At 68.1% G+C, this 56035-nt stretch carries 58 protein-coding genes (1 of these 58 cut by a window edge); 24 read left to right on the forward strand and 34 right to left on the reverse strand.

The window, feature by feature from the left end; genetic code table 11:
* The 4 genes from NMI01S_RS09460 to NMI01S_RS34765 all read left to right on the forward strand — a co-directional run.
* Positions 1–1416 (forward strand): carboxylesterase/lipase family protein (locus NMI01S_RS09460; protein WP_062995725.1); only part of this gene is annotated, 1416 nt, incomplete at its 5' end.
* Positions 1417–1472: 56 nt separating this feature from the next.
* Positions 1473–1994 carry a hypothetical protein gene (locus tag NMI01S_RS09465; RefSeq protein WP_439956249.1) on the forward strand — a complete coding sequence of 174 codons (522 nt, stop codon included), beginning with the start codon at positions 1473–1475 and terminating at the stop codon, positions 1992–1994.
* Positions 1991–2443, forward strand: coding sequence for an RDD family protein (locus NMI01S_RS09470; protein ID WP_062995727.1), 453 nt, complete (start codon positions 1991–1993; stop codon positions 2441–2443). Before NMI01S_RS09465 ends, NMI01S_RS09470 begins: the two co-directional genes overlap by 4 nt.
* 97 nt (positions 2444–2540) lie before the next feature.
* Positions 2541–3389 (forward strand): hypothetical protein, encoded by an 849-nt coding sequence (locus NMI01S_RS34765; RefSeq protein WP_062995729.1) that lies wholly within the window; start codon positions 2541–2543, stop codon positions 3387–3389.
* A gap of 426 nt (positions 3390–3815) precedes the next feature.
* Here the strand turns inward: NMI01S_RS34765 and NMI01S_RS09480 are convergent, their stop codons facing one another.
* Both NMI01S_RS09480 and NMI01S_RS35825 read right to left on the reverse strand, forming a co-directional pair.
* Positions 3816–4313 (reverse strand): MarR family winged helix-turn-helix transcriptional regulator, encoded by a 498-nt coding sequence (locus tag NMI01S_RS09480; RefSeq protein WP_062995731.1) that lies wholly within the window; start codon positions 4311–4313, stop codon positions 3816–3818.
* Between the two features lie 459 nt (positions 4314–4772).
* Positions 4773–5390: a hypothetical protein gene (locus NMI01S_RS35825; protein ID WP_063920696.1), complete on the reverse strand. Its 618-nt coding sequence runs from the start codon at positions 5388–5390 to the stop codon at positions 4773–4775.
* A gap of 398 nt (positions 5391–5788) precedes the next feature.
* Here NMI01S_RS35825 and NMI01S_RS09490 point away from each other — a divergent pair, with 398 nt between their 5' ends.
* From NMI01S_RS09490 to NMI01S_RS09520, 7 genes are all read left to right on the forward strand, one after another.
* Positions 5789–6724, forward strand: a complete 936-nt coding sequence (locus NMI01S_RS09490; RefSeq protein WP_062995733.1) for an SDR family NAD(P)-dependent oxidoreductase — start codon at positions 5789–5791, stop codon at positions 6722–6724.
* A gap of 132 nt (positions 6725–6856) precedes the next feature.
* A complete protein-coding gene (locus NMI01S_RS35535) occupies positions 6857–7060 on the forward strand; it encodes a hypothetical protein (RefSeq protein ID WP_062995735.1) in 204 nt (67 codons plus the stop codon).
* A 105-nt stretch (positions 7061–7165) separates the two neighbouring features.
* The gene (locus NMI01S_RS09500; RefSeq protein ID WP_245716800.1) at positions 7166–8125 is read left to right on the forward strand and encodes an amino acid hydroxylase; all 960 of its coding nucleotides are present in this window, start codon (positions 7166–7168) and stop codon (positions 8123–8125) included.
* A gap of 61 nt (positions 8126–8186) precedes the next feature.
* Positions 8187–12134, forward strand: a complete 3948-nt coding sequence (locus tag NMI01S_RS09505; RefSeq protein WP_062995739.1) for a non-ribosomal peptide synthetase — start codon at positions 8187–8189, stop codon at positions 12132–12134.
* Positions 12135–12304: 170 nt separating this feature from the next.
* Positions 12305–13039, forward strand: coding sequence for an O-methyltransferase (locus tag NMI01S_RS09510; RefSeq protein ID WP_062996038.1), 735 nt, complete (start codon positions 12305–12307; stop codon positions 13037–13039).
* 153 nt (positions 13040–13192) lie between these two features.
* Positions 13193–14155 carry a hypothetical protein gene (locus NMI01S_RS09515; RefSeq protein WP_062996040.1) on the forward strand — a complete coding sequence of 321 codons (963 nt, stop codon included), beginning with the start codon at positions 13193–13195 and terminating at the stop codon, positions 14153–14155.
* 238 nt (positions 14156–14393) lie between these two features.
* Positions 14394–15263 (forward strand): DUF8832 domain-containing protein, encoded by an 870-nt coding sequence (locus NMI01S_RS09520; RefSeq protein ID WP_062996042.1) that lies wholly within the window; start codon positions 14394–14396, stop codon positions 15261–15263.
* Between the two features lie 354 nt (positions 15264–15617).
* On the opposite strand, the gene NMI01S_RS34775 is transcribed toward NMI01S_RS09520, so the two are convergent.
* From NMI01S_RS34775 to NMI01S_RS09540, 3 genes are all read right to left on the reverse strand, one after another.
* A complete protein-coding gene (locus NMI01S_RS34775) occupies positions 15618–16157 on the reverse strand; it encodes a DUF5994 family protein (protein ID WP_062995741.1) in 540 nt (179 codons plus the stop codon).
* A 444-nt stretch (positions 16158–16601) separates the two neighbouring features.
* Positions 16602–16805: a cold-shock protein gene (locus NMI01S_RS09535; protein ID WP_039780742.1), complete on the reverse strand. Its 204-nt coding sequence runs from the start codon at positions 16803–16805 to the stop codon at positions 16602–16604.
* A 113-nt stretch (positions 16806–16918) separates the two neighbouring features.
* A complete protein-coding gene (locus NMI01S_RS09540; RefSeq protein ID WP_245716801.1) occupies positions 16919–17506 on the reverse strand; it encodes a hypothetical protein in 588 nt (195 codons plus the stop codon).
* A gap of 246 nt (positions 17507–17752) precedes the next feature.
* Here NMI01S_RS09540 and NMI01S_RS09545 point away from each other — a divergent pair, with 246 nt between their 5' ends.
* A complete protein-coding gene (locus NMI01S_RS09545) occupies positions 17753–18679 on the forward strand; it encodes a glycoside hydrolase family protein (RefSeq protein ID WP_063920697.1) in 927 nt (308 codons plus the stop codon).
* Between the two features lie 19 nt (positions 18680–18698).
* On the opposite strand, the gene NMI01S_RS09550 is transcribed toward NMI01S_RS09545, so the two are convergent.
* The 5 genes from NMI01S_RS09550 to NMI01S_RS09570 form a co-directional block, all read right to left on the reverse strand.
* Positions 18699–19367: a phosphate signaling complex PhoU family protein gene (locus NMI01S_RS09550; protein ID WP_062996044.1), complete on the reverse strand. Its 669-nt coding sequence runs from the start codon at positions 19365–19367 to the stop codon at positions 18699–18701.
* Positions 19368–19480: 113 nt separating this feature from the next.
* A complete protein-coding gene (locus NMI01S_RS09555; RefSeq protein ID WP_036505315.1) occupies positions 19481–20164 on the reverse strand; it encodes a hypothetical protein in 684 nt (227 codons plus the stop codon).
* Between the two features lie 81 nt (positions 20165–20245).
* On the reverse strand, positions 20246–21424 hold the full coding sequence (locus NMI01S_RS09560) for an FAD-dependent oxidoreductase (protein WP_062995750.1): 1179 nt from the start codon (positions 21422–21424) through the stop codon (positions 20246–20248).
* Positions 21425–21558: 134 nt separating this feature from the next.
* Positions 21559–22650 carry a saccharopine dehydrogenase family protein gene (locus NMI01S_RS09565; RefSeq protein WP_062995753.1) on the reverse strand — a complete coding sequence of 364 codons (1092 nt, stop codon included), beginning with the start codon at positions 22648–22650 and terminating at the stop codon, positions 21559–21561.
* 111 nt (positions 22651–22761) lie between these two features.
* A complete protein-coding gene (locus NMI01S_RS09570; RefSeq protein WP_218020963.1) occupies positions 22762–23382 on the reverse strand; it encodes a PadR family transcriptional regulator in 621 nt (206 codons plus the stop codon).
* A 124-nt stretch (positions 23383–23506) separates the two neighbouring features.
* Between NMI01S_RS09570 and NMI01S_RS09575 the strand changes: the two genes are divergently transcribed.
* Positions 23507–23971, forward strand: coding sequence for a hypothetical protein (locus tag NMI01S_RS09575; protein WP_062995756.1), 465 nt, complete (start codon positions 23507–23509; stop codon positions 23969–23971).
* A 43-nt stretch (positions 23972–24014) separates the two neighbouring features.
* Here NMI01S_RS09575 and NMI01S_RS09580 read toward each other — a convergent pair whose 3' ends face one another.
* From NMI01S_RS09580 to NMI01S_RS09595, 4 genes are all read right to left on the reverse strand, one after another.
* Positions 24015–24794, reverse strand: coding sequence for an acyl-[acyl-carrier-protein] thioesterase (locus tag NMI01S_RS09580; RefSeq protein WP_062996047.1), 780 nt, complete (start codon positions 24792–24794; stop codon positions 24015–24017).
* Positions 24795–24992: 198 nt separating this feature from the next.
* Entirely contained in the window at positions 24993–25349 is a 357-nt protein-coding gene (locus NMI01S_RS09585) for a carboxymuconolactone decarboxylase family protein (RefSeq protein ID WP_062996048.1), read from the reverse strand.
* Between the two features lie 84 nt (positions 25350–25433).
* On the reverse strand, positions 25434–26165 hold the full coding sequence (locus tag NMI01S_RS09590) for a DUF8020 domain-containing protein (RefSeq protein WP_157126113.1): 732 nt from the start codon (positions 26163–26165) through the stop codon (positions 25434–25436).
* 11 nt (positions 26166–26176) lie between these two features.
* Complete coding sequence (locus NMI01S_RS09595; RefSeq protein ID WP_062995760.1) at positions 26177–27493, reverse strand: MFS transporter; 1317 nt, start codon at positions 27491–27493, stop codon at positions 26177–26179.
* Positions 27494–27694: 201 nt separating this feature from the next.
* On the opposite strand from NMI01S_RS09595, the gene NMI01S_RS09600 reads away from it, so the two are divergent.
* A complete protein-coding gene (locus NMI01S_RS09600) occupies positions 27695–28726 on the forward strand; it encodes an AraC family transcriptional regulator (RefSeq protein ID WP_062996050.1) in 1032 nt (343 codons plus the stop codon).
* A 22-nt stretch (positions 28727–28748) separates the two neighbouring features.
* Here NMI01S_RS09600 and NMI01S_RS09605 read toward each other — a convergent pair whose 3' ends face one another.
* The 6 genes from NMI01S_RS09605 to NMI01S_RS09630 all read right to left on the reverse strand — a co-directional run bounded on the left by NMI01S_RS09605 (position 28749) and on the right by NMI01S_RS09630 (position 33825).
* Positions 28749–29414, reverse strand: coding sequence for a 3-oxoacid CoA-transferase subunit B (locus NMI01S_RS09605; RefSeq protein WP_062995762.1), 666 nt, complete (start codon positions 29412–29414; stop codon positions 28749–28751).
* Positions 29411–30181, reverse strand: a complete 771-nt coding sequence (locus tag NMI01S_RS09610) for a CoA transferase subunit A (protein WP_062996051.1) — start codon at positions 30179–30181, stop codon at positions 29411–29413. Before NMI01S_RS09610 ends, NMI01S_RS09605 begins: the two co-directional genes overlap by 4 nt.
* Positions 30181–30777 (reverse strand): RBBP9/YdeN family alpha/beta hydrolase, encoded by a 597-nt coding sequence (locus NMI01S_RS09615; protein ID WP_062995764.1) that lies wholly within the window; start codon positions 30775–30777, stop codon positions 30181–30183. The genes NMI01S_RS09610 and NMI01S_RS09615 overlap by 1 nt, the downstream gene beginning before the upstream one ends.
* Before the next feature lie 72 nt (positions 30778–30849).
* Positions 30850–31902, reverse strand: coding sequence for a beta-keto acid cleavage family enzyme (locus NMI01S_RS09620; protein WP_062995766.1), 1053 nt, complete (start codon positions 31900–31902; stop codon positions 30850–30852).
* 40 nt (positions 31903–31942) lie between these two features.
* Positions 31943–32836, reverse strand: coding sequence for a TauD/TfdA dioxygenase family protein (locus tag NMI01S_RS09625; protein WP_062995768.1), 894 nt, complete (start codon positions 32834–32836; stop codon positions 31943–31945).
* Entirely contained in the window at positions 32833–33825 is a 993-nt protein-coding gene (locus tag NMI01S_RS09630) for a quinone oxidoreductase family protein (RefSeq protein ID WP_062995770.1), read from the reverse strand. The genes NMI01S_RS09625 and NMI01S_RS09630 overlap by 4 nt, the downstream gene beginning before the upstream one ends.
* A 289-nt stretch (positions 33826–34114) precedes the next feature.
* Between NMI01S_RS09630 and NMI01S_RS09635 the strand changes: the two genes are divergently transcribed.
* The 8 genes from NMI01S_RS09635 (at position 34115) to NMI01S_RS09670 (ending at position 40052) form a co-directional block, all read left to right on the forward strand.
* The gene (locus NMI01S_RS09635) at positions 34115–34534 is read left to right on the forward strand and encodes a hypothetical protein (protein WP_062995771.1); all 420 of its coding nucleotides are present in this window, start codon (positions 34115–34117) and stop codon (positions 34532–34534) included.
* 18 nt (positions 34535–34552) lie between these two features.
* The gene (locus NMI01S_RS09640; RefSeq protein ID WP_245716802.1) at positions 34553–34936 is read left to right on the forward strand and encodes a DoxX family protein; all 384 of its coding nucleotides are present in this window, start codon (positions 34553–34555) and stop codon (positions 34934–34936) included.
* A gap of 73 nt (positions 34937–35009) precedes the next feature.
* Positions 35010–35855, forward strand: coding sequence for an alpha/beta fold hydrolase (locus tag NMI01S_RS09645; protein WP_062995775.1), 846 nt, complete (start codon positions 35010–35012; stop codon positions 35853–35855).
* A gap of 131 nt (positions 35856–35986) precedes the next feature.
* A complete protein-coding gene (locus tag NMI01S_RS09650) occupies positions 35987–36688 on the forward strand; it encodes a DUF8020 domain-containing protein (RefSeq protein ID WP_062995777.1) in 702 nt (233 codons plus the stop codon).
* 15 nt (positions 36689–36703) lie between these two features.
* Complete coding sequence (locus tag NMI01S_RS09655) at positions 36704–37438, forward strand: DUF8020 domain-containing protein (protein ID WP_062995779.1); 735 nt, start codon at positions 36704–36706, stop codon at positions 37436–37438.
* A 63-nt stretch (positions 37439–37501) separates the two neighbouring features.
* Positions 37502–38266, forward strand: coding sequence for an IclR family transcriptional regulator (locus tag NMI01S_RS09660; RefSeq protein WP_062995781.1), 765 nt, complete (start codon positions 37502–37504; stop codon positions 38264–38266).
* A gap of 102 nt (positions 38267–38368) precedes the next feature.
* Entirely contained in the window at positions 38369–38980 is a 612-nt protein-coding gene (locus tag NMI01S_RS09665; protein ID WP_062995783.1) for a hypothetical protein, read from the forward strand.
* 205 nt (positions 38981–39185) lie between these two features.
* Complete coding sequence (locus tag NMI01S_RS09670) at positions 39186–40052, forward strand: NAD-dependent protein deacetylase (RefSeq protein WP_062995785.1); 867 nt, start codon at positions 39186–39188, stop codon at positions 40050–40052.
* Between the two features lie 48 nt (positions 40053–40100).
* On the opposite strand, the gene NMI01S_RS09675 is transcribed toward NMI01S_RS09670, so the two are convergent.
* Genes NMI01S_RS09675 through NMI01S_RS09695 form a run of 5 tightly spaced genes read right to left on the reverse strand, consistent with a single transcriptional unit; the run spans position 40101 to position 42631 of the window.
* Positions 40101–40676, reverse strand: a complete 576-nt coding sequence (locus tag NMI01S_RS09675; protein WP_051025046.1) for a F0F1 ATP synthase subunit B family protein — start codon at positions 40674–40676, stop codon at positions 40101–40103.
* Entirely contained in the window at positions 40676–41176 is a 501-nt protein-coding gene (locus NMI01S_RS09680) for a F0F1 ATP synthase subunit B (RefSeq protein WP_036505341.1), read from the reverse strand. The genes NMI01S_RS09675 and NMI01S_RS09680 overlap by 1 nt, the downstream gene beginning before the upstream one ends.
* A gap of 8 nt (positions 41177–41184) precedes the next feature.
* A complete protein-coding gene (locus NMI01S_RS09685; protein WP_025352811.1) occupies positions 41185–41436 on the reverse strand; it encodes a F0F1 ATP synthase subunit C in 252 nt (83 codons plus the stop codon).
* Between the two features lie 56 nt (positions 41437–41492).
* The gene (atpB, locus tag NMI01S_RS09690) at positions 41493–42254 is read right to left on the reverse strand and encodes a F0F1 ATP synthase subunit A (RefSeq protein ID WP_174372335.1); all 762 of its coding nucleotides are present in this window, start codon (positions 42252–42254) and stop codon (positions 41493–41495) included.
* Positions 42251–42631, reverse strand: a complete 381-nt coding sequence (locus NMI01S_RS09695) for an ATP synthase subunit I (RefSeq protein ID WP_084512829.1) — start codon at positions 42629–42631, stop codon at positions 42251–42253. The genes atpB and NMI01S_RS09695 overlap by 4 nt, the downstream gene beginning before the upstream one ends.
* 879 nt (positions 42632–43510) lie before the next feature.
* Here NMI01S_RS09695 and NMI01S_RS09700 point away from each other — a divergent pair.
* Positions 43511–44614, forward strand: coding sequence for a glycosyltransferase family 4 protein (locus NMI01S_RS09700; RefSeq protein ID WP_167669892.1), 1104 nt, complete (start codon positions 43511–43513; stop codon positions 44612–44614).
* Between the two features lie 83 nt (positions 44615–44697).
* Here NMI01S_RS09700 and NMI01S_RS09705 read toward each other — a convergent pair whose 3' ends face one another.
* From NMI01S_RS09705 to NMI01S_RS09715, 3 genes are all read right to left on the reverse strand, one after another.
* A complete protein-coding gene (locus NMI01S_RS09705) occupies positions 44698–45249 on the reverse strand; it encodes a MarR family winged helix-turn-helix transcriptional regulator (RefSeq protein ID WP_218020965.1) in 552 nt (183 codons plus the stop codon).
* A complete protein-coding gene (locus NMI01S_RS09710) occupies positions 45249–47018 on the reverse strand; it encodes an FUSC family protein (protein ID WP_218020966.1) in 1770 nt (589 codons plus the stop codon). The genes NMI01S_RS09705 and NMI01S_RS09710 overlap by 1 nt, the downstream gene beginning before the upstream one ends.
* 363 nt (positions 47019–47381) lie before the next feature.
* Entirely contained in the window at positions 47382–48419 is a 1038-nt protein-coding gene (locus NMI01S_RS09715; RefSeq protein ID WP_157126114.1) for an AraC family transcriptional regulator, read from the reverse strand.
* Between the two features lie 136 nt (positions 48420–48555).
* Here NMI01S_RS09715 and NMI01S_RS09720 point away from each other — a divergent pair, with 136 nt between their 5' ends.
* Complete coding sequence (locus NMI01S_RS09720; protein ID WP_157104017.1) at positions 48556–48726, forward strand: ParB N-terminal domain-containing protein; 171 nt, start codon at positions 48556–48558, stop codon at positions 48724–48726.
* Positions 48727–48746: 20 nt separating this feature from the next.
* On the opposite strand, the gene NMI01S_RS35305 is transcribed toward NMI01S_RS09720, so the two are convergent.
* From NMI01S_RS35305 to NMI01S_RS09750, 6 genes are all read right to left on the reverse strand, one after another.
* Entirely contained in the window at positions 48747–49340 is a 594-nt protein-coding gene (locus NMI01S_RS35305) for a TetR/AcrR family transcriptional regulator (RefSeq protein WP_062995791.1), read from the reverse strand.
* Complete coding sequence (locus NMI01S_RS35310) at positions 49330–49761, reverse strand: hypothetical protein (protein ID WP_062995793.1); 432 nt, start codon at positions 49759–49761, stop codon at positions 49330–49332. Before NMI01S_RS35310 ends, NMI01S_RS35305 begins: the two co-directional genes overlap by 11 nt.
* On the reverse strand, positions 49758–50066 hold the full coding sequence (locus NMI01S_RS09735) for a hypothetical protein (RefSeq protein ID WP_157126115.1): 309 nt from the start codon (positions 50064–50066) through the stop codon (positions 49758–49760). The genes NMI01S_RS35310 and NMI01S_RS09735 overlap by 4 nt, the downstream gene beginning before the upstream one ends.
* A gap of 84 nt (positions 50067–50150) precedes the next feature.
* A complete protein-coding gene (gene fabD / locus NMI01S_RS09740) occupies positions 50151–51482 on the reverse strand; it encodes an ACP S-malonyltransferase (protein ID WP_062995797.1) in 1332 nt (443 codons plus the stop codon).
* 1 nt (position 51483) lies between these two features.
* Positions 51484–52389, reverse strand: coding sequence for a 3-oxoacyl-[acyl-carrier-protein] synthase III C-terminal domain-containing protein (locus NMI01S_RS09745; protein WP_062995798.1), 906 nt, complete (start codon positions 52387–52389; stop codon positions 51484–51486).
* On the reverse strand, positions 52386–56035 hold the 3' portion of the coding sequence (locus NMI01S_RS09750; RefSeq protein WP_062995800.1) for a type I polyketide synthase. The gene runs 2632 nt beyond the window's last position; 3650 of the gene's 6282 nt are visible here — the last part of the coding sequence; its start codon lies beyond the right edge, outside the window — the gene reads right to left on this strand; its stop codon occupies positions 52386–52388. Before NMI01S_RS09750 ends, NMI01S_RS09745 begins: the two co-directional genes overlap by 4 nt.

Genomic DNA, 56035 nt, shown 5'->3' on the forward strand with positions numbered 1-56035 from the left:
CGACGGGGGTATTCGGTCTTCTTCGCCATTCCCTATGCCGCACCCCTGGTCGGTGTCCGCCGCTTCCAGGCCCCGGCTCCGCCGCGGCGATGGAGTGGTGTGCGCGACGCGCGGAGGTTCGGATCCTCGGTTCCGCAGCCGATTCTCTGGCATCCCGGCGACGATCCGGAATGCCTCACCGTGAACGTGTGGACTCCCGATGCCGGCACCTCCGGGATGCCGGTCGTGGTGTGGCTGCACGGCGGCGCGTGCATGGGCGGCACCGCGGCCACAGCGGATTTCGACGGTGCGGCCTTCGCCGCCGCAGGGGTCGTTCTCGTCACGATGAACTACCGAGTGGGCTACGAGGGCTTCGGCTGGGTCGACGACGCGCCGTGCAATCGCGGCGTACTCGACCAGATCGCCGCGCTCGGCTGGGTGCACGACAACATCGCCGCCTTCGGTGGCGATCCGGACGCGGTCACCCTGATCGGACAGTCGGCAGGTGCGTCGTCGGTCGTGGGCCTGATGGCCGGCGATCGCGCACCCGATCTGTTCCGGCGCGGGATCGCGCAGAGCCCGGGGAAGATCTTCGTTCCCGCCGACGAGGCGCGTGCCGTGTCGGCGATGATCACGTCGCAACTCGGCGTCCACCCGACGGCCGGCGCATTGGCAGCGCTGCCGTCCGAAGCGATACACGCGGTACAGATGGCGCCGGTGGCCCTCATGGCGGCGGAGCCGGGCCGATGGACCCATCCGAACGCGCCGTACTCGATGATCATCGACGACGAATTGTTCGACGCCCCACCGTGGTTCGATCAGCGAGCGTCCGGAACGAGCCGGGAACTCGTGTGCGGATTCACCACGGACGAGGCTCGGATGTTCACCGCGGATGTCGACCTGTCCGGCTCCGACCCCGTCGAGACCGCCCGTGCCTGCGGGCTCGACGCGAACGCGGTCCGGACCTACCGCACGGGGAGTCCGGGCATCCGCGACGAGGAACTGCACGCTCTGATCCTCTCCGACGCCCTGTTCCGGATGCCCGCGCTGTGGTGCGCCGAGGCCGCCGCCGAGGCGGGAAACGACACCTACCTCTACGAGTTCGCATGGCCGAGCCCGGCACGCGACGGCGCACTTCGGGCCTGCCACGGCCTCGACGTCCCCTTCACCTTCGATACCCCCCACGGCCCGCTCGCCGCGCAGCTCATCGGGCCGGAGATCCCGCCGGACTTCGCCGACCTCTCGGAGGCGATGCGCAACGCCTTCCTCGGCTTCGTCGCGACCGGCGACCCCGGATGGCCGCGTTTCGACATCACCGAACGGATTCGCCGAATCTGGGCGACCCCGCCGGAGCTGGGCAGCGACACGCTGCCGACGTCCCGCCGGATCTGGCAGCGCCACCGCATCCCCGGCCGACCGAGCTCGGACGATGTCTGAAAATTGAATAACTCGAAAGGCATACCCATCCGGCGCCGAGCGAGTTTGATGGAGATGTGGACGGCACCACGATGTCGAGGCCGGTGAACCTGATGGTCGGAGCCGCCGCGAAGGCCGGCGGAGCTGCCGGGCGCGTGCTGGGATTCGGATTGGATGTCGCCCAGCGGGTGCCGGGTGTCGAGCCGGTGCTCGCGGAGCTCGGACAGCGGGGTGCCGAGACGCTGGAAGCCGTCGACGATCTCACCGAGCGGCTGCTGCGGGCGGTGATCGGCCGGATTGTGCGGACCGCGGTCGGCGCCGTCGATCTCACGGCGATCGTCGTCGACAATGTGGATCTCGACGCGGTGGCCGAACGGATCGATGTCGACAAGATCATCGGGCGGGTCGACCTGGTCGGGCTGGCCGACACCGTGATCGACGGCGTCGATCTCCCCCGGATCATCCGCGAATCCACCGACTCCATGTCCGCGGAGGCGGTTCTCGGCATCCGAAGCCAGGGGATGCATGCGGACGACGCGGTCGCGGGGTTCGTCGGGAGATTGCTCCGGCGAGCACCGTCCGAATCGGGCGCGGAGTGAGCGCCCCTGCCCATGGCCCCGCCGGAATCGTGACCCGGTCGATCGCATCGGGGGTCGATATCGCCGTCGTCCTGGCGATCATGGCCGGGCTCTACCTGTGTCTGACGTTCGCTCGACTGCTGTTCTCGCCGCAGGACTTCGCGTGGCCGGCCACCGGCGCGGTCATGTCGACGAGCATATTCATCGTGGTGTCGGTGCTGTACCTCACCGGATGCTGGGCCGTGAGCGGTCGCACCGTCGGCGCCGTGATGATGGGACTGCGGGTGGTGAGCCGCGACGGCGAACTCGTGGGATGGCCGCGGGCCTTCCTGCGTGCGGTGTTCTGCGTGATGTTCGCTGTCGGATTGTTCTGGGTGGCGGTCGATTCGCGCCGGCACTCACTTCAAGACATCGTCCTGCGCACCACAGTCGTCTACGACTGGCAACCGGAGTCCCATCCGGCGACGTAGGTGCGGGCCGCGGATGATCCGCCGACAACCCCGGAGGTTCGAGTGCGCCGTGGCCCTCGACCGTGTACCTGCTTATCCCCCTCCGACTTTCGGTGCCGTGGACGGTGGACGTGCGGTCGACGGAGCCTCCGGACGCGCCGACCTCGATTGCGGCGGGGGCGCGGTCGTCTTCGGTGCCGCCGTCGTCGCAGATCGCGTCGATGGGGTTGTCGGTGACCCGGATGTCGTCACGACCTCCGGCGACGGGGACGGCGTCGCACCCCCCGCGATCGTGGTCGTCGGGGTGGGTGTGGACATCGTCGTGGGCCTGGTCGGAGTGCGAGTAGGTGCCGTCGTCGCGGTGTCGGCCGGTGCCGTCGGCCTGGTGGTCCGCCGTGTGGTGGTCGGCGCTGTGATGGACGGCGCCGTCGTAGTCGGTGCTGTCGTAGTCGGTGCCGTCGGCGTGGTGGTCGGCAGTGTCGTGGTCGGCAGTGTCGTGGTCGGCAGTGTCATGGTCGGCGCTGTGGTGGTGGGCACTGCTGTGGTCGTCGTAGTCGGGTCGGCCGTCACCGTGACCGTCGATGTCTCCGCCGGGGCCGTGGACATCGGGGGTGGGACGACGAGGCCCGAGTCCGGCACGCCGGGCATGATCTGGATCGAAAGACTCGCGGTGGCTGAGAAACTCGCGCCCGCCGACTCGGCCCCCGAGGTCGGAGCCGAGGGATCAGTCGTCGTGGGCGGCGTGGATTCCGTCGCAGTGGCCGGGCCGGAACCCTGGTCGGTGGGATCGGCGGTCGCTGGGGCGGTTCCGGGATCGGCGGCCGCGTCGGTATCGCCCGAGACGTCGACCGGGACGGGGAGCTCGCTCGCGGCGTCGAAGGCCGTGCTCGCTTTCGCCGCGGCGATTTCGCTTCGCGTGGCACCGCCGTCGAAAGTCTGCACGGTGGCTTCGCCCGAATACGCCTGAGAATGGTCCACACGCACCGGCGGACCCGAATCCGCTCGCACCACGAGCGTTATGCCGATCGCCGTGGTCACCAACGCGGTGACCACACCCGCGCGCGAGAGCTGTTGCCGGAACCGATCTGCCGCAGGCTCCGCGGACGGCCGCCCGCACCACCGCGGAAATCGAGCCCGCGGCTCACCCACTCGGTTGTCGCTGTTGTCGATGGTTCGCATCCTGCTACCGCTTTCTTCCTCCGGATGCTCCGTCCGCCGGGAAACGGTGATCACACCGTCTGCACCACCGAAAAACACGCCCGAGATTCGGACAGCGAATTGCGGCAGTTCCGCGAACACCGAAACGCCGGCATTACGGTGTCGCCTCGCCGAACAGCTCGAGCGGGGCATCAATACGTCAATGTTGTGCCGAGAAGAACAGCGCGCCCGGATTTCAGGCCCTGGAGTAGGGATCCACGTCGCGCAGCCGTTGCCGGTGGATTCGTTGCAATTCACCGGCGCGGGTGAGAAAGTCGGCGATTATCTCGAGTTCGGCGGAGTCATACCAGCTCAGCAACATCTTGTAACTCTCGACGATCATGGGTACGACGAGTTGCTGTATGCGATAGGCCGCGAGGTCGGTCGCCATCACGATCACGCGACGACGATCGGTCGGATGCAGCGAACGGGCGATATAGCCCTGCTTCTCCAGCCGGTTCAGCATGATCGTGACACCGGCCGCGGTGATGCCGAGCCGTTCGGCCAGCATCCCCGGCGTCGTGGACTTCTCGTCGTCGGCCAGGACGATCTCCAGTGCCCGCCGGTCGGTCTCGTTCACGCCCAGTACCCGGATCAATTCGCGGGTCAGATCCTCGACGGTTCCGTGGTAGAACCCCAGGGCCCTTTTGAGTTCGGCCGAGATCCGGGCGGGTTCGATTGGTCTCGGGCACACGAGCTTTCCCCTCGATCACTGTGAAACATGAAACCGCTCAAGAGAAGTCGCCGATCAGGGTGTGTGCACCATCATTTCCCCTGCGTACGGTAGGAATCGCCGCCGGTCGCGTGAAGCGGGCATATGTGCTCCTGTCAATCGATATGGCCGACAACCCGAACGCGGCCGCCGAACATCGCGAAAGCTGGCACAGCCGCGGCCGCCGAAACGACCGTGGGCTGTGTCGGACATGCACTGTACGACACACCGACCCATGCGATACGGTGCATCACAGAATTCGGTCCGAGTGGCTGCCCTGCCCAAACGTGAAGCGGGGCAATCACTATGAGGAACCGTGGCCACATCGTCCGACCCGGGTGAGACCTGGGCCGGGTTGCTGATACAACCCGGTCCAGGCATGTTCACCACCGGCCGCCGGTGCGGACACCGGCCGTCACGCCGTGGCGCCTGCCCGCGAAATCAGCTGACGGCAGTGGTGGTGAGGGTCGGCGACGGGTTCGGGTAACACGAGGTCGCGACATTGCCGACCAATGCGACGTTGGTCGTCATGGTCATTCCGGGACTGGTGTAACTGGTCCCCGCGTACTTGCTGGTGATCGGCGTTCCGGGGGTTCCGGCGGTGACATTGATGGTCACCGCCGGCGGCGTGAAGCTGGTGCCGCCGGCGATCGGACCCGGCACGGTCAGAACGACATTCCCACCCGACGTGGCGACGGTGCCGGCCACGGTACCCCCGGAGGCGGTGGCGGAGACCAATGTCGAATTCGCGGGAGTCGGAAAGGTCATCTTCAGGTTGCTGATGTTGTTCACGGTGAAGCCGGACGCCGAACTGGGCACCGACGACGAACCCGGCGTGAGGGTGATGGCCACCGCGGAACCCGACGCCGCCGAGCTCGGCGCGGTGCCGGTGACCGATGTGGTCATGCTCGAGGTCTGGCCGATCCCGAAAATGGTGCCCTTACAGCTCCAGTTCACGCTGACCGGGGCGGCATTTGCCGGGGCCGCCATACAAAAGACGGTGGCGACCGCCACCGGGGCGAGAACGCCGGCACGAACCAGGGAAGAGATGGATCTCATGACTGACTCCAGAAAATGTAGAGCAACGTTACGACCGAATACCGGACCGCAACACCGAGTTTCTAAAATATAGCCTCTTCTCATCTTTCCATGGCCGAAATCGCGCAATCGAATCGAAAAGAAGATATCGTTATCCGCAATTAATTATTCAGTCTGGAAAGTTAATTCCGGCAAGATTCTTTTAATAAAGTCATCCATTTCCGTGCCACCTATCGGCCGGAGCGCCGACAGGACCGTTCCTGCAATTCCCCCGAATACAAGGCTCGACCTGAGAATATATCCCCGCGCACCGATCGTCAGCTTTCGGGTGGTTACCGTTCGCGACATTCACCCCCACCGGGCCCGCATGCCAGTGGGACGTCAGGGCGATGCAAGAGCGCCGAGGCAGGGTTGCCGGTATGACATGGCACAGCGGCTGTCGAGCCGAGGGGAAGACGATTCTGGTCACCGGCGCCAGTGCGGGCATCGGATACTTCGTCGCGGAGCAACTCGCGGCCGTGGGCGCGACCGTTGCTCTGGGGTGCCGGGACACCACCAAGGCCGACCTCGCGATGCGGGCGATCCGAGCACGAGTGCCGGCCGCTCGAACGATGTCGGTGCGTGTGGACCTCGCGGAGCCGTCCTCGCTGCCGGCGACGGTCGACGCGCTCGGCGTCGAGTGCCTGGACGCGGTCGTGCTCAACGCCGGAATACTGCTCTCGGGCCCCGAGCGTCAGGTGAACGCGCGGGGATACGAATCGATGTTCGCGACGAACCATCTCGGGCATTTCGCGTTGGTCGCACATCTGGCGCCGATGCTGACGGCCGCCCCGCACGGCCGGGTGATCACAGTGGGCAGCTTCGCCGCGCGGTCGGAACGGCTGGATCTCACCGATCTGCAGTCGGAGCGCGATTACCGGCCGAAGCGCACCTACGGACGATCGAAACTGGCGCAGACGCTGTTCGGCTTCGAACTGGATCGCCGGCTGCGGGCATGTGGCGCCGCCACCGCGAGCATCGTCGCCCATCCCGGTGGCGCGCTGGACTCGCTCACCCCGTCGCGGCCACCGCTGTTCGCCCACACCCCCGCCCAGCGCCTGCGCGGGCTGCCCGCGGGCGTTGTGCTGCACGGCAAACACGCCGGGGCCGACAGCATCGTCCGAGCCGCCCTCGACACCGCGATCACCGGCGGTGAGCTGTGGGGGCCCCGGGTTCTCGGCCTCCGCGGCCGGCCACACCGCGAAACACCTCACGCGCATATGACCGATCCGGACGTCGCGGCCGAGTTGTGGGCGGCCAGCGCCGAGCTCACGGGCGTCGATCCCCTCGTGTGTCCGGCTACGCCGATCCGGTGACCGCGGGCGGCGTTCGCCGACCTCAGCGGGCGGAAACGCGGTCGGCAATGTGACGGCAAACCCCGGATTGCTCCCCGCCCTGTAGTAGCTTGACTGATTACCGTTGCTCGCCCGAGAAGAGCGGAGGGGCCGATGCCCAACCAGCCCGCGGGAGGTTTGCGGTGGCTCGATCGCACGGACGCGGCGGCGTTCTCCGCCGGCCGGGACGTGAATCTCGTCCTGGTGCCGGCGCGGATTACTCTCCGGCCCAAGGCAACTCACGCATGGGGGTATCGGCAAGACACCCTGCACGATTCGTGGCCGATGTTCGCGGCCGCGCTCGGCGCCGAGCAGTGAAGGCGCTATGAACAATTCGGTTGAAAGGCGACAGATCAGACAGCAGACCACCGCTTTCCCGGACACCTCGTTTCACTTTCGCGAGCCCCCTCGGGCAGCACAGGATTGTCACCTGAAATTCCGCGGAATGTATTGCGGGAAAACGCCTTCTACTTTACCCTTGCCGGCTTTGCCGATTTGTTTGCTGAAAATTCGGCCGGGGTACTCGCGCACACAGAACGCACCTATTGTCAGCGCCGATCGATTCCGAGTGGTGATGACCTGCGCAACTTAGGCAACTCGAGGAGAGGATTGATTGCGATGACGGTTGGTCTCGACGTTCGGTCCGAGCGTGAGCGGGTCGCCCGCGCGTGCCGCCCGGGGCAGCCTCTGCCCGAATTCGTCTACAGCAGTGACGAAGACATCCTGTGGTCCCGCGTTTTCGTGACACTTCGCGCCATGCACGAACAGCTCGCGTGCGCGGACTATCGTGCCGCGGCTCGCCTCGTTCAACTGCCCGCCGAGCGAGTACCGCAGATGAGCGAGGTGTCGCGCATGCTTCGTTCGCTGACCGGTTTCGCGTTGGCGCCGGCCATCGGAAGCCAACCGGGCCGCCTGTTCTACGGGCCGATGGCCGACGGCATCCTGCACGCCACTCCGGACGTGCGGCCGGTGACCGAGCAATCGTTCTCGCCCGATCCGGACGTCATCCACGAACTGGTCGGACATGCGGTGATACTGGCCGATCCGGAATTCGCGGAGCTGTATCGCTGCTTCGGCCGCGCCGCCAACCGCGCCACCTCCGACGAGGAGCGCGCCGCGATCGCGCGGTTGTTCTGGTTCACCCTGGAGGTCGGCGTGGTCGCCGAAAAGGGGCACCCGCGAGCGTACGGAGCCGCGATCCTGTCCTCGGTGACGGAGATGGAGTCCTTCGTGAACGCGGAGCTGCGAGAGTTCCGGGTGCAGGACATACTCGCCGCCGATATCGACGACAGCATTTGTCAGCCTCTGCTCTTCGTCGCCGATTCGGTCAGCCGGATGATGGCGGAGGTAACGAGCTTCCTCCGGACGAGGGTCGGTTCGTGAGGCCCCCGTATCGCACGATCCCCCGGACGACATCCGCGCCGGCGACGATGAAGGAATTGCGGTGGTAGACCTTTCGAGCGCCACGCGTCGTCACGACGACGCGACTCCGGACGCGCACTTCTTCGAATTATCGGTGGCGCAGTACGAACTGTGGCTGGCTCAGCAATTACATCCCACGGTTCCGTTCTCCATCTCGCAATACACCGATGTGCAAGGCGATCTCGACCTGGAACTGCTCCAGCGGTGTGCCCGCCGCGCAGCACGCGAATTACAGTCGCCCCATCTGCGATTCGCCATCGTCGGTGGTCGGCCGCGCCAATATCTCGACCACGATGTGGATGCCGGATTCGACTGCGTAGATCTCAGTGATCACCCCGATCCCGAACGCGCCGCACAGGAGTGGATGAGCCGGGATCATCAGGCGGGCCTCGATCTGACCGGAGACGACGTCACGAAGACGGTGCTGTTCACCCTCGGTCCCGGCCGGTATCGCTGCTACGCGCGCAGCCACCACATCGCCGTCGACGGCTTCGGCGCCGCTCAGGTGTTGCGGCGAACGGCCGAATTGCATTCCGCCGCAACCGAAGGACGACCCCCGGCGGCGTGCCGGGCGGTATCGCTGACCGAGATCGTGGCGGCCGAGCAACGGTATCGGTCCTCGTCGCGGTTCGCGGCCGACCGCGAGTACTGGGGACAGCAGCTCGCCGGCCTCGACCACACCACCCGCCTCAGTGAGCGGTACGCCGCACCCTCGGCCCGGCCGCATATCGCGCACACGACCGTCGACGCGGAGGTCATGGCGCGGCTCGGCGACGCGGCCCGCCGGTACGGCACCGGGATGGCCGAGGTGCTGGTCGCGGCGGTGACCGCGTTTCTGGCGCAGATGACGGGTGATACCGATGTCACGGTGTCGCTGCCCGTCGCCGGGCGCACCACCGGAGCCCTGCGGCAGTCGGCGGGCATGGTCTCGAACGTGGTGCCCTTGCGGGTGCGCGGCGTGGCCGAGAGCACGGTCGGTGAGCTGGTTCGCGAGGTTCGCCTGAGCATGATCGGCGCGTTGCGCCATCAGTTGTACCGGCACGAAGACCTGCTCCGCGACCACGGCGTGGGGCAGGCCGGGCGGCACGGCTACGGCCCGCTGATCAACGTCCTCAGTCTGCCCGACAGCATCGACTTCGGCGCCGTTCGCGGTCGGACGCAACTGCTTTCGGCCGGGCCGGTGGAGGATTTGGCGATCAGTTGTTACCGATTCGGCACCGAGCCGTTCGTCATCGACTTTCATGCCAACCCGCAGCTGTACCGAGCAGACGAAGTGGAAAGATATCGGCAGCAGTTCGTCGACTGTCTGACTCGATTCCTGCAAGCCGACGGGGCGGACACGGTGTTCGCGGCCGTCGCCGGCACGCAGACGATCGCCGCCCCGCAGCGGCGCCACCACCAGCGATTGCTGCCGGACCTGCTCGCGGGCGGAATCGATGCCGGTGACCGGATCGCGCTGAGCGGGCCTGATCGTTCGGTGACCTATCGCGAACTCGACGAGACGACCGCGCAGTGGGCGCGTGAGCTGATCGCGCACGGCGCCGGACCGGAAGTCGTTGTCGCGGTGGCATTGTCGCGGTCGGTGGAATCGGTCATGGCGTTGTGGGCGGTCGCCCGGGCGGGCGCGGTGTTCTTCCCGGTCAATCCCACCGACCCGCCGGCCCGCGTCGCGAAGCTGCTCGCCGATTCCGGTGCGACGCTGGGCATCACCCTCACCAGGTGGCGCACACCCCGGGAGACCACGACGGTCGACTGGTTGATGCTCGACAGCGACGATTTCACCCGCGCCGCGGCGTCCCGGTCCGCCGACGCGGTGACCGACGCGGATCGGATACGACCGTTGCGGGCCGCGCACCCGGCCTATCTGATCTACACCTCCGGATCCACCGGCGAACCCAAGGGCGTGCTGAGCACCCACGAGGGACTGGCGGCCCTGACCGACGACCTGCGCACCCGCAACGGCATCGGCCCCGATGCCGTAGTGCTGCAAGCACATTCGCCGTTCTGCGATGCGTCGATGCTCGAATACCTCTCCGCGTTCGCCCCCGGCGCGAAACTGGTCGCCTCGGCACCGGACATCGTCGCGGGACAACGGCTTTCGCAAGTGATGGAGGATGAGTCCGTCACGCAGCTGATCGTCACGCCGGCCATCCTGGCCACGCTCGACCCGGATCGACTGCCCTCGCTGCGGACGGTCACCGTCGGCGGAGACAAATGTCCGCCCGCACTGGCGCAACGCTGGGCGGGCCGGTTACCGATGTTCAACTCCTACGGGCCCACCGAAGCCACCGTCGTGGTGACCCAGACCGAACCGCTCGCCCCCGGCTCGCCGATCACGATCGGGCGCGGACTGCCCGGCGTGCAGACTCTCGTCCTGGATGCCCGGCTGCGGCCGGCTCCCCGTGGCGCCCGTGGCGAACTGTATCTCGCCGGTGACGCGTTGGCGCGTGGATATCTGGGGCGGCCCGGAATCACCGCGCAGAGCTTCGTGGCAAATCCCTACGGGCAGCCGGGAACCCGCATGTATCGCACCGGTGACATGGTCCGCGAGCAACCCGGCGGCACGCTGGAATACCTCGGCCGAGGCGATGTTCAGATCTCGCTGCGCGGACAGCGCATCGAGCCGTCCGAGGTGGAGCGTGCCCTGGCCGCCGACGCGACGGTCGATCAGGCCGTGGTGCGGGTGTGGACGTCCGAGACACTCGGCGATCGGCTGATCGGCTATGTCGTGCCCGCGGCGGCCGGGGAAGAGTTCGACCGGGCCACCGTCTTGGCACGATTGCGGACCGTGCTGCCGCCCGGCATGGTTCCGGCGATGCTGGTGCCGTTGCCCGAGATCCCGATCAATCCGAGCAGCGGCAAGACCGATCGATCCGCCTTGCCGGATCCGCGGACGCTGCCGCGCCCGGCGTTCCGCGCGCCGGCCTCGGAGATCGAGCGCACGGTGGCGGAGACGATCGCCGAGGTGACCGGGCAGTCTCGAATCGGCTTGGACGACAACTTCTTCGAACTCGGCGGCAACTCGTTGCTGGGTGTCGAACTGTGCCGGCAACTGTCGGAGCGGACCGGAACCACGGTGACGATCTCGTCGCTGTTCACCCCGACGGTGCAAACCTTGGCCGCCGCCATCGAAGCCACCGCGGCCGGCGGCAACAGCGATGCGGCAGTCGGCGGTTCGGCGTTGCAGCCGGTTCTGCCGTTGCGGGGCAGCGGTTCCGGGACGCCGCTGATCTGCCTGCATTCGGCGGTTCCGCTGTCGTGGTGCTATTCGGGCCTGCTGCGGTATGTCACCGACCGGCCCGTCTACGGGCTGCAGTCGCCGGCCGTCTCCGGGCAATCGCGCAGGTACCGCAGCGTCGACGAGCTCGCCGAGGTGTATCTGCGGGAACTCACGCGCCTGCGACCGGAAGGGCCTTACCACCTGCTGGGCTGGTCCCTGGGCGGCCAACTCGCGCATGCGCTCGCCGCCCGGCTGCGCGCCCGGGGGCACGACGTGGGATTGCTCGTCATGCTCGACAGCGTGGCCTTCGGTGAGGGCGCGCCGCAGCCGGAGCCGCCCACCGTCCGTGATCTGGTCACCCATCTGCAGGGCAATGAGTCGGCCACTCCCGACACGCGGCCGCTCACGCTGGACGAAGCGGTGGACCTGCTCGCCGACAGCCCCGGCCCCGGGCGCGGGCTGACCCGCGAGCAGCTCGAACGCCTGCATCAGGGCTATGTCGACAGCGTCGCCATGTCCACCAGCTACCGGCCGGCATCCTATGACGGCGATCTACTGTATTTCTCGGCGACCGAGGGCATCACCGGCGAACTGACCGGCGAGATGTGGCGGCCCTGGGTTGGCGGACGGATCGCGGAACACCGCGTCGACGTCACCCACGCCCAGATGACCAACCCCGAGGCGCTCGCGGTCATCGGGCCGATCCTGGAGGCCGAACTGAATCGGCACGGCGAAGGGAAGAGCATGTGAGCAAGCATTCCGCTGCGATCGCGGCATCCGCGGTGTCGGTTGCGTCGTCGATCATGCTGGCCGCACGACGGCCGGCGGTGTTCGGTCTCCGTCTCCCCCGCGCGGTACTGGCCGCTGTCGCCGCGATCGCCCTGGCGATTGCCGCCAACGAGAGCGCGGGAAAACCGGTGATGTTCCTGCGATGGTCGTATGTGCGGTTTCTGTTCGGCCTCCGGCATATGGGCGCCACCTGGCAGGTCGGTGACGGCCGCGAACAGGCGCTGGCCGACTATGTGTGCGCGCATGCCCGACAGAACGACATCGACGACGTCATCCGGGCGATCGACGAGTTCTGCTACACCAAGAGCTACCTGATCAACATCGGTGACGAGAAGGGCCGGATCCTCGACCGGGCCGTCGCCGCCGCGCAGCCGCGCCGCCTGCTCGAACTCGGAACCTATTGCGGCTACAGCGCTTTGCGCATAGCGCGGGTCATGCCGGCCGATGCCGTGCTGTACTCGATCGAGTTCAACGCGGCCAATGCCGCTGTGGCCCGGCGGATCTGGGACCACGCGGGCGTCGGCGACCGCATCGTCGTCATCGTGGGCACATTGGGCGACGGCGGAAGGACGCTCCGAACATTGCGCGAAGACCACGAATTCTCACCCGGCGCACTGGATTTCGCCTTCCTCGATCACGAGAAGGACGAATATCTTCCCGATCTGCACCGAATCCTGGACCGGGCCTGGCTGCGCCCCGGCGCGGTGGTCGTGGCGGACAACGTGAAATATCCGGGCGCCCCGGAATATCGAGCGTTCATGCGTCGCCACGAGGGCACCCGGTGGACGACCCGCGAGCATCGGACGCACGCCGAATACCAGAAGGTTCTCAAGGACCTCGTGCTCGAATCGACCTATCTCGGCTGAGCGGATCGAGCCCACCCGGCGATCCACCCGGGCCCCGTGTCCGATTGCGGCGTCTCGAAGATGTTAATCGGCGGTAATGGCGGGTAGTCGCAGATATGGTGCAGCGTTGCGCCCCGACCTGATGCTGTCTATATGCCGAAGGACGAGATTCGCATGAGCACTCTTGATACGTCCACCTTGCTGGCCCAGCTGCGAGCGCTGCTGACGTTGACCAATACCGAGATACAAGTGGCCGAGACCCGGATCGCGCAGGCGAGGACCGAGGCTGTCCGTAAGGAGCTGTCGGAGAACGCCGACAAGGGCCGCGCCCGCGCCGAGGCGATCGAGGCCGCCATCCGCGATCTGGGCAGTGTGCCCGAGGTGGTCGGCCCGTTCCTCGGCCGCGCGGTCGCCGCCATCAAGGCGATGGCCGAACAGGCCCAGCCGTTCGACGAGGCCCTGCTCGGCGATCTGGCGCTGGAGCACCAGTTGCTCGACCGCTCCCGCTACATCAAGGCTCTCGCGACCGCCGCGGGGCTGCGGGAGATCGTGACGTTGGCCGACCGCCTGATCACCGCGCATTCGGCCACGGTGGAATGGCTGACCACCGTCCTGGCCGAGGACGCCCTCGGCGGACCGGCCGCCTTGCGTCGCACTGTGCTGCAGGCGGCGACCGGCACCGCGGTGAAACTGTTCAACCTGCCCGTCACCTGGTCGGCTCGCGGCCTGGACCGTGCGCTGGACACCGTCCGCACCACCCCGCCCGCGCTCGGTGAGCTGCTCGCCCGAGGCGCCCACGCGGGTGATGTCGCGGTCAAGACGCTGTCGGCCTCTCGGGACGCCGCGCTCGAGACCGCCGAACAAGTGACGCGCCACGAAGGCGCCGGCGCAGCCGCCGACGCGCTGCATTCGATCCGCGCGACGACCGGCGTCCTCGAAGCCGGTGAGTTGCCGGTTCGCGACTACGACGAACTGAACGTGTCCCAGGCCGTCGCCGCGGTGAAGGACCTCACCGAGCCGGCCGACATCCGCGCGATCGTCGCCTACGAGGAAGCCCACAAGAAGCGCCACGGCGTCGTGTCGGCCGCTCAGACCCGGCTCGCCGCGATCGCCCAGGAAGTGACCGGCCTCAGCTGACCGGTGGTTCTTCGACCGGCCGGTCCCGATCCGGGGCCGGCCGGTCGCGGTCGTCCGGATCAGCCTGACGATCTCGACGGTCTGACGATCGGCGATACCTTCGTTCTCGCTTCTACGAGGCGGTTCACCAGCCCCCGTGAGCGGCTTCGCGCTTCTCGGCACAACTCGGTTGCCATATACCCCCAGGGGGTATATGTTCTTCGGTGTCGGACGCGAACAGATCGGAAAGGCCGGAGCGATGACCACGCACACTGACATCGATCACCATGGGGCACAAGGCAATCACGGAACTCATGCCCCGCATACGCAGCACGGCGGACACGAGGGTCACGGCGGACACGGGGGCCACGGCGGACACGAGGGCCACGGCGGGCACGCCGCGCACGAGGGCGGGCTGCCGGGAGGGCTCCAGATCACCCAGGACGGGTACACCTTGGCGCTCGCCGAGCCGATCCTCACACCGGGTGAGGTCGACTTCCGGTTCCGGATCCTGGGTCCCGACGGCGCACCGGTCACCGAGTACACCGCGATCCACGATCGCGAGCTGCACCTGATCGTGGTGCGGCGGGAGCTGACCGGGTTCTGGCACGTGCATCCGGAACTCACCGCCGACGGCGTCTGGACGGTGCGGCTGAATGTGCCGGAAGCGGGCGCGTATCGCGTGTTCACCGACATCGCCCCGCGGGCCCTCGGCAAGACCATCACTCTCGGCGCGGACGTGGCCGTCGCCGGCACGTACGCACCGCGCCCGGCACCCGCGGCCACCCGGACCGCCGACGTCGACGGCTACGAGGTGACTCTCGACGGCGATCTGGTGCCCGGCGACGGCCGCCTGCTCACCCTGACCGTGCGGAAGAACGGCGAGCCGGTCACCGACCTCCAGCCGTACCTGGCGGCCTACGGACATCTGGTGATCCTGCGGGCGGGCGACCTGGCCTATGTGCACGTCCACCCCAACGGCGAACCCGGTGACGGCGTCACCGCCCCGGGCCCGGACGTCACCTTCCACACCGCCGTCCCCGGCCCCGGAACCTACCGGCTGTTCCTGGATTTCAAGCACGGCGACGTCGTCCGCACCGCCGCGTTCACCCTGCCGACAACCCGGTGAGCGGTCTCGCGTGCCGCGGCCATCCGGGGGCCGCGGCATCGGGGGCCGCGGCATCGCGGATCTCCTCGACGTGGCGGAGCAGTGTCACGAGCGCGGCGAATCTCGGTCACCCCACGGCAACGCCCACGGCCGGAACACACTGTCCCCTGGGGCAGCCCGGATCAATCACCGAGGGAGTATCGCGGTGTCAGTTCGTGTCTGTCCGGCGGGCGGTTCCGTTTCGCGACTCGGCCGAGGTGTCCGGCGCGGCGGAGAAGTTCGGTCGCAGGTCCCCTCGCGCCACGACACCGGTCGGGCTGTCGGTGGCCGCGTCTCGGTGACTGAACAGTTGGGGTCCCAAGGGTTGTGTTTCGCTCACAGGCAGCTTCTTTCGATAGATGAATGGATGCGGCCGGCGACTGCCGGCTCACGGCCGGTCGCGCCGTTGCGCCACCGGCGGAGGGCGGCGGCCCGCCCGGTGCGGCCGGGTAATTGGGCCAGGAGTTCGTCGACCGTCGATTCGTCGTTCGCACGGCACGCGAGAGCCATGACAGCGCAGGCGCGATGGGGATCGGTGCGCGGCGGGATGATCAGCAGGACTCGACGCCGGTCGCGCGCCCCGAGCACCTCGACGGTGTGGGGTGTGCCGTGCCGGGTCCCGTCGAGACGCACCGCCCCGCGGCCGGCGACCGGGTTCCATTCGGCGGCGTTGTACACGACCCGGTGGATCGAGCCGAGCGCGGGCGATACGACCGCGAGCAGGCCGGGAAGTTCGGTGGCGAGATCCGGGCTACGGGGCCACCAGGCGCCGTCGACATATCCGGTTTTCGTCTCGTAGTCCTTGAACTGGACGCGTGCGGCGGGCTCGACATCGGGCCGCGCGGGGTTGTGCACATGGTGGTTCGGTCGGATCATGCCGACGCTCCTGACTCGGCCGAAGATCGGCCGTGTAATGACAATTTCCGGACCTGCGGAAACAGGTGCCGGGCCGGCATCGCCGGTGGACGACACGTCCAGATCTGTGTCTGCGTCGACTGCGATACGTTCGTATCGACATGATCGAGAACACCGGCGACTCAGCCTGTGCAGCTCGCGAAATCTTCGTCGCAGCGCACTCGTATCCGGTTGCCTTCGCGGCGTTCGAGGGATCGTTTCCCGAAACGAAAGAACGGCTGTTCGCGCTGCCATTCCGATGGCAGCCGTACGCCAGTGGGACCGGATATCTGTCTCGACTCTACGCGACCAGGCCATCCGTGTCCATGTGACCTCGCGCGGCGGTGGGAGAGCCGCGGCGGGAAAGCCGCTGAGAAAAGCACGAAACCCGCGCCGCGGGCGCGGGTTTCGCTGATTTGTCGGCTCCTAGATGGCGCGGACGTTCTGAGCTTGGGGACCCTTTTGGCCCTGGCCTACCTCGAACTCGACACGCTGTCCCTCATCGAGGGACTTGAAGCCGGAACCGGAAATCTCGGAATAGTGGACGAAAACGTCCGGGCCGCCCTCATCCTGGGCGATGAATCCGAAGCCCTTTTCGCCGTTGAACCACTTCACACTGCCTTGCGACATTCTTATTTTTTACTTCCTGTTGCGAGCCGGGCGATCACTGCAACAACCCGTGCTCACCGTCCAGTCTGGCACACTGTCGCGGTTCCGGCACGAACAGCCTGCCGGAAACGCCACTATCCGCCGGTGAACGCCGCGAGGTCGGCGTTCTCGTCGTTCGCGTCACCGTGGGTGAAGGCGGCGATCGCGAAGCCGGGACCGAAGGACGCCGAGGCGACGTAGGACCCGTCGTCCGACCACCCCCATTTGGTGCCGACGGTCGCCGGGACGTGCGCGGTCCCCCAGTTCTGGGCCGTACCGTCGGCGGCGATCGGACTCGCGGTGGCCATCCACCACAGCAGCAGCGAGCCGGGATCGGTGCGCTGCTTGGCCACGAGGAAATCGGCGACGTCCCGGGCGCTGGTGTAGGAGTCGCCCCAGAACGAACCACGCCGGGTGTCGGCCGAACCGAATTCCGCGGCGGTGGCATCGATGGCGTGCGGATACTTGGTGTCCAGCTCACTCGCGGCGGCACTGTCGGAGAGCTGGATCGCGCGCTGAGCCGCCTGCCGATCCGAGCGGGATCCGTCGCCGTGGCGCAGCACGTAATCGACCAGATACAGCTTGATGATCGACAGGGCCGGCCGCGGTTCGCCCGAATTCCCTGTGCCGGTATCCGTTCCGGGAATCAGCGAGACCATCGCGAACGATGTCCGCGGGTTCATCGGAATCGGCTCGGATTCCGCGCGGGCCGGACTTGCCGTCGCGGCACCGCCCGCTATCAATAGAGCAAGCACGGGCGCCACAAGAGATGTTCGCACGAATGAGTCCTCCCTCTTCGGTCCGAGCCACAGTGCTGCGCATCGATTCCACTACGGCCGGCGTACGCGGGCGCCACGCCACGCCGGAGACGAATCGGCTCCGGCGCGCCTACCGCGAATCGTCGCGCGCGAACCGCACAATCGCTGGTCATGGCGTTGGGTCGCAGATCTGCACTCGCATTGCTGACGGGTCTGCCCCTGCTGGCCCCGGGAACGGCCCGCGCGCAGTCGGCGCTACCGGGAATCGGCGCCGATCCCCAGCGCGCGCCCACCCGCTACACGATGGCGGCCTTTCGTGCCGACAGCGACTCCACCGTCGCCGTGTACGAATCGGTGGACGGGACGCGGTTCACGCCGGTCGCCGAACACGCCTTCACGCGGACCGGGCTGGTTCGCGATCCCAGCGTGATGCTGCACACCGACGGCTGGTACCACCTCACCTACACCAGGGCCCCCGACGCGACCTCGATCGGCCTGGCACGCAGCCGGGACCGGATCGCCTGGACGGAGATGGCCCCGGCGCCGATGCTGGTACCGGGCCGTCCGGAAGGGACGTGGGCCCCGGAGTGGTATGTCGATGCGGCGGGCCGAGTCGGCATCATCGTGTCGCTGACCTGGGGGCATGGCTTCACCCCGCATCTGCTGTTACCGATCGGCGCGGGTCTGTCCACCTGGGCGCCGCCGATTCCGCTGCTCGGTGTGGGCCCGAGCGGTCCGGGTTCGCTGGGATTCATCGACACGCAGCTGGTGCGGTGGAACGGGCGGGTGTACGCGTTCGTGAAGAACGAGGACACCAAACTGGTCGAGCTGGCGGTCGCGGACAACCCCGTGGGCCCGTATACCTTTGTCGCCAGGGGTGATTGGGCCGGGTGGGGCGGTCCGCGGGAGGGTCCGTCGGTGGTGCCGCTCCCCGGCGGCGGACATCGCATCTATCTCGACGCCTACACCGAGGGCCGTTATCTCTACAGCGACAGCTACGACGGCTTCCGCACCTGGTCGGCGCCCACCGAGCTGCCCGGACTCTCCGGAGTCGTCCGGCACGGCACGGTGCTGGCCGAATACGGTTCTGCCCCATGAGTTCCGGAGGCCGGACGAATCACTCGCCGTCGTTCGGCGCCCAGTTGTCGGCGGTTTCGCCGGTGGTGAGGAAGATGGTGCGACGTCCCACTTCCACCGCGTTGTCGGCGAAGCGCTCGTAATACCGTCCGAGCAGCGTGAGGTCGACCGCGGCCGTGATTCCGTGCGCCCATTGGTGGTCCAGCACCGCGGCCAGCAACTGCTCGTGCAGATGGTCCAGTGCGTCGTCCTGCGCGTCCAGCCCGGCCGCGTCGTAGGGGTCGCCGGTCTCGAGCACCGCCGCGGCGCTGGTGGCGATCGCGCAGGCGGTGGAGCCGAGACGCTCGACCAACGGTCGCACCGGTTCGGGAACGACGTGTTCGGGATGGCGTCGACGGGCGCTGGTGGCGATATGCCCGGCGAGGGCGCCCATGCGCTGCAGGTGTCCGGTGAGCTGGATAGCGGTCACCACGCGCCGCAACTCGCTGGCGACCGGGGCTTGCAGTGCCAGCAGCCGCAGCGCTTCCTGTTCGGTCTGCTGCGCCATCTCCTCGACCTGGCCGACGATGTCCAGCGCGGCCTCGGCCTGTTCGATATCGGCGTTCACCACCGCGTAGGTGGCCGCCGAAATGGCGGTCCGGTCCTGCTCACACATGGCGTGCAGCAACTCGGCGAGCTGCCGCAGATTCGCGTGATAGTCCGACCGCATATCCCGATTCAACCCCAGCGGGACCCACATTGCGAATCCCTGCCCGGAACGGATCGATCGCCGCGAAATAGCCGGTAGCGGCGTCCGCACGTTCGATCGGCGCGATCTGCCGCTCACCCGAGCCGATAGTTGTAACTCGCGTAGCGGTGCGAATCGGCGCCCGCTTCCTCCCAGCTGTAGCTGTAGGTCCCCACATGACCCAGCCGGAACGAGCTGTCGGCCATGATTCGGTAGCCGCTGCGCCGCGCCCGCTCACAGAACGCGTAGTCCTCGCCCAGGTACCAGGTGTGTTCACCGTCGGGCACCAGCATGGGCAGGAAGTACGGGACGGTCGGGCGGTCGAAGCGCAGGTTGCACACCGGAAGTTGTTCGTGTTCGGCGACGGTCTCGTAGACGTCGCGGTGGGTGAAGAGGAATCCGGTGGCGGCGTATTTGATCTCCAGCAGTCCCCCGCCCTCGCCGAACAGGATGTTCCCGGTGCCGGGCAGCACATGGCAGGCCAGGCCGCGCACCCCTTTCTTGGCGTAGATCCCGCAGACGACCGGTAGATCGTGTTCGCGTAACCGATCCACCGAATCGACGTCGAACGCGATATCGGAATCGATCCACATCAGCCCCTCGAACCCGTCGCGCAACGCGTCGGTGGCCATCTGACTGCGTCCTTGATCGATCGCGGCGAATCCCGTGACGGTCCGGACCTCGTAACCCCGATGCTCCAGCCGGGCCAGATTGCGGGCGAAATCCGGCGCGATCGATCCGTGGGTCGGGACCAGCACAACACAGCGCGAGGGCTCCATGCCCGCAGCCTGCCATGCCCGCGCGGGGACCGCCCGGCGTGGGACGGACCTGATCGCCGGTCCCACGCCGTCACCGATCCCCTACGCGGGCAGTGGGTTCTGCCCCAGGAAGCGGTGGCCGTTCGCGGCCCCGGTGCGGACCGCGGCGAATCCGTACTCGACCAGGCGTTGTTCGTAATCGTGCAGCGCGGTGCGCAGATCACGGCCTGCCACCACGGAATCGATGGTTTCGGCCAGATCGGCCGCGTCCCGGAGCGCGGTGCAGGCGCCGGATCCCGCCGCGGGACTCATGGCGTGCACCGCATCTCCCAACAGGGTTGCCGGTGTGGTCGGCCAGGCCGGGATCGGCACACTCGTGCGCAGCGGGAGTGCGAACATGGTGCCGGGATCGCAGGCGGCGACGATCTCGCGAATCCGTGGATGCCAGGTCCGGACCGCCGCCGAGACGATGTCTTTCAGGCGGCCGCCGTCCAGGTCGCCCAGTGCCTGTTCCGTGGCGCCGAACCACTCCGCGCGAGCACCGAACGAGCAGGTCATGTAGTCCGGAACGGACGGCAGTTCCACAGCCGGAACGAGGCGGGCCGCCGCGGTCGCCGGGTCCTGCGGAAATTCGACCGGCGCGACACCGACGAAACTCCCGTCCGGGCCTGCGATCACGGTGAAGATGCCGAACATGCTGTCGTCGAACAAGTTCCGTGTCCGCGCGTTCAGCGGTATCGCGCCGTAGAGCTGACGCACCCCGGTGTCGACGATGCGCGCGTGCGGCAGATACTGCTGACGCACAACGGAATTGATTCCGTCGGCACCGACCAGAACGTCGGCGCCGGCACTGTCGCCCTCGGCGAAGTGAACGACGATGCGATCACCCTCGGTGCGGAAACCCCTGACCGCCCTGCCGAATACGACGCGGTCCTCGATACCTGTGAGCAGGATGCGGCGCAGCGTCATGCGGTCGACCGCGAAGGCCGGTTCCGCCGAATCCAGGGTGAACCGTTCGTTCAGCGCACTGTCCAGCACGGTGAATCGAGGTTTCGGGGTGCCCGCGGTGGCGTCGAACAGTGCGCGCAACGGCGCGGGCAGCACCCGCTGGAGCGCCTGCCGTGCCGTGGCGTCCAGGTGCAGGCGATAGCCCTGGCGACGGGTATCCACCGCGGAACCGCGCTCGTACACAACGACATCGATGCCCCGGCGGCGCAACCCCTGCGCCAACGCCAGCCCGCCCAGCCCGGCGCCGGCGACGATGACAGTGAATCTCGACATGACCAAGTCCCTTCGCATGCAACATCATCGGAAGGGACGTACAGGTCACACCCGCGGAAGGTGCGGTGTTCAACGGTTCTCGTCACCGGGACTAACCCATACCCGGCCGGGTCTTCGCACGTCCGGAAATCAGTTTACGCGGATTCGGCCGGGCGCAGTCCGGCTTCCGCGGCGGCGGCGGTGAGCGCGTCCAGGCCGAAGGCTTCGACCGGGCCGAGCGCGCCGGTACCGAGGAGCCCGCCGGCGAGCGTGGTCTGCGCACCCCAGGCGAGGATCTCGGCGGTGAAGTCGTAAGGGTCGACGCCGGTCAGCGTGGCCGAAGACACGATGCGGCCGGTGGCGTCGCGGGTTTCGGCGACCGCCCAGGTGCGGGTGCGCGCCCGGGTCGCCGCATCGGGTCCCCCGGTCGAACCCTTGACCAGGGCGTTCAACGCGCTCTCGGCCAGCCGCTTCACGGGCGCCACCCGTGCGACGGTGTCCGCGACGAGCGAGGTCGCCTGCAGCGCGCGGGCGGCGTTACCGGGCATGCCGAGGTAAACGTCGACCTCGCGCAGGTTCGGGTGGGCGCGGTGCAGGACGAGATGTTCCGACCCCGGGATCGAGGCGCCGGTGAGCGCGCGGCCCGCCACATCGAAGGTGTGGGTCCGCGCGCCGGTCCGCTCCGGCACGATGTCGCCATCGCGGAGGGCGAAGCCCCGTTCGAACACCATTCCGACCATGGACGCGCGGGTACCGCCGCTGGTGCCCGGGGAGGCGATGAAGTAGCCGATGTCGACGCGGGCGGCGTCCGGCGCGTCGCGCAACGCGAGGGCCGCGGCCACATTGCCTGGGACGTAATCGAATCCGAAGGCCGTCAGCAGACCGGTGCCCGCCTGGCGTGCCTCGGCGTCGCGATCGAACACCCGTCGGATGAACGGGCCCTCGCCGGTCGAGTCGAAGTAGTGCGCGCCCGCCTCGAGCGCCGCGCCCAGCGCCGGGCCGCCGTACCGCAGGAAGGGCCCCACCGTCGTCACCAGCACATCGCCGCGCCCCAGCAGGGCGCGCAGCGATGCGGGATCGGCCACGTCGGCCACGGCGGTCTCGACACCGCCGAGGTCGGCCGCGAGCTGCCGCAGCGCGGTGGCGTTACGGGCGGCCAGTACCGGCTCGGCGCCACGAGCCAGCAGAGCCCGAGCCGTCAGGCGGCCCGTGTAGCCGGTAGCTCCGAACAGCACGATCTTTGCCATTGCCATCACCTGTGTTTCGTTGGTCGCCGACGGTCCGCGCCGGTTCGTGTCGAGGTCGCACCGTATCCGACGATAGGGCCGTCGAGCCGCATCTCGCCACGGTGCGCAGACCTAGCCGCCGGCGGGGCCCTGGTCCCGGAACTGTGCCAGCGACTCCCACGACCAGGTGAGCGTGCCGTCGGCGAGGTCTGCGACAACCCCTTCCAGCCACCGTATTTCGGCCGCCGTGACAGCGCGCTGATATTCGTCCTCGAGCATGGTGACCCGCGGCAGGCCGAACCGGACGGCCTGCGCGATGCCGGTCTCCAGCTCGGAATGCGCGGCGCGCAACGCTGTCAGCCGGCGTTCCAGTTCTTCCCGGGCGCCGTCCGGACCGAGAAGCATCAGAAACGACAGGGCCGCAGGGAATTCGGGAAATTCGTTGCGAGGCACGGCGAGCATGTCGGTGATCCAGGCCGTGCAGGCCTCGCGGCCGGTGTCGGTGATCTCGTAGACCGTACGTTCCGGATACTGCTGGTCGCGCCCCGTCGCGCGGACCGTCACCAAACCGGCGTCCTGCAATCGCGCGATCGTCTTGTACAGCTGGGCGCGCTGCCCCACGTTGACGACCTTGTCCTTTCCCCACTCCTTGATGCGCCGCTGAATGGCGTACGGGTGCATCGGCTCCAGGTGCAGGATGCCGAGCACCGCCATCGCGAGCGGGGATCGCTTGAACCGGTCGGGGGTGGGCACGCGACTCATCCTACTAGGTGCCACACAACTAGTTTTCAGATAACTAGTTGCTTGGATACTAGTTCATGTGCCACTATCGAGGAGCAGGCGAACCCGTCCACTGCGATCCGGAAGGACCAGAACAATGACCGTCACGACCGATACCGTCCGCATTCACGCCGACCACGAGACGACCAAGCGTCTCGGCGATTGGACCCACGCCACCGACTTCGCGGTGAAGGCCCGCTATGCGAGCGTCGTCATCGATCTGCGCTCGCCGTGGATCGAGGGTGACGACCCGATCGTGGTCCACGCCGACCTCGACCACGCCATGGTCAAACTCCTCGTCCCCGACGACGCGGTCGTCGAGCACAGCGACCTGGAGTGGACCGGGCGTGGCCGGGTGAAGGATTTCGCGCGGCCCCAGGACGCCGCCGGCCGGCTCGTCCGGCTGACCGGGTTCAGCGCCAAGAGCGAGTTCCGCGTTCACCGCGGCGGCATCGCGATCCTCTCGGCACTGCTCAGCCGTGAGTTCTTCGACGACGCCAGGCAGGCGCACCGGCAGGGACGCACCCCGACCCTCGCCGATCCGGCCAACGCGCCGCGCTGATCACCGGTGGCGCCGGGCGGCGGCAAACGCCCGGCGCAGCTTCTCAGCGAGCGGGCAGCGGTTCGATCCGCGCCACTGTGCGGGCGCTGCCGTCGACTTCGAGCTGCACATGCAGCGCGTCGTCGTCCCGCCGGACGCGGATCAGCACCTCGTCGGCGCCCAGCACCGGCCCGGCGTGTTCGAGAATCACCCGATAGGGCGGCGCCGGTGCGTCGGGGAATCGCGCGAGCGCTTCCTCCACGGCCACCCAGTGCACCGCGTTGTTCACATGTCCGTAGCGGTCCACATCGGTGACCCGCAGCGGGAACGGCCGCACATCGCCGCCGTCTCCGGACTGTTCGCGCAGGGCGGCGCGCCACCGCAAGCGGTGCTCCTCGGTGGTGGCGCGCATCGGCGCCATGAACCGTTCGGTCATCCGCGCCGGCCGCCCGGCTTCGATATCGACGTGGATGAGGAACATCTCGGTCTCGATCAGACCGCCGTTCTCGCTGCGCACCTGAATGCGCATGTTGCACCACCGATTCGACAATGCCGACGGCCAGCGCCGCAGATGGACCTGATCCCCGAACTCGATGGGCCGCAGCACGTCGATCACGGTCCGGCGCACGATCCACCCCGGATGCAGATCTCCGTCCTCGACCACCTTCAGATGGTCGTAGCCGATGTCCTGCAGATACCGCGCGACCGCATCGAGCCGCAGCCGGCCGTCCCCATCGGTGTCCCCGAGCCGCACCGGCCACTGTTCGTGAAACGCCCGGCTCTCGTCCGGACACGCCGGCAGCGGAAACGCGATCTCGGCCAGCCGATCGACAGCGGCACTCATGAACGCTCCTTCTCCCGGGGTCCGCGCCAGCGTAGCGACCCAGCACCGGACCACCGGCGTCGACACGGCGAGCGCGTACTCGGCGCCATCGCGGGCGGCCATTCGGCACGCGGCGGGATCGCCACCGCGATCGGCCCGGGCCGTGCGCGAGAGTTTGCGGGGTCGCCCGCACGGGCGACCCCACCTGGTTGATCGACGTTATCGATCGGCTTGCCCCGGCGTCGGCGTGCGCGCGTTGCCGAGTTCCTCGGCGAGGATGGGTATGCCGAGATTGCAGGCGTGGATGCCGAGGACGCTGACCATCTGGAGGACGGTCAGGATCTGTTCGGGCGGCACACCCAGATCCAGTGCCGCACGGATGTGGCGGCGTACGCCGGGAGCGTACATGTGGGTGCAGGCCGCGTCGATGGCGATGCTCAGCAGTTCGACGAATTCCGGCGGAAAGATGTGCCGCTCGATCGGGGTGGCGTTCACGGCCATGAACCGTTCGGTCCATTCGGGGTCCCATTCGTAGAGCTGGTCCCACAGCGGGTTCCAGCTTCCGCCGGCCCGCATGCCGTCGACGACCGGCGTGGAAACCGGTGCGGGTGAATCGAACACGATGCCTCCTGAGATGTGGGCGAAGAACCGGTCGGCCGATTACTTGGCGGGTGCGGGCTGGGCGGGGTCCTTGCAGTACGGCAGCTCGGGCGGGCACGGCGCCAGAACGGTCGAGAAGTACTGGATGGCGGAGAACAGCGTGATCGGACCACCGGCCAGAATGAGGCCGGCCATCGACCCCACGGCGCCGAGCGTGGCGGCGCCCAGGACGCAACCGGCGACGGTCGCTCCGACGAACGGCGCCAGCAGCACGATCACCGGACTGGAGATCGCCGCGCCGACGGCGCCGCCGACCAGGCAGCCGATTCCGCCGCCGATGACCGCGCCGAGGACCGCGCTGACTCCGGCCGCGATGGCGACCCGCTGACCGAACGCGCCCAGCGCTTGCGAATCGCGTGGCGTGAACGATTCCGCGGCCTGCCGGACGGAGACCACGTCGCGCCGCGCCTCGGTGGGCCGCCCGTGGGCACGGTCCGGAGTGAGTGTCGCGGTATCGCCGTCGACGCGGGCGGTGATCGGATACGCGGTGTCGTCGACGGCGAAGGTCAGCGGCACGGCGGCGACCGGCCGATCGTCACGGGTGGTGATGATCAGTTGTTCCGCGACGACTTTCAGCTTGCCGTCGGGTGTCGTCACCAGGGCCGAATCCGCGCGGCGCCCGATCTCGTAGTGCACCGCGGTGCCATCCGGCTCCGCGTGAGCGGTACCGGTGGTGACGGCGGCGGCCGTGACTCCGAGAGCTGTGATCAGTGCGGGTGTCATGAATTTCATCGGATTCCTCATCATCGGTGGTGAACAGCGGCGAGTGCGCGAAGCCCGGCCGGGTACAGGCAGCGACCGGCCACCAGGGCGGCGATCGCGACCAGATAGGCGAGCGGGGCCAGTCGGAGTGCGGCGGTCAGGCCGTAGTGGTCGGCGAGCACGCCGACGACGAAGGGGCCCAGCGCCATTCCGAGCAGACTGTTGGACAGCGTCAGGGTCCCCATCGCGGAGGCGCGGACCGACGAATGGGTGAGGTTGGCCACCATGGCGGCGGTGGGTCCCGAGGAACCACCCGAGAACCAGGCGCCGACGCCGATCAGAATCAGTTGCGCCGCACCGTGTTCGACGCTGAATCCGAGCGTCAGGCAGATCAGCGAGATCGAGCAGAACGCGATGGCGGCGAGCCATTTGCGCGACAGGTCGCGGCGGCCGATCCGGTCGGTGAGGATGCCGCAGCACACCATTCCGGCGCCGACCAGCAGGACGACACCCGCGGCGGCGACGGCCGCGGTATCGGCCGCCAGACCGTAGACCCGATTGAAGAAGCTCGGCGTCCACGCCAGCAGCACCGCGGCGGCGAACAGCTGTACGCCACCACCGACATAGGCGCACAGCACCGCCGGATTGGTGAACAGCGACGACACCGGTGCGCGAAATCCGTTGTGCGTCACGGGTTCGGCGGACTCGGGGTCCGCGTGCCGAGCCAATCTCCGCTCGTCGACCAGCGCCGCGAAGAGCGCGGCGAGCAGCAGGCCCGCCACCGCCATCGTGACGAACGACCACCGCCACCCGAGGTGTACCGCGATCGCGCCGCCGGCCGCGACGCCGAGAACCGAACCGAACGACCCGCCGGCCATGAACGCACCGCTCAGCGCCGCATGGATTCGCGGCGCGAAGACACCCAGGACCACCGCGATCCCGACGCTGCCGTAGGCCGCCTCACCGACTCCCACCAGGAACCGCGCGCCGAGCATCTGGTGATAGTTCGACGCCAGCGCGCACAGCAGCGTGGCGATACTCCACAGCGTCGCCATCAGCACCAGGCTCCTCACCCGCCCCCACCGATCGGCCAGTAGCGAGAGCGGGAAGGTCAGCAGCCCCACCATGAGCGCCACCACGCTGTTCAGCGATCCGAGTTGCGAATCCGTCAGACCCCATTCGGTTTTCAGGAGGGGAAAGACCGCGCTGAGGACCTGCCGGGACATGTAGTCGGCGAGCAACAGTCCGAAGGCGAGGGCGAAGACCAGCCAGGGGTATCGCCGTGTCCGGCCGGGCAGACCGGCCGATGCGACCGAATCCGGCGCCGCAGGGCGCTCAGGGGTGGTGTTCAACTGCATGGGTGCTCCTACGAACGCGGCGGGCGATGGACCGCCCGCCGGAGCTGGGAAGGTAGGGCGCCGGAACGCTCGGGCCCGGTGGCCGCTCGGGGAAATCGGGCGCCTACCTCGATGTGATGCAGACAACAGTAGGGTCGGCGCCCCTCTGATGCTTTACTCTCGGGGACACGGATGCGAACAATCTGGGACAGCGAGGCGCTGATGAAACCCTTGGCGCGGTATGCGGCACTGAACGATTACGTCGACCTCGGCCAATCTCTCGGACTCGATCCGGCCCGCCTGATTCGCGAGGCCGGGCTCGATCCCGCGGGCCTGAGCCTGCAGGACCGCTGGGTGCCCGCCGCGGCCGTCACCGAACTTCTCGAGCGCTCGGCCGCCGAGTCCGGACGGCAGGATTTCGGCCTGCTGCTCGCGGAACGGCGGCGGCTGTCCAATCTGGGGCCGCTGAGTCTGGTGATCCGCGAGGAACCCGATGTGCGCAGCGCCCTCGAACTGATGGTGCGCCATCAGCACACCTACAACGAATCCCTGCATATCCGGCTCACCGAGCGCAACGGCATCGCCCACGTCCGTCTGAGTCTGGATATCGGCGAGCACCGCAGTACCCGGCAGGCCACCGAGCTGGCCATGGGAGCGATGCAGGGAATTCTGCGTGGATTCCTCGGCGCGGCATGGCAACCGGCGGAGACCGCCTTCACCCATTCCGCGCCGCGGGACCGCAGCACGCACCTGAGATTGTTCGGGCCCCAGTTGAGATTCGAGCACGAATTCAGCGGAATAACGCTCTACACGAGCGATCTCGACACCCCGAATCCGATGTCGGACCCGTTGATGCGGCCGTACACGCAACAATTGCTCGGCGCCGTGGACACCGCCCACGAAACGGCCATGCGCGACCGGGTGCAGGAACTAGTCGACATGCTGCTGCCCACCGGTCGCTGCTCCGCCGACCAGATCGCGCGCAGTCTCGGCGTGGACCGCCGCACCGTCCACCGCCGCCTGGCGGACGAGGGGCACACCTACTCCGAGATCGTGAACACCACCCGGCTGGATCTGGCCCGCCGGGTGGTGGGAAATCAGGGGCGTTCACTCACCGAGATCGCGGATATGCTCGGTTTCTCCAGCCCCGCCAGTTTCACTCGCTGGTTCCGCAGCCATCACGGATGCAGCCCGAGCCAATGGCGTCGGGCCGCATCGAAGAACAGTGGCGAACAGAGCGATACCGCTCGATGATGCGGGCCCGCGGACACCGCCGTCAGTGTCCTCCGATGTCGATCCGGACGGGTGCGCCGGTCGCGGCGACGACGTCGTCCACGGACACCCCCGGTGCGCATTCGCGCAGCACCGGACCGGATGCGGTGATGTCGAGAACGGCCAGGTCGGTGATGACGCGATGAACCACACCCACGCCGGTCAGCGGTAACGTGCAGCGGCTCACCAGTTTCGGAGCGCCGGATTTGTCGGTGTGCTCCATCAACACGATCACGCGGCGGGCGCCGTGTACCAGGTCCATCGCCCCGCCCATGCCCTTGACCAGCTGGCCCGGCACCATCCAATTGGCGAGGTCACCGGTCGCCGACACCTGCATACCGCCGAGGATCGCGGTATCGATGTGGCCACCCCGGATCATCGCGAAACTGGCGGCGGAATCGAAGAAGGACGCACCGGGAAGCACCGTGACGGTCTCCTTGCCGGCATTGATCAGATTCGCGTCGACCTCGGCCTCGGCCGGATAGGGCCCGGTACCGAGGATGCCGTTCTCCGAGTGCAGGGTGACCCGGATACCCGCGGGCAGGTGGTCGGGAATCAACGTGGGCAGGCCGATGCCGAGATTGACGTATTCACCCGAGCGCAGTTCTCGCGCCGCCCGCGCCGCCATCGCGGAGCGATCCCACCCGGAACGGACGATGCCGCCGCTCATTTCCTCTCCTCGCCGCGCACGGTCCGCTTCTCGATGAGACCCCGCGCCGGGCCGGTCGCCACGATGCGGTCGACGAAAATTCCGGGCAGGTGGACGCGGTCGGGATCGAGATCGCCTGCGGGTACTAGTGTTTCGACCTCGGCGATACAGATCCGGCCCGCGGCCGCGACGAGTGGATTGAAGTTGCGCGCCGATTTGTCGAAGACCAGATTGCCGGCGGTGTCACCGATGAGCGCGTGCACCAAGGCGAAGTCGGTGGTGATCGCCTCCTCCAGCACATAGCGCTTCGGCCCGGCGGGACCGGCGAAGGTGGCCACCGGCTTCGGCGGCGACGCGACCGCCACGCTGCCGTTCGGCCCGAAGCGCCACGGCATACCCCCGTCGGCGATCAGCGTGCCGACGCCGGCCGGTGTGTAGAAAGCGGCGATACCGGCTCCGCCGGCGCGCAGTCGTTCGGCGAGGGTGCCCTGCGGAGTGAGCTCGACTTCGAGTTCGCCCGACAGATACTGACGGGCGAACTCCGTGTTCTCACCGACATAGGAGGCGGTGACGCGGCGTACCCGCTTGTCCGCCAGCAGGATTCCCGTACCGTGCGTCGCGGTGCCGCAATTGTTGGAGACGAGGGCGAGTTCGTCCGCTCCCGCGGCGGCGAGCGCCTCGATCAGCGTGTCCGGGATGCCGCACACTCCGAATCCGCCCACCGCCACCGACGATCCCGACGAGATATCGGCGACCGCGGCGGCCGCCGACGTCATCACCTCGGTCATCACCCCTCCTGCTCGGCAGTGGACGGGCGGCCCAAATCGACGGCCTCCCGCAAGAGATCCCGGGCGCGGGCCCAGGGGCCGAAACCCGAGGCCGGATTGAGATGTCCGACGTCACCCAGGTCGATCAGCCGGCTGCCCCACGCCTCCGCCATTCCGGCCACCCGCCGGAAGGATGCCAGCGGATCGGTGGTGCTCGCCGCGACGATGCTCGGAAATGGCAGTCTGCGGCGCGGTATCGGCAACCAGCCCTCGGCGTCCAGTTGCTCGGTCGTCGGATAGCCAGGAGGAAAGGGCTTTTCGATATCAGCCGGAGTGGCCAGCAGCGCACTGTGAACATCGCGGGTCGGTTGTTGTGCCCAGTGCACGGTGATCATCACGCCCGCACTGTGGGCCACCAGCACCACCGGCCCGGCCACGTTCGACAGCACCCGATCCAGGGCTTGCACCCGCGCCGCGAGACCGAGTTCGTCCTGCTCGGGCGGTGGCACGATACGTACCCGCTCCAGCGTCGCGGCGAGTTTCGTCTGCCAGTGATCGGGAACGTGATCACGCAGCCCGGGCACGATCACCACGGTCGGGTCGAGAGCAGTGTGCACTGTGCTGCAACTCCTTTCTGCAAGTCGGCGTGGCCGAGCACGGCGGCCCGACAGGCGGAGACGGTGGACCACTCAGGCGTGGTGGGTGAAGCCGACCTGGCCGGGCCTGCGATTGGGGGCGTACCCGAGCCGGGCGAGGGTTTCGTCGGCATCGGCGAACGTGGTGCCGATCTTGTAGATTTCACGCGCGTCCTTGGCGGTGGCGACCTCGCGGCCCAATTCACCCGCGATGCGGACAAGCTGCTGGATCTGTTGCACCGAGGTGAACTTCTCACCCTTGCGCCCCCAGATGGTGTCCTCGTTACCGCAGCGGGTGTGCAGGCCCATGGCAATCGCCATCGCGTTGACCGGCAACACCGAGCGCATCAACGTCTCGAGGGTCAGGCACGCCCCGTCGGGGACGCGCTGGATGAAATTCATGATGTTGTACGGGTTCGGTCCGTCGAAGCCGCCACCGATGCCGACCCACGTCAGATTCAGCGGACCGGTGTACACGCCACGACGGATCAGCCGCTCGACCGTCTCGAGCTGTGGAATGCTCGACAGCTGGAAATGCGGCTGGATCCCCGCGGCCTGCAGGCGACGCAGATGTTCGGCGACCCACGCCGGTCCGGCCGGGACGGTCATCTCCCGGTAGGCCTCGGCCAGCTCCGGCCGCTGCATCGAGGTACCGGCGATATCGTCGGCGGTCATCAACTCCATGATGTTCATCTGGCTGGTGTTGATCGCGATCGTCACCTGATCCGGTGCGGGATCGAGTTCGGCCAGCATGTGACGGGTGTCGTCGGACAACCACTTCGCCTCGGCGCCTTCGCCTTCGGGCGCGAACGAAATCGATCCGCCCACCTGCAGGATCATCTCCGGGACGGCCTCGCGCAGCCCGGCGAGCAATTCGTTGAACTTCGACAGGCGTTTGGAGCCCTTACCGTCGAGTTCACGCACGTGGATGTGCAGTACGGTGGCGCCGGCCTCGTAGCAGTCGACCGCCCGCTGGATATGTTCCTCCATGGTGAGTGGCAGATCTTCGCGGAAATCGTCGGGCTCCCATTCCGGCCCGTACGGCGCGCTGGTGATGACCAGCTTGTCCTGGCTCTCCGGGAACAAGGCGTCGTCGTGAAAGAACATGGCTGTACTCCTATCGAAATAAATTGTGGTGAAACAACTTTCAGAACGGCTTGTCGCCGATGATTCCCGCGCGCTCCATCTTGCGAACATCGGGAAAGTAGTCCTGCACGGCGTAGTGCTGGGTGCAGCGGTTGTCCCAGATGGCGAAGCTGTTCTCGGTCCACCGCCAGCGGACCTGATATTCGGGGACACTCGCCTGCCGGACCAGATAGTTCAGCAGTTCCGAGGCGCCGGGCGCGTAGTCGATGCCGAAGCGCACATTCTCCGGCGTGTGGTAATTGACGAAATGTGTCGTGAAGGCGTTGACGAACAACACTTTTTCGCCGGTTTCCGGATGTGTGCGCACCACCGGGTGCTCCGCATCCGGGAACTGCTCGTGCAGCCGCAGGCGTTCCTCGTCCGGACGCATCGCGCCGAAGCTGGCCTCGATGGAATGGCGAGCCCGCAAATTCGCGATCCGCGAGCGCACCGACTCGGGCAGCCGTCGATACGCCTCGGCCATATTCACCCAGATGGTGTCGCCGCCGACCGCGGGCGTCTCGACACAGCGGAGTACACACCCCATCGGCGGGGCCTCGCGCCAGGTCGCGTCGCAATGGAAGGCGTTCTCGTAGTGTTCCGGCGCGCTGTCGAGATCCTTGTAGATGCGAACCAGACCGGGATGTTCGGGGTCACTGCCCAGAACGGGGTGGTCCTCCAGCGGCCCGAAACGCTGTGCGAGAGCGACATGTTCGGCGCGACTGATGTCCTGATTCCGGAAGAACAGCACCTTGTGTTCGAGGAGGAGTTCCTTCAGTGCGGCGAACAGCGTGTCGTCGCGTGCCACCTCGGCCAGGTCCAGATCGAACAACTCCGCGCCGATGGTGCAGGTGAGCGGTCGCACGCCGAACGGCGCCGAGCGCGCCGAAAGACGCACGGGGGCAATGCTTGTCATGACTGTCCTTCCCGGCCCACCGTGAAGACCGACGAGCCGATGCTCGTGCCCTGTTCCAGATCGCGGTGTGCGGTCACCGCGTCCGCGAGCTCGTAGCGTTGATTGATGTCGATGCGGATGCGGCCCGCGGCGACGTGGGCGAACAACTCCCCGGCCAGTTCGGCGCGCTCGGCCGGATCGGCGATGTAATCGGCCAGCGCCGGCCGGGTGACGAACAGCGAACCCTTGACGGCCAGTGTCATGGCGTCGATCGGCGGCACCGGGCCCGACGCCGTGCCGAAACACACCAGCAGCCCGCGTCGCGCCAGCGAATCCAGCGAGGACTCGAAGGTGGTCTTGCCGATGCTGTCGTAGACCACGCGGACACCGGCGCCGTCGGTGAGTTCGCGCACGCGCTCCGCGACGTTCTCCCGGGTGTACACGATGACGTGATCGCAACCGTGGGCCCGCGCGATCTCGGCCTTCCGGTCGGAGGAGACGGTGCCGATCACGGTGACGCCCAGCAGCTTCGCCCATTGGGTGAAGATCAGCCCGACCCCGCCCGCGGCGGCGTGCAGCAGCACCGTATCGCCGGAACGCAGCGGGTAGATCCGGCGCAGCAGATACGCCGCCGTCAGGCCGCGCATGGTCATCGCCGCCGCGGTGTCGAAGCCGATCCTGTCCGGAAGGGCGATCAGATGTTCGGCCGGCATCACGCGCTCCGTGCTGTAGGCACCCAGCGGACTGCCCGTATAGGTCACCCGGTCGCCCGCGGTGAAGCCGGTGACACCGGGCCCCACGGCCTCGATCACGCCCGCACCCTCGACGCCGATACCCGCGGGCAGGGCCGCCGGGTACAGCCCCGTACGGAAATAGGTGTCGGCGAAGTTCAGGCCCACCGCGCGGTGGCTGATCCGCACCTCGTTCGGACCCGGGTCGCCGACTTCCACGTGCTCCCAGCGCAGCACCTCGGGCGCACCGGTCTCGTAATAACGAAAGGCTTGTGGCACAGGACATCTCCTCTTTCTGCGGGGCCGGAGTATCGCTCCCGCACCGGGTGATGCACTCAACGGTAGGCACAGAAGGACGCGATTGCTTATCTTCAAGGGACTTGAAACTTGATATTTCGGGACATCGTCCTTATCGGTGCGCTCGCCGGCAGCCCCGCCGGACCCGGTGGCACGGGGTCGCTGGTTTCGTTCGCGGGAGCGGGGAATTCTCCCCTCAGAGCGACCCGGATGCCGAGGCGACTCTCGACATCCGGCCGATTTCGATGGATCGACCGATGGGAGCCGGACCATGAATGTTCGACGTGCCGCGGCCGGAGCCGCACTCGCCGCCGCCACCCTTTCCGTGGTGCCGGCCGCCGCCTCTGCCGATGACCCGGAATTTCCTCGCGATGGGATCATTCCGGCCGGGACCTACCACATCACCCAGCACCCCGACAATGTGATCGGCTCACCCGTGCACAACTGCGACCTGCGGGTATTCGTGGACAGCGCGACCGTGACCCTGCTGTGCGGAAATTCCTCGAAGACGGGGCGGCAGAACGCCGCAGGCCCCGATGAGACCTACGTGACGTTCGACGGCGTGCCGGTCGGATTGGATCTGCGGGATATCGACGCGCGACAGGGGTATTGGGAAGGCACCCTGAACGCCGCCGCAACCTCGATCGACGTCCCGTATCCGATCGCGGGAATCACCCTTCAGCGGCGCTGACCAGGCATTCGCGCCGGCATGTCACACTTCGGGCGGCGGCGTCGTCGCACCCGTATGAATATCGCGTACTACATCGTCGGCACCGCAGCGGCCCTGTGGATCGGGTTCTCCGGCTATTCGCTGTTCAACAAGAGCGAATTCGTCGTGGAACCGTTGAACCGATACGGGGTGCCGCGAAGCTGGTGGAACTGGCTCGCTCTCGCCAAATCCGCCGGGGCGCTGGGGCTCCTGGCGGGCTTCTTCGTCCCGGCGGTCGGAGTGGCGGCGGCCGCGGGATTGATTCTGTACTTCCTCGGCGCGATGGCGACTACCGTGCGCGCCCGTTCCTACGGGACCACGATCTTCCCGGCCTTGTATCTGATTCCGGTCGCGGCGACGCTGGCATTGCAATTGGCCCGCTGAGCAGCGGAGTCTGCGTGGGTGCGGTACCGTACCCACTTACGAACACTGATGTTCGTAAATGTGAGGAGTCGTCGTGGCGGAATTCGTATATCGAGGGCGGCGCGTGGTGTACGACCGCGCGGGCCACGGCGATCCGATCGTCTTCCTCCACAATGCGGGCGCCCAGCGGCGGATCTGGGACGACCAGGTGGCGTCGCTGCGAGGCCAGTCCGAGGTATTCGCACTGGATCTGCCCGGATACGGGGAATCGGAACAGCCGCAGGGATATCGGCTCGCCGACTACAGGGCGATGCTTCGGGCCTTTCTCGACGAGCTCCGGCTGAACCGGGTGGTGCTGGCCGGAAATTGCCTCGGCAGCGCGATGTCGCTGAGTTTCGCGATCGGCGATCCGGCAGGGGTGCGCGGATTGGTGCTGATCAATCCGCTCACCTGGAATACCGTGCGGCACGGGGATCAAGCGCCGCTGATGTGGTTCGACCGGATCGCGCCGCTCGCGCCGTTGGCCCGGCGGCTCGCACTGCCGAAGGCCCTCGTCGAAATGATCGTCGCCCATCAGCTGGGCCCGCGCGGGCGCGACCGGGAATTACACAAAGACGCACGCCTGCAGGCGCATTGGACCGATCGCGGCCGGCTGCTCGCCCTCGACCGGCTGGTGCAGGACTTCCCCGCCTTCGCCACGCTCGACGAGTTCGCTCCGGGTCCCGAGTTTCCGCCGATATGTACGGTCTGGGGTCGGCGCAATCGGATCCTGTCGGCGGCGGCCGGTGCTCGGCTCGACGAAACATTGTGTCCCCGTGAGCGTCTCGTGCTCAGTGATTGCGGACATCTGCCGATGGTCGAGGATCCGGAGACGGTGACGTCGGCGATCACCACCTTCCTGGCCGGACTCCCGGCCACGAAGGAACATGTGTCTCGCTGAGCGAGACGCCTTCGGACGCTTCCGAATCCGCCGCGCTACGGTCCGGCTCCCCGCACGTCGCGTGCGACACCGCACCCGAACCGGGGCCGGGCGGCACGAGCGCCCGGTGGATCGAGACCAGGGGGCGCCCCATGAAGATTCGGATCTCGACGATCGCGGCAGTCTGCGCCGCGACACTGGCCGCGGCGGGGACGGCAGCGGCCGATCCGGCCCCGGCGGTCGTCACCTATCACGCCGAAACAACCGACATCGGTTCGGTGACAGTCGAATTGACGCACGCCACCTTCTCCGTCGACACCGCCGGCACCGCGGTCACCATCCGGGACGAGGCGGGACGCGTGCTCGACGCCCTGCCGCTGGCGTACGCGATCGGCGACCAGCGCATGCCGATCCGCGTGCAGATCGGCGCGGATGCGACGACTCTCACGCTGACACCGGACACCGCGGGCGTGCGCCGCGATGCCCTGACCCCGGTCGCCTCCCCACTGGAAAACCAGCTCGCGATGAACGACCTGGTCAACGCGGTCAGTATCGGCACCTCCGTCGGCGCGCTGATCGGCACGGCGGTGGGCGCGATCCTCGGCGTCGGGCTCGGAATCGCGCTCGCGGGCGCCTCGTGTGCGGTGCTGAGCGTCGCGTGTGTGGTCGCGGTGCTGCCGATCGTCAGCCTCGCGGGGGCCGCGGGCGGCGTCGCGGGGCTGGTGCTGGGCGGCGGGCCCACCACCGCCGTGGGGCTCTACCGCTACGTCACCACGCTGCTGGCACCACCGGGAACCAGCGAATACGCCCCCGATCTGCGTGGCCGGCCCGGCGTGCCGGACACCGGTCGCTGAGCGCGGGAGGCGAGGATGTCCCCCCGTACGATCGCCGCGCTCACCGCGGCCACCGCGGCCCTGACCGCATCCGTCACCGTCGCCACCGCGACCGCCGAGCCGCCCGCGCCGAGTATCGAAACCGTCTCGGGCGTAGTCGTTCTCAGCGGCTTCGCCGTCGGCGCGTTCAGTGCGGATGCCGACGGTTCCGTCCGCGTGACCGTGGACGGCACTCCCGTCGCTACGCTGCCCGCGAGCTTCACCGTGGACGGCATCGCCCACCGCGTCGACACCCGCATCGAGGACGGCGGGCGAACCCTCACGATGACACCGGACATCGCCAGGCGCCCCGCGGCGTCCGCGATGGAGAACCAGTTGGCGCTCAACGATTTCGCGACCATCATGTCGCGCGGGCCGGTGATCGGGACGGTCGTCGGCACCGTGCTGGGCGCGCTCGTCGGCGCCGCGGTCGGCGCGAGTACCTGCCTGGTGGTCGGGCCCGGCTGTCTGGCGACGATTCCGGCGGCCGTCCTGGCATTCGCCGGCGCGGGCGGTGTCGCGGGGACGGTGCTGGTCGGCGGCGGTGCGCTCGCGGCGGGATTGTGGAACTACCTCACGGTCCTGCAGGCCCCACCCGGACAGAGCTCCTACGCCGGACAGGGCGGGATGCTCGACCCGAACGGCACCGGCGCACCGGACGCACAGCTGCAACTGCCCAGCGGATCCGCGAACGGCCTCGGTGCGGGATCGGCGTCCGGATCCGGCGGGTGAGCCCGGCGTACCGAATGGGTAACTTGGCCGTCGCGCACCACGGGCGACTCCTACCATCGGTACATGTCCGAGGTCGCCGCAGTTCAGCTGCCTCTGACCATGCTCGAGCGCGCCACCCTGGTGATGGACCTGTTCCAGGCGCCGGACCGGCATCTGACGCTCGGCCAGATCGCCGTCCGCACCCGGCTGCCGCGCGCCACCGTGCATCGGATCGTGCGGCAGCTCATCGAACTGGAGTGGCTCACCCACGGCACGGACGGTTACGCGCTGGGCCGGCGCGTCCGCACGTGGAACGCCGATACCGCGCGACTGTCCCGGTTGCGTGCCTGCGCGGCGCCGATACTGCACGAATTGCTGCTGGCCACGGCCGCCGTCGTCCACCTCGGGGCGCTGGACGGCGGGGAGGTGCTCTACCTGGACAAACTCGGCGGCCGGGCGGCGACGGCGGTGCCCACCCGGGTCGGGACCCGGGTGGCGGCCCATCGCAGCACCCTCGGCCGGGTCGCGCTGGCGCAACTGCCGCCGGAGGATGTCGAAGCGCGGGTGACCGATGTCGAGCCCGGGTTCGATCTCGCGGACCTGCATCGGCGACTGCATCGAATAGGCTGTCGCGCAACCGATTACGACGACGACGAATTCGGATCCGGACTGGCCGCGATGGCCGTGGCCGTCGACGCGTCGGCGGCGGTGGGTGTCGTCTGTGATCGTCCGGCGGCGCTGCGGCGGATCGCACCGCGGGTGCGGGCAGCGGCCGCCGAGATCCGTGGCGGGCTGACGCCGCGGCCGCGGCAGGTGAGCGATCACCATCGCCCGCGACCGTCACGATGACGGAGTGGTCTCGATCGCGCCGACTCGCCGCACCGCCGCTAACACACACCGGCCGGGCGCGGATCACACGATGACGGCACCGATCGCATCAGGAGACCGCCCATGCGCTCCCACACTCGACTTCCTCATTCTTCCGGCCACCAGCGGATCCGGTTCCCGGATGTACTCCGCGTCGTCGCCGTCGCGACCGGCGTCGCAGTCGCCGCCACCCTCGTCGCCTGCTCGACCGACTCACCGGCCTCCGAAGGACCGAATACCGTCGGCTATCGGTCGATGACGCAAGCGCCCGCCGTGCACACCTCCGGCGACACCGACGACGGCTCCGGAGGTATCGAGCCGACACCGTCCGGACCCGCCGAAGTACCCTCCGCACCGACCGACTTTCCCGTCGTCTCTCCGTCCAGCCCGGCCGCCGGCGACCGTCCCACGGCCGGCACCGCCTTCCCCGGCGAAGGCATCAGCGGCGAGGCGGCCGAACAATTGCAGCAGTCGGCCGATGCCGGTCACCAGCCGTGGCGGCTGGACGAGGACGCCGTCGCGCGCGCCTTCGTCTCCGGGCGCTTCGGCTGGTCGCGGCCGACGATCACCCACGACGGCGCCTACCTCGCCGTCGTGACCGGGCCGAACGGACAACGCGTCTCCCTGCAGTTGTCCCAGCCCGCCCGCAAGAACAACGGCGGCGTGTGGGCCGTCGAATCGGGCATCTGGTTGTAGTGCCCGCGTCGGGGATGCTGGGGAGATGCGTGTGCTGGTGGCCGAGGACGAGCCCGGCTCGCCGTGACCCTGCGGCCATTCCCGGCGTCGCCTACAGCCATGCGAAGGCCGCCCGGACCGCACCGGCGCAGGCCGGCGACGATCTGGTCCGCGTCATCGGATAAGCCCTGGGAGAACATCGCGCCCGGGCTCGTAACCTGGATTCATGCCCGAGCTCGCGACCCTGCCGACGACAACCGGCCTCGATCGTGCGGTGGAGGTGCTGGCGGGCCGGCGGATCGTGGTTCTGACCGGGGCCGGTATGTCCACCGACAGCGGTATCCCCGACTATCGGGGGCCGGATTCGCCGCCCCGCAATCCGATGACCTATCAGCAGTTCGTCGGTGATCCGGTATTCCGGCAGCGCTACTGGGCGCGCAATCACGTCGGCTGGCGGCGTATGGACGCCGCGCGGCCCAATCTCGGGCATCGCGCGCTGGCCCGGCTCGAACGTGCGGGCGTGGTCGGCGGGCTGATCACGCAGAACGTGGACCTGCTGCACACCAAGGCCGGCCACCGCGCCGTCATCGATCTGCACGGCAGCTATGCGCGGGTGCGCTGCCTGTCGTGCCACGGCCTGATCTCGCGCATGACACTCGCCGACCGGTTGGAGGCGGCCAATCCCGGCTTCGCCGAACTGGCGACGGCGACGGGTATCGAGGTGGCGCCGGACGCCGATGCCGTGGTCCGCGAGACCGACAGTTTCCGCATGGTCGACTGCGCCGGCTGCGGCGGCATGTTGAAGCCGGATATCGTCTACTTCGGCGAGAGTGTCCCGAAAGATCGTGTGGCCGAGGCGTTCTCGATGGTCGACGCGGCCGATGCGATGGTCGTCGCGGGTTCCTCGCTGACGGTCATGTCGGGGCTGCGATTCGTCCGCCGCGCCGCGAAATCCGGTAAGCCGGTCGTGATCGTGAACCGCGGCGCCACGCGAGGTGACGAATCGGCCGCCGTCCGTATCGATTCCGGCTGCTCACCCACCCTCGCGGCGCTCGCCGACGCGCTGATCCCGGCCGCCACCGTCTCCGTATGAAACGAGTAGCCGGTGGACCGTGGTCCACCGGCTACTCGCACACGATGTTCAGTTCCAGCCCGGTTGGGCCTGCCGTTTGACCGACGACGAGTTCGCCAGGATCTCCAGGTCCTCGAGGAACCGTTCGATACTGTCCGACTTGGCCTCGGGGGTGGCCACCTGGTCGCGCACCTTCTCCTCGGTGATCGCCAGCATCGCGGCCGCCAGATCCGTTTCCAGATCGCGCACCATCTGGCGACGCAGCTGGGCGACCTGATCGCGCCCCTGCCGGCGCACCCGTTCGACCTCCGCCGCGGCCGCTTCTCGCATCTGCGCCACGATGTACTCGGCGTCGGCGCGCGCGTCGGCGCGAATCTGCTCGAGTTCGGTGTGCGCTTCGGTGAGGGCGTTCGCGTAGGAGCGCTTGGCCTCCTCCAACTGCTGTGCGGCGTGATCGCTTTCGGTGAGCTGCTTGGCGATCGCGTCCTGGCTCTTGGCCATCAACCTCTTCACCGGCGGGACGACCCATTTCCAGATGATGTAGATGATGACGGCGAAGCCGAACAGCTGACTGAAGAAAACCGGCCAGTCGAAGGTGATCTGGTATCCGCCTGCGGCAAGCACACCGCCGCTGGTGTCAATCATTACGAATCCCTGCCCCTCCTACGCCCGGCGGTGCCGGCGTGGCGACTGTCACCGATCACCTGATCGGCGAGCGATTGGGCCAGCGGCTCGACCTCGAGTCGCAGCTCGGACTTGACGCGGTCGGCCTCGGCGCGCAGATGGGCAGCGGATTCGGCGACGATGCCGTCGACCTCCTGCTGTGCCTGCGTCCGCAGGTCGTCCATGATCGCCCGGCCCTGGGCCCGTGCCTCGTTGCGGATGTCGGCCGCCTCGGTACGGGCCTGTTCCAGCGCCGTCTCATATTTCGCCTGGGCGTCGGCGAAGACCTGTTTCGCCTCTTTGGCGTTGGCGGCGGTCGCCTCCACCCGCTCCTCGCGTTCGGTCAGCACCTTGCGGATCGGCGGAACGACGAAGAACCAGATGACTCCGAGCACGATCAGGAAAATGATCAGCTCGACGAAGAAGGTGCCGTTGGGGATGAGGAAGTTCCCCTCGGCCACCACATCGGTTCGCGCGGACATCTCGCCGATTACTTACCGGGAGTTGCGAATACGAACAGCGCCATGAACGCGAGGTTGATGAAGTACGCGGCCTCGACCAGACCGACGGTCAGGAAGAAGTTACCGCGCAACCGGCCCTCGGCCTCGGGCTGCCGGGTGACGCCGTTGATCAGTGCCGAACCGGCCAGACCGTCACCGATACCCGCGCCGATGGCGCCACCGGCCATGATGAGGCCGCCGCCGATGAGGGCACCCTGGACGATTGCTGGATCTGCTGCCATTTTCTCTTCCTGTTCTCCAACGTTGACCGATCGGTGGGGCCGATCGGGACTGCCGTTCAGTGGTTTTCGTGCTCCAGCGTCATGGATTGGCTGAAGTAGAGGACGGTCAAAAGCGCGAAGATGAACGCCTGAATGGCGCCGACGAACAAGTCGAACAACTTCCAAATGGCGTTGGGGCCCCACGCGATCCAGTACGGGAACAGTGCGATCACCGCGACCATGACGCCGCCGGCGAACATATTTCCGAACAATCGCAGCGACAGCGACAACGGCTTGGCGATCTCTTCGATGATGTTGATCAACACCATCGGCCCCCACCCCGTGTGGCCCTTCAGCAACTGTTTCACGTGCGTCACCGGACCGCGGCGTCTGACACCCGCGGCGTGGTAGAAGACGAAGACGAACAATGCCAGGGCGTAGACGAAATTGACATCGGAGGCCGGCGGGAAGATGAATTCGCCGCGGCCGTACTGCATCGGCAGCACCGATATCCAGTTCGACAGCAGGATGAAGGTGAAAAGCGTTACCGCCAATGGCAATACGAAGGGCGCGATACGCATGCCGATCGCGGACTCCACCTGCCCGCGCATCTGCACGGTGACGGTTTCGAAGAACAACTGGACGCCGTTCGGTACGCCCGAGGTGATCTTCATGCGAAGGAAGAGAGCCAAGGCGATGACGATCACCGCGGCGACCGCCGTCGAGAGGATGGTGTCGACGTTGAACGTCAATCCCCAGAGTTCGGTGGTGGCGTGGTGACCTACTTCGATCTTCGGCTCTTCATCGGCCAGGATCATCGTCGCGATAGTGCTGCTCATGACTGCTGACGGAGCCCTCTCCACTCGGGCACGACGGTATGCAAGACGAGGATCACCTGGAACAACGCGAGTCCGAAGAAGATGCCCACACCGTTCGGGCGCGTCAGGAACGCCACGATGATCGCCAGCACGGTGACGATGATCAGCCGCGCGGCCGTGGACAAGGCCAGCGTCTGCTTATTAGGCGATTCCGAGCGGGTGATGCCGGTGACCGATCGCAATGTCAATTGCGCGTTCAGCCATCCCAGCCCCAGTCCGATACAGATGAAAACACCCAACATCAACCGATCCAGCGGACCGGTCACCACCAAAGCCAGCACACCGAATGCGGCTACCATGTAGCTCGCACGGCGCAGCCGGAGTTTGTCGATACTCACTGCGACACCACCATCGCCGCCATCCCACCTCGTAGTAGGTCGTGATCGAGGTCAGCTTACACAGACCAACCTTCTTGCGTAGCAACATTTTTGATCTTCATATACTTGATCTTGAATTTTGCGCCGGACACTCCGGGCGAATAGGCTCAGTCATCGACCGGCTATCGCCTTCTACGCCGTACGACCTGCAAATGAGAGCGCTTTCCGGAACATTCGGACGCCGCTCGCAGCGGCGCGGCAATGGTAAATCAACGGTCAATACTCTGCCGTGAAACGGTAAAATCATCGGCGCGTCGCAATTGCAATTTGTCTATATTGCCCGAATTGCCGAGATTTCGATTCGTCGATCCATCTATGCCTTATATATGTGCGCCCCGGGCGGCCGAGGGCGGTGCGGCCGAGGCCCGCCGCCGACCCCGGACACCCCGGCAGGGGCGGCGACACGGTCCGCCGCGATGTCCTACCGCTCGGCAATCCGACCCGTCGGCCCAGGTCGGGTCGCACAAATTTCGCGTTCTACCAGGCATTCCCGGACAATTTACTGCCGAGGGGTTACCGTGACGTCTGCTGGGTACATCACCCACCGGGTCGCTCCGGCCCGCCCGATGAGGGAAACCGAAGTCCCGAGAGACGCCTGGTGGTTTCTGGTCTCTCGCCATGCTTGGTCGCAGCTTCACACGTTGAGGAGGCAGTACCATGAGCAGTAACCCGTCAGGCTCGGATTCCTCGGGTCCGTCCGGCTCCAGTCCCGTCGAGTACGACGACTCCCTGCACTACCCGGAATCGGCGTACTCGGCCTCGTTGGAGGACGCTTCACTGGCGGACTCGGAATCCTTGATCTACCGGCTCCACGAATCCGGCGCGCCCTTGCACATCGTGATGGTCGCACCGCCGTACTTCGAAGTGCCGCCTGCCGGTTACGGCGGCGTCGAAGCCGTGGTGGCTCAACTGGCGGACGCACTGGTAGCGCGTGGGCACAAGGTGACCCTGCTGGGCGCCGGCCGCTCCGGGACTACCGCCCGGTTCATCCGGGTATGGGACGACATCCTCGCCGATCGCCTCGGCGATCCGTTCCCGGAGGTGCTCAACGCGCTCAAGGTTCGGCGCATCATCACCGAACTGGCGCAGACCGAACGGATCGATGTCGTCCACGACCACACCTTCGCGGGGCCGCTGAACGCTCCGATGTACACCGCCCTCGGCATTCCGACCGTGGTCACGGTGCACGGTCCGGTCGACGGGGAAGCACAGGAGTACTACACCTCGCTGACCGATACCGCGCAGTTCGTCGCGATCAGCGATCGGCAGCGCTCACTCGCGGAGAATCTCAACTGGGTCGGCCGCGTCTACAACACGGTCCGCCCGGCCGAATGGCCGTTCCAGACCCGCAAACAGGACTTCGGCCTGTTCCTGGGGCGCTACGCCCCGTACAAGGGTCCCGATCTGGCCCTGCACGCCGCGCACGAGGCGGGGATCCCGCTGGTGCTGGCGGCGAAGATGAACGAGCCTCCGGAGAAGGCCTACTTCGAAAACGCGGTGCGGCCGCTGCTGCGCGACACCGATTTCGTCTTCGGTGAGGCCGATCAGATCGCGAAACGGCTGCTGCTCGCCTCGGCGCGCTGCCTGCTGTTCCCGATCCGCTGGGAGGAGCCGTTCGGCATCGTGATGATCGAGGCGATGGCCTGCGGCACCCCGGTGGTGGCTCTGCGCGGCGGCGCGGTCGAAGAGGTCGTCGACCACGGGGTCACGGGCATCATCTGCGACGATCCCGCCGAACTGCCCGCGGCCATCGCCGCGGCCGAGGAGATCGACCCGGCCGCCTGCCGGCGCCGGGTGGTGGAGAAGTTCTCCGTCGACCAATTGGGCGCCGGATACGAATCCGCCTACTACGCGGCGATCGACAAACTCGCCGGTGTCCCGGTACCCGTCGCATCCGACGGTGTTCCCCTGATCCGCCCGCTCTCGGCCGTCGGAAACGGCTGATTCGCAGGCGAATCCACCCGCATCCGGTCCGCGTCTCGCACGACCGGATGCGGGCGTCCTCGCCGACCGAGCAGCTGCGGGCATCAGCGGGGCAAGCCGCCGAAGCGCCCTTCCCACCGCACCAGCACATCGGCCAGGATGCGGGCGAGTTCGCGCTGGTCGTCGTCCGGTAGTCCGGACAGCAATCCCGCCTCGTAGGCCAGCTGTCGCGGCATCAGCCGATCGATCAGCGCACGGCCGTCCGCGCTCAGCGCGATATGGGAGACCCGCCGGTCCCTGGTATCGGCCCGCCGGCCGACGAGCCCGCGCTCTTCCAATCCCCGCAGCCGTTTGGTGACAGCCGCGGGCGAGGCGAACGTTTCGCGTGCCAGCCGGCCCGGCGTGAGTTCACCGCCGACGCGCCGCAGCGCCAGCAGAATGTCGAATTCCGGTCGGGCCAGGTCCTCGTCGCCGAGTGGTGCGTCGGCGACCTGTTGCAGCAGCGCCGCACAGCGAGTGATACGGCCGATCACCGCGATCGGACTCAGATCGAGCTCGGGCGCGGCCCGCGCCCACTGCCGCATCACCTCGGCGACGGCATCGTCTGCGATGTCGGCGACGGCGCCGCGCGTTCCGGCCGGAGTCCGCGCGGTCATCACGACACCGCCGCGAGGGTCCGGACCGGCAACCGATCCAGCAGCTGATGTCCGGTGCGTTCCGCGGCGACGATGCGTTCGTCGGGAAGCGGCGCCCTCCACCACTCCCCCGCGGCGGTGTCGGCGCAGGTGCGCACCTCGATCAGGGCGGCCGCGAGCCGAGCCCGGTCGGCGGGGCCGCCGGTACCGGAGTCCACCGCCCGGCGGGCGCGGCCGATCGCGGCATCGAGTTCGCCGAGCGCCGCCGCCACCCGGTCGGTGACCCGGCGATTGGGTACGGCGAAGCAGATCAGCACGGCGATCACGGCACCCACGCAGGTGTCGAGCCAGCGATCGAGTCCGAGTTCGGAGGCCGGTCGCGGCGTGGCGAACTCCACCATCGCCAGGGCCATCGGTGTGATGAACACCGAAGCGATCCAATAGTTCCGGGAGATGGTGGCCTCGACGACGACCTGACAGACCAGAGCCATCACCACCAGCGCGACGGCGCTGTGCGCCCACGGCGCCACCGCTGTGAACAGCGCGACGCCCACCAGATTGCCCAGCACGCGTTGCACAGTACGCTGCCACGACTGCGCGGTGTTGGCGACGATCAGAACGGCGGCGGTCATCACCGCCCAGTACGGGCGATTCACGCCCAGCGCCAACGAGATCCAGCCCGCGGCCGCGGAACCGAGGGTGACGCGGGCGGCGAGCGGCAGTCCGGCGGCGCCGGGCAGGAAGGCACGGCCCACGCGCCGAACCGCCGCACCGCGGGCGCCACCGGTTCGGCCGAGGCCGATACCACGAATCTCGGACTCTTCGGCAGCGGCGCAATGGATCCGGGGTATCTCGCGGCCACGGCGCAGGGTGCGGGCGTATTGCTCGAGGGTGCCGGCGCCGGACTCGGCCTCGATTCGGGTTCGCTCCCGTGTCGTGAAATCCGTTTCCGCCCCGGAACTTCCGGCATCGGAGGGATACCGGGCCAACCCGGAATCGGCGGGCCTGGTTGTCGCGGCGAGGGTTTCGGCGCGGGCCAGCAGACCGGCCAGCGCGGTGCGTTGTGCCGCGGTGCGGGCGGTCGCGGGCACCCGGGTCAGCGCGGTCCATCCGGCCTGCACGGCGACCGCCGCGTCGTGCCGGGCACGCGGTACTCCGGCATCGCCGAGCGGCACCCGCAGCAGCCGAGCGGTCGATTCGAGGGCGCGCGCCACGGCGAGACGCTGTGGCCCGTGCGGGCGGATCAGCGCCGGGGCCATACAGACACACCACGCCAGGACGCCGCCCAGCAGGATCAGGGCGAGGTGGCCGGGAAGTTGCCCGGCACGCTGCGGGATGAAGGCCGCGCTGGAGACCACGAAGGTGAAGATGATGTTGCCGGGCGGCCCCATCCGGGAGGCATCGCACACCAGCTTGTACAGCCCGGCGAGCACCGCGATCACCAGGACCCGCGCCGCCGCGGATTCGATCAGCGCCGACGCGGTCAACGCGACGGCGGTGCCGGCGAACATCCCGAGCACCACCCAGGCCAGCGTGCGGCCGCGGGCGGCATACGGCAGGCCGTGCCCGTACAGGGCGCACAGACCGCCGGCGCTGGTGTAGAAGGCCAGCTGCACCTGCCCGGTGGCCAGCAGCACGACCTCCGGCCCGCCGATGGCGATCACCGCGCACAGCGCCGCCTGATACCAGGTGTCGGCGACCGGGCGCATCCGGAACACGCCTCGCAGCGACAGCATCCGCAGGGTGGTACGGAGACCGGCAGCCGAGGAGGAGGGAGCACGATGCGACACCCGATAAGGTTAACAGGTATTTTACTAGGAAACTATATGACAGGCAGCACTCACTCCGGGAGTGCGGGCGACCAAGGGAACATGGACGGACCCGATCGCCCGCCGGGATGGACGCGGACGGCGGCGGCCCGGATTCCCGGCGGAGCCGCTGTGGAAGCCGGAGGGGCACCGGGTGGTTTCCCGGCGAGCGGCCCCCACGCCACCCAGCGCAATTCTTCGGCATTCGGTCGCCATATTGCGAATGCAGAATGTGGACGGCGAAAAAGGCCGCAGCGAGTTATCCGGAACACGGTGCCACACATTGTTCCGGGCACCGGAAATCACGGATTCCCGAAATCCGAATACGGGTCAGGACACGATTCGCTATCGATTTCGAGTCAGCGACTGGCGGTATGCCCGCGGCGACATCCCCATCCACCGGGTGAAGGCATGAGTGAAATTGGCCGTTTCCGCATATCCGAGCCGGCGGGCCACATCCTCGACCGTCGAGCCGGCGCGCAGCAGTTCCGCCGCGGTGCTCTCCCGCACGGTGTTGAGCAGTCCGCGGAAGCTCGCGCCCTCGGCGGCGAGCTGGCGGCGCAGCGTTCGGACGTTGATGTGCAGCTCAGCGGCTACCTCGGCCATCGACGGCACCGAACCCGGTTCGCGCAGCAGGCGCTCGCGCACCAGCGTCGACAACTTCCAGCCGCCGTCCAGTAGCACCTGCAGCGCCTCACGGCACTGCCGTTCGATCAGGTTCGCGGTATGCGAATCGGCATGTGGCATGCGCAGATCCAGGAACGAACGCGGCAAGACCAAAGCGGTCCGCGGACAGTCGCTGAGGACGTTGTCGACCGAGGCGAACTCGGCCAGCGCGGCGGCCCGATCGGCACCCAGTTCCAGTTCCAGGCGTACGGCGGGGATGGTCACATCGAGCGCCCGCTCCGCCACGAAGATCAACGCCACCTCGCGTTCGACGAAGTATCCGCGCAGGTCCGCGGGTATCGCCGAGCCGTCGGCAACCAGCGCGACCTCGTCGCCGCCGGACTCCTCCAGGTGATAGCGCGCCGCCACCGAGACCAGATCCTGGTAACGGACCGCGATGTTCAGCACATCGCGCATGGTCGCGCTGGCCAGGGCCGCGAGGCCGACCAGACCGGCCTTGCCGAGGGATGCCTGGGCGGCGGTCTGCACGCCGAGACCGGGCCGGTCGCCGACCGCGCGAATCAGATTGCGCGCGACCGCGAATTCTTGATCCGGCCAAATTCGCACCTGTTCATCGGCCAGATCCGCGGGTTCGATTCCGGTGCCCGCCAATAACAGCGGTTCGTCCAATCCATGCGCGACCCCGACACTCACCATCATGCGCACACTGACGCTGCCGTGCGGCAACACATCGGACGGCGTACCGATCCCAACCACAGTCCGAAATTACCAATATTCGGTCCGTTCGGCACATTCCGGCCCCGAAAGCAGGGGCATAACCTCGACAGACCGACATCGGCACGGGATGGCCGATGGGCAGGCAGGGATCGAGGAGGGCGACTACACCGTGGATATGTTCAGCACTTGTTGGATGGAACCGCTCGACCTCACCCCGCAGAAGGCCCATCAGATCATGCAGATGCACCGGGGCTGCCGCACCGACGAATGCCCGCGCCGGCGCGCCGCGTTGCGAGTGCTGGTCGAGGAAGGCCGGCTGATCCCGGATTCCTCACGGGTGCACTGACGACGGACCAGCGGTGGTCGCTAGTGCGCCCAGCGATCGGTCCAGCCACGCGCGATCCGGCGCGCCCGGGCAGGCGGCATGCGATCGGGTTCGGTGAGGACCGCGAGCGTCAGCCCGTCGAGCAGCGCCAGCAGTTCCGCTGCGGCATCACCGGATTCGGTGGCACGTTCCGGATGCACCGCGACCAGCGCCCGGGCGATCAGATCCTCCGTGCGCTGCCACTGGGCGCGATGCAGCGCCGCGATCTCGGGGTCGTGGGCGGCGCGCGCGACCAGCGCGAACCACACCCGGGCGAGGCGATCCTCGCTGTCGGGGGCGATGAGCAGGTCGACGAGGCGGGACAAACGCTGCGCCGGCGGGAGTTGCGTCACCGCCGCCGCATCGAAACGGTGGGCCGCATCGTCCCGCACGTACTCCCAAACCCGTTGCAGGAGTTCGTTTTTCGTCGCAAAGTAGTACTGCACCGTACCGATCGACACCTCGGCGCGCGCGGCCAGCGTGCGGATGCTGACGCCCTCGATACCGTCCTCGGCGATGACATCGGCCAGCCGGTCGAGCAGGTGGCCACGACGGTCCGTCGCGGTTCCGTCCGCCCCGGTCCGCTCAACGCCCACCGCGTCGACTCCTCTCCCGCTGATCGCGAGCCCGATAGTAGCGCCACGCCCGCGCTCCCACTCGACGCGCCAGCACCCCCGGTTCCCGGCGGCCGTCGCCCCGGCAGGTCCGCTCCACGACGGCCGCGAAGAACAGCAGCAGCACTCCGGCACCGCCCAGACCGAAGTAGACGGTGTCGCCGAGCAGGGTGACGAGCATGCGGGCCGATTCGTGCTCCGGCCCCGGCAGGGCGGGCAGGACAGCGTCGAGTTGCACCAGGCGTACGCCCTCGGCAACCAGCCACACCACCGCCGCCGCGGCCAGCGACCATCCGGCGATGCGATAGCTGCGCGCCAATCGGGACGCGGCCACCAGCGAAACCCCTGCCAGCACAACCATTGCCAGTTCCCCGGCGCCGAACACCACCTGCGCGCCGCTCATCGCATCTGCTCCGGCCGCGCCGGACGGCGCAGGATGGCGACCAGCAACAGCGCCCAGGCCAGCACCAGCAGGAGATTGCGAACGCCGCCGCCGAACTCCATGCGATGCGTCAGGCCCTCGGCGCCACCGGAACCGAACCACATCGCCCGGCTCGTGACCAGCCCGACCACCGAACCGATCATTGCCACCACCCCGCCGAGTACCGCACTGCCGAAGGCGCGGCCCAGTCGCCGGCGGTAGTACAGCACGATCGCCACACCCAGTACCGGCGCGCACAGGCCGAGCAATTCCACGAGACGAAACACCGCCGCCCACCCCTTTCATACGTTCGTATGAGACCTACCATACGAACGTATGAGGCGTCGGTCAATACGACCGTATGAGATCGGTCAGGGTCTGGCGAAGCTCCATTCGTCGCCGTCTGGCCAGACGACGCGGGAGCCGTCGCGGCGGCGCATGGTCCCCGACGGGTCGACGATCCAGTCCGCCGGGTCGAAACCCTCACCGCCGGTGGCCGGGTGCTCGACGGCGGTGTGGTCGCGGCGCATATAGGCGCCGTCCTCACGCGGCGTCCAGACGGCCGGATCGTAGGTGCGCAGCGCGTTGTCCGCCGTGATCACCGCCATCGGGCCGTAGCGACGCAGTCGCGAGCCGTCGGAACGGGTGGTCCAGGCCGCGTCGGTCATCGGCTCGGCTTCGTCGGTGCCGGCCCACACGATCTCGGAGGTACCGGGCGCGTACAGGTCGCCGCGGTCACCGTGCTGCCAGTACCCGGGCTCGTGCCGCAGCCACGGCCGGTCACCGAGGAGGTCGACGACGGCGTCGAGATCCCGCGGCTCACCGAAATGCGCTGTGCCGATGGCTTTTTCCGATCGGCGCAGCATGGATGTGAGACGCGCGCCTGGCCCGGCTTCGATCACGTACCGAACACCGCGCGCCGCCAGTCCCGCCATCACCACATCCCAGCGCACCGGTGCGCAGATCTGCGCGGACAGCGCGTCGACCGGGTCGGCGTCGGTTCGCCACCGCCCGGACGTGCCCTCCACCACCGGAATTCGCGGCGGCGTGAATGCGGCGCGAGCCAGTTCGGATCGGAACGCGGCGGCGGCCGGTGCCATGAGCGCGCAATGGAACGGCGCGCTGACGTCGAGCGCACGGGTGATCGCCCCGCGTTTCTCGGCGAGTTGCCGGGCCCTGCCGACCGCGCCGGTGTGCCCGGAGAGCACCACCTGACTCGCGCCGTTGTAGTTGGCGACCGCGACGACCTCGGATTGCGCCGCGGCGGTGCAGATCCGGTCGACCTCGTCGGCCGCGAGACCCATCACCGCCACCATCGCGCCCGCACCCGGCGGCACCGCTTCCTGCATCAGGGCGCCCCGGCGACGCACCAGGCGCACCGCGGTCTCGACGTCGAGGGCGCCGGCACAGACGTGGGCGGTGATCTCACCGAGGCTGTGCCCGGCCACGACCATCGGATGAACGCCGGTCTCCGACACCAGCACTCGATAGGCGGCCACACTGGTGGCCAGGATCGCGGGCTGGGCGTATTCGGTCCGGGCCAGCTCCACCGGGTCGCCGCCGAAGCACAACTCGCTCAGGCCGAAGTCGATCGCCGCGTCGGCACGGTCGAATATCTCGCGCGCGACCGGATAGGCGTCGGCCAGCGCCTTGCCCATGCCGGGGAATTGCGCGCCTTGACCGGGAAATACGAATGCGAGCATGTCAGCCGATCCTCAACAGTGCGACGCCCCAGGTGCCGAACCCGTGGCTGATGGTCATGACGATCTCCCCCGGCGCGACGCCGTCCTCCAGATACGTCTGCAGATTGATCAGGTTGTCGGCCGAATGCACATGCGCATAGTCCGCGATGTTGTCCAGGTAGCACAGGCCGTGGTCGAGTCCGGCCGAGTCGGCCATGAATCGCACCGCCTCCTCGTTGACGTTGTTGGCGATGATGCGCCGCACGTCGCCGCGGTCCAGGCCGGCGCGGTCGAGCATATCGGCGACCGCACGGGACAGGCCACGCTTGGTCAGCCCCGCCAGCGCCGGCATCTTCGCCACGCGGATCAGCTGGTTGGTGCCCTGGTTCGAGCCGAGCACCTCGATCCGCGACGGTTCGGCGGAGGTGATCAGGCAGGCGGCGGCGCCGTCGCTCAGTACCGAGAGCGCGTCGCGCAGAATGCGGGCGTGCGGGTCGGGGCACGCGTCGGAGGTGACCACCAGGACGTTGCGGGCCGATCCGGCGGCGACCAGGCTGTGCGCGATGCGCAGGGCACTGCCGAAATTCGCGCATTCGGCCAGCGTGACACCGATCGGAGTGGCGCGGGTGAGACCGAAACGCTCACAGAACCGCAGGAAGTCACCACCGGCAAGAGCGCCGGTTTCGGGGCTCGACGACGCGTAGACCAGCAGGTCGATCTCGGCGGCATCCACCGGGATCCGATCGAGGGTGCTCGCGACCACCTCCGCGGCCAGTTGCAGCGGCGTCTGTTCGGTGCGGCAGTAGTGGTACAGGCCGAGGCCGTGCATATCGCGCAGCATGGCCGGATCCTCCCGCAGCGGTTCGAGTCCCGCGATCGGCTCGCGGGCGCCGACCGCGTAGGAGATCCCGTGCAGGTAGACGCTCATCGGGACTCCTCCTCGCGTAGGCGGCCGGACAGATAGCGGTGCATCGCCCGCACGGTCGGATGTTCCCAGTGCACCGCACCGGGCAGGTCGATGCCCAGGGCGGCCGACAGCCCGTTCTTGAATTCGAGCAGCGCCAATGAGCTCATGCCGAGCTCCAGAAACGGTGTGGCCGGGTCGATTTCGTCGGTATCGATGCGCAGAACCGCAGCCGTCCTGCTCAGCAGCAGCTCCCACAGCGCGGCCTCGCGCTCCTCGGCCGGGAGGCGGCGCAACTCGTCCGCCAAGGCCGAGGCGGCGCCGGAACCCATGGCGCGCAACGGTTCGTACAGCGGAACGGCACGCGAGAAGGGGTGCGCGCCGAGCCAGGCGTCGGCATCGAGACCGATGATCGCGGCGCGGGGGCGGCCGTCGTCGAGCAGCGTCTCCAGCAGTGTGTATCCCGCCGCCGGTGGCAGCGAGCGGATTCCGCGGCCGGCCAGATACTCCTCCGTCGCGGTGCTGCGCGCGGCGAGTCCGGTATCGCGGAAGGGACCCCATGCCACCGCGGTGGCCGCCAGCCCCTGGGCGCGCCGATAGTGGGCCAGGCCGTCGAGAAACGCGTTGGCGGCGGCATAGTTCAATTGACCGCCCGAGGGCAGCACCGTCGCGGTGGAGGAGTACATCACGAAGTACTCGACGGGATCACCCGCCACGGCGCGGTGAACATTCCACGCTCCCAACGCCTTCGGGCGCAGCACCGGATCGAACTGGGCCCAGCTCTGATTGGTCAGTACGGCGTCACGCAGCACGGCCGCGAGATGGAACACACCGCGCACCGGGCCGACCCGGGAGCGCAACCGCGCGACGGCGGCGCCGACCTCGGCCGCATCGGCGACGTCGGCGCGCTCCACCCGGACCCGTTCTCCCGCGGCATTGAGTTCGGCGATGATCGCGCGTTCCTCGGCATTCGGCTCGCGGCGGGCCAGCAGCCCGATCTGCGCGCCGCCGCGTTCGACCAGGGTGCGGGCCAGGTCGAGACCGAGCCCACCGAGGCCGCCGGTGATCAGGACGCAGCCGGGTTCGGCCAGCGCCTGTGCGGCGCCGCGCACGATGTCGGTGGTGGCCGCGTCGTCGGTCACGAGCACCAGTTTCCCGGTGTGCGCGCCGGTGCTCATGAGACGAAAGACCTCGGGCGCCGCCGCGATCGGATGGGTCTGCACGGGAAGCGGTCTCAGTTCGCCGGAGATCACGCGGTCGAGGGTGTGGTGCAACAGTTCGGCGAAGACGGCGGGACGTTCGCGGTGCAGTCCGGCCATATCGACGGCGGTGTAGGTGATGCGGCGTTTGAAATGTTCCAGCGGGAGCCGCCCCGAGCCGTAGATATCGCGTTTGCCGAGCTCGAGAAAGATTCCGTCGGCGGCGACCGTGCGCAGACTCGCCTCGGCGGCCGCGCCGGTGAGGGAGTTGAGCACGATGTCCACGCCCGCACCGGCGGTGACGTCGAGGACCTGCTGCTCGAATTCCGCACTGCGCGAATCGAAGACGTGCTCGATGCCCTGCTGCCGCAGGTAGCGGCGCTTGTCCTCGGTGCCCGCGGTGGCGATGATCTCCAGCCCGTGCCGCTGTGCCACCGCGATCGCCGCAGAACCCGTTCCCCCCGTCCCCGAGTGGATCAGGATGCGCATGCCCGGGCGCACCCGGGCGAGATGTTCGAGCGCGTAGCACGCGGTGGTATAGGCGGTGGGCAGCGCCGCGGCGTCGGTGAGGGGGAAGGTCTCCGGTAGCCGATGGACCAGCGCCGCGTCGGCGACGGCATGGGTGGCCAGGCTGTTCAGCGCCACCGCCACCACCCGGTCGCCCACGCGCACCGCGTCGACCTCGGTGCCCACGGCGACGACGGTGCCGGCGCATTCCGATCCCAGTGGCACCTCGTCGAGATCCGCGAAGAAGCCCATGGCCCACATGACGTCGGCGAAGTTGAGACCGGCCGCGGCCACGGCGATGACGACCTCGCGCGGGCCCGGTCGCGGCAGGCCGCGTCCGCGCAGCGTCAGTGTCTGCAATCGGCCCGGCTCGTCGATATCCACCCCGAACCCGCGGGTTCCGGCGGCGACCACGGGGGGATGCGGGTTCAGCCGGACCCGGTCGAGGCGTGCGACCCAGCGCATTCCGGCGCGCAGCGCGATATGTCGCTCGCCGCCGTCGGCGAGTTCCGCGACCAGGTCGGCCGCATCGTCGCCGTCCACGCCGGCATCGGCGGCCAGGTCGATGAGCGTGGTCCGCAATTCGGGGTGTTCGGCGGCCAGGGCCGTGCCGAAACCCCACAGGCCGGCCTGCCACGGGTCGACGCATTCCTGCGCCACCGCCTGTCCGCCGCGCGTGACCACCCACAGGCGCGGCGCGGAGGTCATCCGCACGAGGGTGCGCGCGAGGCCGAGCAGGGCGGCGAGATCGGCGAACGCCGTCGCGCCGTCCTCGGTTCCGGCGAGGTAGAGGATGTGGTCCGCGGGTTCGTCGAAGGTCGCGGCCTCCGATTCGCCCTCGCCGGTACTCGGCGCGACGGCAGCGGTGGCGGTCTCGGCGCCCGCGGCGACGAGTTCCCGGATCAGCGTCGCGGATCCCAGCGGTGCGTCGTCCTCCGCGTCACCGCCGACGACCACCCAGTGCCCCGAGAGCCGTCCGCTCGTGCGCGGGTGCTGTTGCCAATCGACCGCGAGGACCGCGGCCTCGGCGGTATCCGCGCCGTCGACGCGGGTCGCGGTCAACTCGCGCACCGTGGCGACGAGCGAACCGTCGTCGGCGTAGATGTCGAGATCGGCGGTCTGCAGGCGGCCCGCGCGTGCGTAGCGGCGCACATGGGCGTGGACCTGCGGCGGAATGTGGTCGGCGACGGACAGGGCGCCGATCGCGGACGGCAGGAACAGTTCGTCCCCGGCCAGGGCGCCGACCACCTGGAAACATCCGTCGAGCACCGCGGCCGCCGTCACCCCCTGCTCGGGATCACGCGCGCCGGTGACCGCGCTCACCCGGCCGAGCGCCTCGCCGTCGCCGACCGACAGTTCCGTCACGGTGCGGAACGCGGGCCCGTAGCGGGTGCCGTTGCGGGTGTAGGTGGCGTAGAGATCCTGCGGGTCGACCGCGGTGAGGCAGCGTCGCTGTGCCGCGCTCAGGCCCGGCGCCTCGGGCAGGTGCTCGCCCGAGACGATCCGTCCGCGAGCGTGCTCGGTCCACACCGTGGCCGCGCCGCTCGGCTCCGCCGAACGGGCGCTGATCCGAAATTCGTTGTCGCGCAACACCACCTGAACTCGGCGGCCGGACTCGGGCAGGGTCAGCACCCGTTCGAACCTGATATCGGCGAAATGGCATCCCGGTCCGAAACCGTGCTGCAGGCGTGCCGCGGCGGCGAGATTGACCAGCCAGGCACCGGCGGCGACCGGGGTGCCGCCCACGGCGTGGTCGAGCAGCCAGGGCGAGCGGGCGGGATCGACCACCCGCTGCAGGAGGCGTTCGCCGCTGACGGACGATTCGACCACCGCCTGTCCGCCGTGCTGTTCGGCCGCCACGTCCCAATCGGAGCGCGCCCAGAACCGCTTGTGCTGCCATGGATACGACGGCAGGTCGACGATCCGGCCGCGCACACCGGCAGCCGCCCAGTCCACGGGAAGTC

It is taken from the genome of Nocardia mikamii NBRC 108933 (assembly GCF_001613505.1).
Taxonomy (GTDB): domain Bacteria; phylum Actinomycetota; class Actinomycetes; order Mycobacteriales; family Mycobacteriaceae; genus Nocardia; species Nocardia mikamii.

Excerpts from the sequence above, each read along its gene's own strand:
- NMI01S_RS35825 (WP_063920696.1), bottom strand. The coding sequence starts at position 5,390 with ATGAGATCCATCTCTTCCCTGGTTCGTGCCGGCGTTCTCGCCCCGGTG.
- NMI01S_RS09490 (WP_062995733.1), top strand. The coding sequence starts at position 5,789 with ATGACATGGCACAGCGGCTGTCGAGCCGAGGGGAAGACGATTCTGGTC.
- NMI01S_RS35535 (WP_062995735.1), top strand. The coding sequence starts at position 6,857 with ATGCCCAACCAGCCCGCGGGAGGTTTGCGGTGGCTCGATCGCACGGAC.
- NMI01S_RS09510 (WP_062996038.1), top strand. The coding sequence starts at position 12,305 with ATGTTCCTGCGATGGTCGTATGTGCGGTTTCTGTTCGGCCTCCGGCAT.
- NMI01S_RS09515 (WP_062996040.1), top strand. The coding sequence starts at position 13,193 with ATGAGCACTCTTGATACGTCCACCTTGCTGGCCCAGCTGCGAGCGCTG.
- NMI01S_RS09520 (WP_062996042.1), top strand. The coding sequence starts at position 14,394 with ATGACCACGCACACTGACATCGATCACCATGGGGCACAAGGCAATCAC.
- NMI01S_RS34775 (WP_062995741.1), bottom strand. The coding sequence starts at position 16,157 with ATGATCCGACCGAACCACCATGTGCACAACCCCGCGCGGCCCGATGTC.
- NMI01S_RS09535 (WP_039780742.1), bottom strand. The coding sequence starts at position 16,805 with ATGTCGCAAGGCAGTGTGAAGTGGTTCAACGGCGAAAAGGGCTTCGGA.
- NMI01S_RS09540 (WP_245716801.1), bottom strand. The coding sequence starts at position 17,506 with ATGAACCCGCGGACATCGTTCGCGATGGTCTCGCTGATTCCCGGAACG.
- NMI01S_RS09545 (WP_063920697.1), top strand. The coding sequence starts at position 17,753 with ATGGCGTTGGGTCGCAGATCTGCACTCGCATTGCTGACGGGTCTGCCC.
- NMI01S_RS09550 (WP_062996044.1), bottom strand. The coding sequence starts at position 19,367 with ATGCGGTCGGACTATCACGCGAATCTGCGGCAGCTCGCCGAGTTGCTG.
- NMI01S_RS09555 (WP_036505315.1), bottom strand. The coding sequence starts at position 20,164 with ATGGAGCCCTCGCGCTGTGTTGTGCTGGTCCCGACCCACGGATCGATC.
- NMI01S_RS09560 (WP_062995750.1), bottom strand. The coding sequence starts at position 21,424 with ATGTCGAGATTCACTGTCATCGTCGCCGGCGCCGGGCTGGGCGGGCTG.
- NMI01S_RS09565 (WP_062995753.1), bottom strand. The coding sequence starts at position 22,650 with ATGGCAAAGATCGTGCTGTTCGGAGCTACCGGCTACACGGGCCGCCTG.
- NMI01S_RS09575 (WP_062995756.1), top strand. The coding sequence starts at position 23,507 with ATGACCGTCACGACCGATACCGTCCGCATTCACGCCGACCACGAGACG.
- NMI01S_RS09580 (WP_062996047.1), bottom strand. The coding sequence starts at position 24,794 with ATGAGTGCCGCTGTCGATCGGCTGGCCGAGATCGCGTTTCCGCTGCCG.
- NMI01S_RS09585 (WP_062996048.1), bottom strand. The coding sequence starts at position 25,349 with ATGCGGGCCGGCGGAAGCTGGAACCCGCTGTGGGACCAGCTCTACGAA.
- NMI01S_RS09590 (WP_157126113.1), bottom strand. The coding sequence starts at position 26,165 with ATGAAATTCATGACACCCGCACTGATCACAGCTCTCGGAGTCACGGCC.
- NMI01S_RS09595 (WP_062995760.1), bottom strand. The coding sequence starts at position 27,493 with ATGCAGTTGAACACCACCCCTGAGCGCCCTGCGGCGCCGGATTCGGTC.
- NMI01S_RS09600 (WP_062996050.1), top strand. The coding sequence starts at position 27,695 with ATGAAACCCTTGGCGCGGTATGCGGCACTGAACGATTACGTCGACCTC.
- NMI01S_RS09605 (WP_062995762.1), bottom strand. The coding sequence starts at position 29,414 with ATGAGCGGCGGCATCGTCCGTTCCGGGTGGGATCGCTCCGCGATGGCG.
- NMI01S_RS09610 (WP_062996051.1), bottom strand. The coding sequence starts at position 30,181 with ATGACCGAGGTGATGACGTCGGCGGCCGCCGCGGTCGCCGATATCTCG.
- NMI01S_RS09620 (WP_062995766.1), bottom strand. The coding sequence starts at position 31,902 with ATGTTCTTTCACGACGACGCCTTGTTCCCGGAGAGCCAGGACAAGCTG.
- NMI01S_RS09625 (WP_062995768.1), bottom strand. The coding sequence starts at position 32,836 with ATGACAAGCATTGCCCCCGTGCGTCTTTCGGCGCGCTCGGCGCCGTTC.
- NMI01S_RS09635 (WP_062995771.1), top strand. The coding sequence starts at position 34,115 with ATGAATGTTCGACGTGCCGCGGCCGGAGCCGCACTCGCCGCCGCCACC.
- NMI01S_RS09640 (WP_245716802.1), top strand. The coding sequence starts at position 34,553 with ATGTCACACTTCGGGCGGCGGCGTCGTCGCACCCGTATGAATATCGCG.
- NMI01S_RS09650 (WP_062995777.1), top strand. The coding sequence starts at position 35,987 with ATGAAGATTCGGATCTCGACGATCGCGGCAGTCTGCGCCGCGACACTG.
- NMI01S_RS09655 (WP_062995779.1), top strand. The coding sequence starts at position 36,704 with ATGTCCCCCCGTACGATCGCCGCGCTCACCGCGGCCACCGCGGCCCTG.
- NMI01S_RS09660 (WP_062995781.1), top strand. The coding sequence starts at position 37,502 with ATGTCCGAGGTCGCCGCAGTTCAGCTGCCTCTGACCATGCTCGAGCGC.
- NMI01S_RS09665 (WP_062995783.1), top strand. The coding sequence starts at position 38,369 with ATGCGCTCCCACACTCGACTTCCTCATTCTTCCGGCCACCAGCGGATC.
- NMI01S_RS09670 (WP_062995785.1), top strand. The coding sequence starts at position 39,186 with ATGCCCGAGCTCGCGACCCTGCCGACGACAACCGGCCTCGATCGTGCG.
- NMI01S_RS09675 (WP_051025046.1), bottom strand. The coding sequence starts at position 40,676 with ATGATTGACACCAGCGGCGGTGTGCTTGCCGCAGGCGGATACCAGATC.
- NMI01S_RS09680 (WP_036505341.1), bottom strand. The coding sequence starts at position 41,176 with ATGTCCGCGCGAACCGATGTGGTGGCCGAGGGGAACTTCCTCATCCCC.
- NMI01S_RS09685 (WP_025352811.1), bottom strand. The coding sequence starts at position 41,436 with ATGGCAGCAGATCCAGCAATCGTCCAGGGTGCCCTCATCGGCGGCGGC.
- atpB (WP_174372335.1), bottom strand. The coding sequence starts at position 42,254 with ATGAGCAGCACTATCGCGACGATGATCCTGGCCGATGAAGAGCCGAAG.
- NMI01S_RS09700 (WP_167669892.1), top strand. The coding sequence starts at position 43,511 with ATGGTCGCACCGCCGTACTTCGAAGTGCCGCCTGCCGGTTACGGCGGC.
- NMI01S_RS09705 (WP_218020965.1), bottom strand. The coding sequence starts at position 45,249 with ATGACCGCGCGGACTCCGGCCGGAACGCGCGGCGCCGTCGCCGACATC.
- NMI01S_RS09720 (WP_157104017.1), top strand. The coding sequence starts at position 48,556 with ATGTTCAGCACTTGTTGGATGGAACCGCTCGACCTCACCCCGCAGAAG.
- NMI01S_RS35310 (WP_062995793.1), bottom strand. The coding sequence starts at position 49,761 with ATGAGCGGCGCGCAGGTGGTGTTCGGCGCCGGGGAACTGGCAATGGTT.
- fabD (WP_062995797.1), bottom strand. The coding sequence starts at position 51,482 with ATGCTCGCATTCGTATTTCCCGGTCAAGGCGCGCAATTCCCCGGCATG.
- NMI01S_RS09745 (WP_062995798.1), bottom strand. The coding sequence starts at position 52,389 with ATGAGCGTCTACCTGCACGGGATCTCCTACGCGGTCGGCGCCCGCGAG.